Source organism: Ligilactobacillus saerimneri, from assembly GCF_036689625.1.
In the GTDB taxonomy this organism is placed as follows: Bacteria; Bacillota; Bacilli; order Lactobacillales; family Lactobacillaceae; genus Ligilactobacillus; species Ligilactobacillus saerimneri.
The window spans coordinates 535,172-592,842 of record NZ_CP144759.1 but is presented as its reverse complement, the minus strand read 5'-3'; the positions used below and the strand labels follow the sequence as shown (position 1 = coordinate 592,842).

Annotated in this window: 59 protein-coding genes, 2 pseudogenes and 1 other annotated feature (2 of these 62 running past the window's edge); of the genes and pseudogenes, 6 read left to right on the top strand and 55 right to left on the bottom strand. The window is 42.4% G+C overall.

Annotated features, from left to right (window positions below; translation table 11 throughout):
* Positions 1-1,220, top strand: the 3' end of a protein-coding gene (locus V3C97_RS02855; protein ID WP_338434409.1) for a YfhO family protein. 1,396 nt of this gene lie to the left of the window's left edge; the window shows 1,220 of its 2,616 coding nt (coding positions 1,397-2,616); the start codon falls outside the window, past its left edge; the stop codon is at positions 1,218-1,220.
* A 333-nt stretch (positions 1,221-1,553) separates the two neighbouring features.
* Here V3C97_RS02855 and dltD read toward each other — a convergent pair whose 3' ends face one another.
* The 10 genes from dltD to rnz all read right to left on the bottom strand — a co-directional run bounded on the left by dltD (position 1,554) and on the right by rnz (position 11,116).
* Positions 1,554-2,834: a D-alanyl-lipoteichoic acid biosynthesis protein DltD gene (gene dltD / locus V3C97_RS02850; protein ID WP_338434408.1), complete on the bottom strand. Its 1,281-nt coding sequence runs from the start codon at positions 2,832-2,834 to the stop codon at positions 1,554-1,556.
* Positions 2,834-3,064 (bottom strand): D-alanine--poly(phosphoribitol) ligase subunit 2, encoded by a 231-nt coding sequence (dltC, locus tag V3C97_RS02845; RefSeq protein WP_009554766.1) that lies wholly within the window; start codon positions 3,062-3,064, stop codon positions 2,834-2,836. Before dltC ends, dltD begins: the two co-directional genes overlap by 1 nt.
* Before the next feature lie 19 nt (positions 3,065-3,083).
* Entirely contained in the window at positions 3,084-4,283 is a 1,200-nt protein-coding gene (dltB, locus tag V3C97_RS02840) for a D-alanyl-lipoteichoic acid biosynthesis protein DltB (RefSeq protein ID WP_338434407.1), read from the bottom strand.
* The gene (gene dltA / locus V3C97_RS02835) at positions 4,280-5,818 is read right to left on the bottom strand and encodes a D-alanine--poly(phosphoribitol) ligase subunit DltA (RefSeq protein ID WP_268889355.1); all 1,539 of its coding nucleotides are present in this window, start codon (positions 5,816-5,818) and stop codon (positions 4,280-4,282) included. The genes dltB and dltA overlap by 4 nt, the downstream gene beginning before the upstream one ends.
* A 15-nt stretch (positions 5,819-5,833) precedes the next feature.
* Positions 5,834-5,983, bottom strand: a complete 150-nt coding sequence (locus tag V3C97_RS02830) for a teichoic acid D-Ala incorporation-associated protein DltX (protein ID WP_009554774.1) — start codon at positions 5,981-5,983, stop codon at positions 5,834-5,836.
* 190 nt (positions 5,984-6,173) lie between these two features.
* On the bottom strand, positions 6,174-6,692 hold the full coding sequence (locus V3C97_RS02825; protein ID WP_338434406.1) for an adenine phosphoribosyltransferase: 519 nt from the start codon (positions 6,690-6,692) through the stop codon (positions 6,174-6,176).
* A gap of 21 nt (positions 6,693-6,713) precedes the next feature.
* Positions 6,714-9,047, bottom strand: coding sequence for a single-stranded-DNA-specific exonuclease RecJ (gene recJ / locus V3C97_RS02820; RefSeq protein ID WP_338434405.1), 2,334 nt, complete (start codon positions 9,045-9,047; stop codon positions 6,714-6,716).
* A gap of 3 nt (positions 9,048-9,050) precedes the next feature.
* Positions 9,051-9,347, bottom strand: a complete 297-nt coding sequence (locus V3C97_RS02815) for a LapA family protein (RefSeq protein ID WP_338434404.1) — start codon at positions 9,345-9,347, stop codon at positions 9,051-9,053.
* Positions 9,348-9,356: 9 nt separating this feature from the next.
* A complete protein-coding gene (locus V3C97_RS02810) occupies positions 9,357-10,166 on the bottom strand; it encodes an SDR family NAD(P)-dependent oxidoreductase (RefSeq protein WP_216542251.1) in 810 nt (269 codons plus the stop codon).
* A gap of 17 nt (positions 10,167-10,183) precedes the next feature.
* Entirely contained in the window at positions 10,184-11,116 is a 933-nt protein-coding gene (gene rnz / locus V3C97_RS02805) for a ribonuclease Z (RefSeq protein WP_027826142.1), read from the bottom strand.
* 135 nt (positions 11,117-11,251) lie between these two features.
* On the opposite strand from rnz, the gene V3C97_RS02800 reads away from it, so the two are divergent.
* Entirely contained in the window at positions 11,252-11,533 is a 282-nt protein-coding gene (locus V3C97_RS02800; RefSeq protein WP_338434403.1) for a hypothetical protein, read from the top strand.
* A gap of 180 nt (positions 11,534-11,713) precedes the next feature.
* Here V3C97_RS02800 and V3C97_RS02795 read toward each other — a convergent pair whose 3' ends face one another.
* The 5 genes from V3C97_RS02795 to V3C97_RS02775 all read right to left on the bottom strand — a co-directional run bounded on the left by V3C97_RS02795 (position 11,714) and on the right by V3C97_RS02775 (position 19,270).
* Positions 11,714-13,561, bottom strand: coding sequence for an acyltransferase family protein (locus V3C97_RS02795; protein ID WP_338434402.1), 1,848 nt, complete (start codon positions 13,559-13,561; stop codon positions 11,714-11,716).
* A gap of 12 nt (positions 13,562-13,573) precedes the next feature.
* Complete coding sequence (gene obgE, locus V3C97_RS02790) at positions 13,574-14,884, bottom strand: GTPase ObgE (protein WP_027826145.1); 1,311 nt, start codon at positions 14,882-14,884, stop codon at positions 13,574-13,576.
* A gap of 162 nt (positions 14,885-15,046) precedes the next feature.
* Entirely contained in the window at positions 15,047-16,834 is a 1,788-nt protein-coding gene (uvrC, locus tag V3C97_RS02785) for an excinuclease ABC subunit UvrC (protein WP_278838450.1), read from the bottom strand.
* Between the two features lie 212 nt (positions 16,835-17,046).
* Positions 17,047-17,784: an amino acid ABC transporter ATP-binding protein gene (locus V3C97_RS02780; protein ID WP_027826147.1), complete on the bottom strand. Its 738-nt coding sequence runs from the start codon at positions 17,782-17,784 to the stop codon at positions 17,047-17,049.
* A complete protein-coding gene (locus V3C97_RS02775) occupies positions 17,777-19,270 on the bottom strand; it encodes an ABC transporter substrate-binding protein/permease (protein ID WP_216542244.1) in 1,494 nt (497 codons plus the stop codon). The genes V3C97_RS02780 and V3C97_RS02775 overlap by 8 nt, the downstream gene beginning before the upstream one ends.
* A 171-nt stretch (positions 19,271-19,441) precedes the next feature.
* Between V3C97_RS02775 and V3C97_RS02770 the strand changes: the two genes are divergently transcribed.
* A complete protein-coding gene (locus V3C97_RS02770) occupies positions 19,442-19,582 on the top strand; it encodes an SPJ_0845 family protein (protein WP_169439831.1) in 141 nt (46 codons plus the stop codon).
* Between the two features lie 73 nt (positions 19,583-19,655).
* Here V3C97_RS02770 and V3C97_RS02765 read toward each other — a convergent pair whose 3' ends face one another.
* From V3C97_RS02765 to V3C97_RS02615, 31 genes are all read right to left on the bottom strand, one after another.
* Positions 19,656-19,955 carry a nucleoside triphosphate pyrophosphohydrolase family protein gene (locus V3C97_RS02765; RefSeq protein WP_009554800.1) on the bottom strand — a complete coding sequence of 100 codons (300 nt, stop codon included), beginning with the start codon at positions 19,953-19,955 and terminating at the stop codon, positions 19,656-19,658.
* Between the two features lie 11 nt (positions 19,956-19,966).
* Positions 19,967-20,557: a ribosome biogenesis GTP-binding protein YihA/YsxC gene (gene yihA, locus V3C97_RS02760; protein WP_009554802.1), complete on the bottom strand. Its 591-nt coding sequence runs from the start codon at positions 20,555-20,557 to the stop codon at positions 19,967-19,969.
* 154 nt (positions 20,558-20,711) lie between these two features.
* Entirely contained in the window at positions 20,712-20,888 is a 177-nt protein-coding gene (gene rpmF / locus V3C97_RS02755; protein WP_009554804.1) for a 50S ribosomal protein L32, read from the bottom strand.
* A gap of 68 nt (positions 20,889-20,956) precedes the next feature.
* The gene (locus tag V3C97_RS02750; protein WP_027826149.1) at positions 20,957-21,505 is read right to left on the bottom strand and encodes a YceD family protein; all 549 of its coding nucleotides are present in this window, start codon (positions 21,503-21,505) and stop codon (positions 20,957-20,959) included.
* Between the two features lie 76 nt (positions 21,506-21,581).
* The gene (locus V3C97_RS02745; RefSeq protein ID WP_338434401.1) at positions 21,582-22,727 is read right to left on the bottom strand and encodes a nucleotidyltransferase; all 1,146 of its coding nucleotides are present in this window, start codon (positions 22,725-22,727) and stop codon (positions 21,582-21,584) included.
* An 8-nt stretch (positions 22,728-22,735) separates the two neighbouring features.
* On the bottom strand, positions 22,736-23,470 hold the full coding sequence (locus V3C97_RS02740; RefSeq protein WP_027826151.1) for a class I SAM-dependent DNA methyltransferase: 735 nt from the start codon (positions 23,468-23,470) through the stop codon (positions 22,736-22,738).
* Positions 23,471-23,824 (bottom strand): ribosome silencing factor, encoded by a 354-nt coding sequence (rsfS, locus tag V3C97_RS02735; RefSeq protein ID WP_009554813.1) that lies wholly within the window; start codon positions 23,822-23,824, stop codon positions 23,471-23,473. It lies immediately after the preceding gene.
* Between the two features lie 8 nt (positions 23,825-23,832).
* Positions 23,833-24,432 carry a bis(5'-nucleosyl)-tetraphosphatase (symmetrical) YqeK gene (gene yqeK, locus V3C97_RS02730; protein WP_027826152.1) on the bottom strand — a complete coding sequence of 200 codons (600 nt, stop codon included), beginning with the start codon at positions 24,430-24,432 and terminating at the stop codon, positions 23,833-23,835.
* Positions 24,432-25,067, bottom strand: a complete 636-nt coding sequence (locus V3C97_RS02725; RefSeq protein ID WP_338434400.1) for a nicotinate-nucleotide adenylyltransferase — start codon at positions 25,065-25,067, stop codon at positions 24,432-24,434. The genes yqeK and V3C97_RS02725 overlap by 1 nt, the downstream gene beginning before the upstream one ends.
* Before the next feature lie 21 nt (positions 25,068-25,088).
* Positions 25,089-25,394 carry a ribosome assembly RNA-binding protein YhbY gene (gene yhbY / locus V3C97_RS02720; RefSeq protein ID WP_009554819.1) on the bottom strand — a complete coding sequence of 102 codons (306 nt, stop codon included), beginning with the start codon at positions 25,392-25,394 and terminating at the stop codon, positions 25,089-25,091.
* Positions 25,395-25,418: 24 nt separating this feature from the next.
* A complete protein-coding gene (gene yqeH / locus V3C97_RS02715; protein ID WP_027826155.1) occupies positions 25,419-26,528 on the bottom strand; it encodes a ribosome biogenesis GTPase YqeH in 1,110 nt (369 codons plus the stop codon).
* Positions 26,521-27,051: a YqeG family HAD IIIA-type phosphatase gene (locus V3C97_RS02710; RefSeq protein WP_009554823.1), complete on the bottom strand. Its 531-nt coding sequence runs from the start codon at positions 27,049-27,051 to the stop codon at positions 26,521-26,523. Before V3C97_RS02710 ends, yqeH begins: the two co-directional genes overlap by 8 nt.
* A gap of 122 nt (positions 27,052-27,173) precedes the next feature.
* A complete protein-coding gene (gene rplT / locus V3C97_RS02705; RefSeq protein WP_009554824.1) occupies positions 27,174-27,533 on the bottom strand; it encodes a 50S ribosomal protein L20 in 360 nt (119 codons plus the stop codon).
* Between the two features lie 88 nt (positions 27,534-27,621).
* On the bottom strand, positions 27,622-27,822 hold the full coding sequence (rpmI, locus tag V3C97_RS02700) for a 50S ribosomal protein L35 (protein ID WP_009554826.1): 201 nt from the start codon (positions 27,820-27,822) through the stop codon (positions 27,622-27,624).
* A gap of 28 nt (positions 27,823-27,850) precedes the next feature.
* Entirely contained in the window at positions 27,851-28,351 is a 501-nt protein-coding gene (gene infC, locus V3C97_RS02695; protein ID WP_009554828.1) for a translation initiation factor IF-3, read from the bottom strand.
* 55 nt (positions 28,352-28,406) lie between these two features.
* Positions 28,407-28,536: a sequence feature (ribosomal protein L20 leader region), on the bottom strand.
* A gap of 48 nt (positions 28,537-28,584) precedes the next feature.
* Positions 28,585-30,399, bottom strand: coding sequence for a threonine--tRNA ligase (gene thrS, locus V3C97_RS02690; RefSeq protein WP_338434399.1), 1,815 nt, complete (start codon positions 30,397-30,399; stop codon positions 28,585-28,587).
* 315 nt (positions 30,400-30,714) lie between these two features.
* Positions 30,715-31,635, bottom strand: coding sequence for a primosomal protein DnaI (dnaI, locus tag V3C97_RS02685; protein WP_338434398.1), 921 nt, complete (start codon positions 31,633-31,635; stop codon positions 30,715-30,717).
* A 13-nt stretch (positions 31,636-31,648) separates the two neighbouring features.
* A complete protein-coding gene (locus V3C97_RS02680; RefSeq protein ID WP_338434397.1) occupies positions 31,649-32,998 on the bottom strand; it encodes a DnaD domain protein in 1,350 nt (449 codons plus the stop codon).
* 14 nt (positions 32,999-33,012) lie between these two features.
* Positions 33,013-33,483 carry a transcriptional regulator NrdR gene (nrdR, locus tag V3C97_RS02675; RefSeq protein WP_338434396.1) on the bottom strand — a complete coding sequence of 157 codons (471 nt, stop codon included), beginning with the start codon at positions 33,481-33,483 and terminating at the stop codon, positions 33,013-33,015.
* Positions 33,484-33,492: 9 nt separating this feature from the next.
* Entirely contained in the window at positions 33,493-34,110 is a 618-nt protein-coding gene (gene coaE / locus V3C97_RS02670; protein WP_338434395.1) for a dephospho-CoA kinase, read from the bottom strand.
* A complete protein-coding gene (mutM, locus tag V3C97_RS02665) occupies positions 34,110-34,937 on the bottom strand; it encodes a bifunctional DNA-formamidopyrimidine glycosylase/DNA-(apurinic or apyrimidinic site) lyase (RefSeq protein ID WP_009554841.1) in 828 nt (275 codons plus the stop codon). Before mutM ends, coaE begins: the two co-directional genes overlap by 1 nt.
* 187 nt (positions 34,938-35,124) lie before the next feature.
* Positions 35,125-37,788, bottom strand: a complete 2,664-nt coding sequence (gene polA, locus V3C97_RS02660) for a DNA polymerase I (protein WP_338434394.1) — start codon at positions 37,786-37,788, stop codon at positions 35,125-35,127.
* A 358-nt stretch (positions 37,789-38,146) separates the two neighbouring features.
* Positions 38,147-38,845 (bottom strand): Bax inhibitor-1/YccA family protein, encoded by a 699-nt coding sequence (locus tag V3C97_RS02655; RefSeq protein WP_035162568.1) that lies wholly within the window; start codon positions 38,843-38,845, stop codon positions 38,147-38,149.
* Positions 38,846-39,028: 183 nt separating this feature from the next.
* Positions 39,029-40,360 carry a UDP-N-acetylmuramate--L-alanine ligase gene (gene murC / locus V3C97_RS02650; RefSeq protein ID WP_027826163.1) on the bottom strand — a complete coding sequence of 444 codons (1,332 nt, stop codon included), beginning with the start codon at positions 40,358-40,360 and terminating at the stop codon, positions 39,029-39,031.
* A 63-nt stretch (positions 40,361-40,423) separates the two neighbouring features.
* Positions 40,424-42,736, bottom strand: a complete 2,313-nt coding sequence (locus V3C97_RS02645) for a DNA translocase FtsK (RefSeq protein WP_338434393.1) — start codon at positions 42,734-42,736, stop codon at positions 40,424-40,426.
* Positions 42,737-42,911: 175 nt separating this feature from the next.
* Positions 42,912-43,556 (bottom strand): YtpR family tRNA-binding protein, encoded by a 645-nt coding sequence (gene ytpR, locus V3C97_RS02640; RefSeq protein ID WP_027826165.1) that lies wholly within the window; start codon positions 43,554-43,556, stop codon positions 42,912-42,914.
* 157 nt (positions 43,557-43,713) lie between these two features.
* A complete protein-coding gene (locus tag V3C97_RS02635) occupies positions 43,714-44,034 on the bottom strand; it encodes a thioredoxin family protein (RefSeq protein WP_009554855.1) in 321 nt (106 codons plus the stop codon).
* A 45-nt stretch (positions 44,035-44,079) separates the two neighbouring features.
* Entirely contained in the window at positions 44,080-44,751 is a 672-nt protein-coding gene (gene trmB, locus V3C97_RS02630) for a tRNA (guanosine(46)-N7)-methyltransferase TrmB (RefSeq protein ID WP_338434392.1), read from the bottom strand.
* Positions 44,752-44,985: 234 nt separating this feature from the next.
* Positions 44,986-45,777, bottom strand: coding sequence for a phosphotransferase family protein (locus tag V3C97_RS02625; RefSeq protein WP_009554859.1), 792 nt, complete (start codon positions 45,775-45,777; stop codon positions 44,986-44,988).
* Positions 45,778-45,827: 50 nt separating this feature from the next.
* A complete protein-coding gene (locus tag V3C97_RS02620; RefSeq protein ID WP_278838504.1) occupies positions 45,828-47,054 on the bottom strand; it encodes an ABC transporter permease in 1,227 nt (408 codons plus the stop codon).
* Positions 47,047-47,784: an ABC transporter ATP-binding protein gene (locus V3C97_RS02615; RefSeq protein WP_278838505.1), complete on the bottom strand. Its 738-nt coding sequence runs from the start codon at positions 47,782-47,784 to the stop codon at positions 47,047-47,049. The genes V3C97_RS02620 and V3C97_RS02615 overlap by 8 nt, the downstream gene beginning before the upstream one ends.
* Positions 47,785-47,880: 96 nt before the next feature.
* Between V3C97_RS02615 and V3C97_RS02610 the strand changes: the two genes are divergently transcribed.
* The 3 genes from V3C97_RS02610 to V3C97_RS02600 all read left to right on the top strand — a co-directional run bounded on the left by V3C97_RS02610 (position 47,881) and on the right by V3C97_RS02600 (position 49,642).
* Complete coding sequence (locus V3C97_RS02610; RefSeq protein WP_027826170.1) at positions 47,881-48,309, top strand: HIT family protein; 429 nt, start codon at positions 47,881-47,883, stop codon at positions 48,307-48,309.
* 3 nt (positions 48,310-48,312) lie between these two features.
* Complete coding sequence (locus V3C97_RS02605; RefSeq protein WP_278838506.1) at positions 48,313-48,606, top strand: hypothetical protein; 294 nt, start codon at positions 48,313-48,315, stop codon at positions 48,604-48,606.
* Between the two features lie 145 nt (positions 48,607-48,751).
* Positions 48,752-49,642, top strand: a complete 891-nt coding sequence (locus tag V3C97_RS02600; protein ID WP_027826172.1) for a peptidylprolyl isomerase — start codon at positions 48,752-48,754, stop codon at positions 49,640-49,642.
* Between the two features lie 108 nt (positions 49,643-49,750).
* Here the strand turns inward: V3C97_RS02600 and V3C97_RS02595 are convergent, their stop codons facing one another.
* The 9 genes and pseudogenes from V3C97_RS02595 to truB all read right to left on the bottom strand — a co-directional run.
* Entirely contained in the window at positions 49,751-50,728 is a 978-nt protein-coding gene (locus V3C97_RS02595; RefSeq protein ID WP_009554871.1) for a 3'-5' exoribonuclease YhaM family protein, read from the bottom strand.
* A gap of 157 nt (positions 50,729-50,885) precedes the next feature.
* A complete protein-coding gene (locus V3C97_RS02590) occupies positions 50,886-51,233 on the bottom strand; it encodes a YlbF family regulator (RefSeq protein WP_027826173.1) in 348 nt (115 codons plus the stop codon).
* A gap of 42 nt (positions 51,234-51,275) precedes the next feature.
* Positions 51,276-53,348 carry a PBP1A family penicillin-binding protein gene (locus tag V3C97_RS02585; protein WP_338434391.1) on the bottom strand — a complete coding sequence of 691 codons (2,073 nt, stop codon included), beginning with the start codon at positions 53,346-53,348 and terminating at the stop codon, positions 51,276-51,278.
* 75 nt (positions 53,349-53,423) lie between these two features.
* A complete protein-coding gene (locus V3C97_RS02580) occupies positions 53,424-53,885 on the bottom strand; it encodes an ArgR family transcriptional regulator (RefSeq protein WP_338434390.1) in 462 nt (153 codons plus the stop codon).
* Between the two features lie 49 nt (positions 53,886-53,934).
* On the bottom strand, positions 53,935-54,603 hold the full coding sequence (locus V3C97_RS02575; protein WP_009554879.1) for a Crp/Fnr family transcriptional regulator: 669 nt from the start codon (positions 54,601-54,603) through the stop codon (positions 53,935-53,937).
* A gap of 186 nt (positions 54,604-54,789) precedes the next feature.
* Positions 54,790-55,578: pseudogene (locus tag V3C97_RS02570) on the bottom strand (UDP binding domain-containing protein); the annotation flags it as partial.
* Between the two features lie 17 nt (positions 55,579-55,595).
* Positions 55,596-55,787, bottom strand: a pseudogene (locus V3C97_RS02565) (Wzz/FepE/Etk N-terminal domain-containing protein); the annotation flags it as partial.
* Positions 55,788-56,025: 238 nt separating this feature from the next.
* Positions 56,026-56,973, bottom strand: coding sequence for a riboflavin biosynthesis protein RibF (gene ribF, locus V3C97_RS02560; RefSeq protein WP_338434389.1), 948 nt, complete (start codon positions 56,971-56,973; stop codon positions 56,026-56,028).
* A gap of 12 nt (positions 56,974-56,985) precedes the next feature.
* Positions 56,986-57,671, bottom strand: partial view of a tRNA pseudouridine(55) synthase TruB gene (gene truB / locus V3C97_RS02555; protein WP_317294584.1) — the 3' portion only. Its footprint extends 223 nt past the window's final position; only the last 686 of its 909 coding nucleotides appear in the window; the start codon falls outside the window, past its right edge — the gene reads right to left on this strand; it ends in the stop codon at positions 56,986-56,988.

The following is a 57,671-nucleotide window of genomic DNA, read 5'->3' as shown; positions in this document are numbered from 1 at the left end:
AAAATATTTCATACTTATCCGTTCAAGACTACACTCTCCCAAGTACCGCATTGAAAGCTGATAGCACTTACTTACACCACCACGATTCCTCATGGTACCGTGTAGCGCAAACGTATGAACGTACCAAAAATGACGGTCTGGCCCATAATCTCAATGCTGGTTCATATTTCAGCTCAGCGTTAGAAAAAAGCATTCCTGATTTCTACGGACAAATTGGTCAACCTGATGGTGACAACTATGTCACTTACACTGGGGGAACAGCTATTACTGATGCTTTGATGGACTACAAGTACTACCTTACCCCCCAGGACGTGACTAGCAAAGCAGTGGCTAATGTCACCGGCGAAAACGTCCGTGTTCAGAGCATGCTTCCTTTATACGGAACAAAGAATACTTTAATTTATAAGAATTCTTTGACGACAAGCATTGCCTATGCGGCCTCGCCCCTTATCAAGAAAATACAAACTCTGTATAACAACCCCGTGGCCTATCAGACTAACTGGTTAAATGCTGTGTCCGCTTCAATGCCTTCAACGACTTACTTCACAGCTGCCAACTTTGATTTAGTTTCCTTTACTAACGTCAAGGAACAAACTACTCTCACCGGTGCTAATCTCACTAAAATCACCGCTGATAAGGCAGCGCAAGTTAACTTTCGTTTCAAGGCCAAGACAAATAATACTTACTACATCACTTTGGGCAGTGGGTTGGATAAGGATAATGTCGACTTATATCTTAACGGTCATCCTTTACGGTATTACAGTACATTCCGCCATACTGTTATTGTTCCTTTGGCAAGTCATGCTAAGGGTCAGACCTTTACCTTGAGCGCACACTTTAAGAAAAATAGCCTCTGGCTCAATGACTTTGTCTTATATCAAATGAACGACAGCTTAGTTAAACAAAAAATCCAGCAAATCCAAAAGCACACACTTCATATCCAGCGGTATAATGCCCACCAAATTACGGGGACCATTACAATGCCAACCGGAAAAATTTTGACTACTACTATCCCTTATGACAAGGGGTGGCACATTCAGGTTGATGGTAAAAAAGTTACTCCATACCAAGTACAAAATACATTTTTAGCCTTCAATGTTGCCCCTGGCAAGCATAGAATTACCATGACTTACTGGCCGCCTTTGCTTGGAGTTGGCTTATTAGTAACTATCACTTCACTAGTGATCACTAGCTACCTGTATTGGCGACGTACACATTAACTCATAGTATCTATCCTCTAAAACCACCTGGGAGTTTTTCTCTAGGTGGTTTTTTATCTACTATATTTTTTAAACTTTAACTTCTTGCATTGGGATTCACCGTAGAATTCCTACCGAAAATGTTTTTCTGTGGCCCCCTTTCCTATCTGACACGGCATCACGAATATTCTAACTACCAAAACAAAGGTGGTATTGCCCTCGCATCATTTTTACTATCTGGCCATATTATGCTTGCCAAAAGAAGCGTAATCCTGTGATTGCTTTTGTGAAGAAATTTTACAACTAAAAAATTCCCACCCCGTTAGGGATGAGAATCTTCGTCGAACTATCTATTTAATTTTTAGCTAGGTAATGGTTCAGCTGGCTATTAGCCATATCCTGCCATTGCTTACTATAAAAATAGTCATTCATTTGGTAATGAGGCCGTTGGTATTTTCCTTCCAAGAATGGAGCCACGTGTTGGTCAACCTTTAACCATCCCCGCCAACCTAGGTGGATAGTGTCTTGCATGAAGAAGTCTTCTCCCCCATCGTTGGACAAGTCGACGATATTAGTAAACCCTTGGGACCGCAATTGATAATTAATCTTACGGTCAAACTGGCGTAACATCGCCATCGACAAGCCAGTATATTGTGACCAGCGTTTATTAACTGGTGGAATGACAAACATAACGTCCATATTATCCTTATGGAACTGGTTCAAAACCAATTGGAAATCAGCAAACTCAGGTGATTGAACGTAGTTAAAGTTCTTTTGTTCACCCTTCAACTTACGATAATTCCCCTTAAGGCGCTTATTCCAGAATTTATTGCTTACCCGGAACTGGTTATTAGTAGTTGCTTTATCTCCCATTTCATAAGCAATTGCATCCAACCGCTTGACGTTATATGGTGACGATGGCAACTGACCAGCCGCCTTATTAATCCGATCTGTCCGGTTTTTCATCGATAACGTTGAGAACCACCGATCCTGGTTAGCTAAGGAATTCTTCTCAAGCTGCAAATATGTGCGGTCTGCTTGAGATAGTTGTTTACCATCGGCAATCTTTTCTACCATCAAGTCCAACCGTGAGTCCGCCTTGTCAACTTGCATGTCCAGTAAACGTTGGGCTGCATACCGGTCACCCTTATTATTAGTGGCCTGTAACAACCATGTAACGGTCTGCAAATTGGAATGATATTGCATAAATGCAATCGGATTCTGCCCTTGCTTAACAAACCACTGGGGTGACACAATCATCACTGCTTTTTTGTTTTGCAACTCATGGTTAATCCCTTGCATTCCCCAATAATGGGCTAACGATTGAGAACCAGCTGCCCCCAAGAGAAATGGACGATAGTCCCGGTGATAATACTGGGCTAACACCGACGGATGGAAACTGTCCATCCGGGATAACTCTGACGATCCCATAAATGGAACATAATTTTCTGTTAGTGCTTGCCGCTTAACCGCTACACCCTTGAATACATTCTTGGATTGCGAGACAGCAGCCCGTTCAATCGTCTGGTGATTAAAACCACTAGATGCAAAAGGAATAATCAAAACGGCAACAACTAAAAGAGCAGCCAAAATTACCGGGCCAAATATTTTGAATAAAGCTCTTCTAATTTTCATTATCCTAATTCTTCAACCTTTGCAATGATCTTATTTGGTGTATCCCATTCAGAGCGTTCAAATTCAGATACTGGCACATCAACCCCTAATTGCGTTTGGAGTTCCAGCAATAATTGAACTGTTGCCATTGAGTCAAGCAAACCAGAGTTAAATAATTCTGTATCTAAGTTAGTCTTAACTTCATCACTACCTGTTAAATCAGCCAAAATATCTAAAACTGTATCTTTCATTGTTATTTACTCCTTTATCTTAATGCATGAAATATAACTTATCAAAAAAGCCTGAGAAAATTAGGAAACTAAAGCACACTAGGTTAAAGGTCAGGAAGATCGCAAACATCTCCGTGAACTTATTATGTGGGATTGCTTGCCGATGTTTCTTCTTGAAGCGTAACCACATATCGTTGATGATGATTGCACAAGCATGGAAAATCCCGTAGACAATATAGTACCAAGTCAATCCATGCCAAATTCCCATGATGAGGAAAAGTGTGATATAGCCAATATTGGCCATTGCCACCCGACTTTTTACCCACCGTTTCTTCATCATCAAGAACACTAGCCGCATATAGATATAGTCACGGAACCAAAATGACAAAGTCATATGCCACCGATTCCAGAATTCTTTAATATTTTTGGAAATGAACGGTTTATTAAAGTTAACCGGTGTTTCGATCCCCATAATATAACTTGTCCCTACGGCAAACAAACTATAGCCTGCAAAATCAAAGAACAAGTCCATTGAGTAGCAATACATATATGCCACTACCCACCAGGAAAGACCATGATGAGCTAAAGCAATCATTTGAATCTTAGGTAACATCACTGTTCCAAAGAAATATGCTAACGCAAACTTGTACAGGAAGCCTAAGAAAATGTAATGCACGGCCTTGCCTAACATTGTTAAATACTTATCTTGATCAGGAACCTGGGTATAGTCCTTGATAAAGCGCCGGTACCGATCGATTGGTCCAGAAGAAATAGTGGGAAAGAATAATAAGAATTGTAACGTTAACATTAGGTTAACTTCCTTAATTGCTCCGTCCCGAATCTCCATAATTATCTGAACTGCTTTAAATGTTAAATATGAGATTCCCAAAAAACCAAAGAGTGAGATTTTCCCTAGCTGGAACACTGGTTCCAACTTGACGATAGCCAGAGGAACTATCGCCAAGAACACTAGCAAATAAAAGACCCAACTGGCGTTCTTCTTCTGCCGATAATGAAAATATCCAAAGATCAAAGCAACTTCATAAATGATATAGCCAATCAATGAAACACCTTGGATCCAAACATTACCCCCAAAGGTCAAAACTAGAAAAGCTAGCGAAATTACTGTTTCATATAAACGATACCGTTTTCCCCGTAACAAACCAATCATGATTGGAAGCAAGGCAACCGTCAAATAGAGAAAGTAGGTTGGATTTTGGTAAGGTTGCATACTAATCATTTGCCATTGACCTCACTCATCAATAGTTTTCGATCTAACTTGCCATTCGGGGTTAATGGAATCGCATCAACGAATACAAACCGCCCTGGCATCATATACGACATCATATTTTTTTGTAGTTGTGCCTTGATACTTTGGGTCAACTCACGTTCCTTACCAGCAAAATCTTTGTCTTGGGGCACAATATAGGCCACTAGTTGCTGCACTTTGTGGTTAGCTCCATACCGTGGAACTGTGATAGCCTGAGCTACTTCAGCTACATGTGTTAAGTGTTGATCAACCTCTTCTAGTTCAATTCTGAAGCCATGAAGCTTGACTTGGAAGTCGACCCGACCTTTGTATAAGAGCTGCCCATTTTCATCATATTGGCCTAAATCACCAGTCTTATATGCCCGCTTTCCATCGACTTCGATGAAGGCTTGGTTGGTTTTTTCAGGGTTATTGAGATAACCCTTGGAAACACTCGGCCCCATAATAACAATTTCGCCATCTTCGCCTTGGTCCACTAACTGGTTATCTTCATTTAGCAGCACTACTGGAGTTCCATTTTTAGGCCAGCCAATTGGTAACCGTTGATAGCTATCCAAAATTTCATTAGTAATCTCAACTGCTGTCACCGCTACTGTTGTTTCTGTTGGTCCATAGGTATTATAAACGTGTGCCTTAGGGAACCGTTGCTTAACTGCAGCTGCAGTGGCATGCGTTAGTTCCTCACCACAGAACAAAATATTCTTGATAGTTGGATTGCTTTGTTCATTGAAATCCGGTGAGAGCAAGCACATTTCGATAAATGAAGGGGTTGAAACCCAGTTTTCAATTTGATATTTGGGCAAAGCAGCAAATAATTCTTTGAAGTTTGCAGTTGTTTCTTGAGGCAAAACATCTAACATCCCACCATGAAGTAATGTTGGATACAAATCCATTACCGACAAATCAAATGAATATGGCGGCTGGGATAATGTAACCATTGGGTGGTTAATTCCAAAATCTTCTGCCATCCAGTCTGTAAAGCTCTGCAAGTTATCGTGACTGATTTGTACCCCCTTTGGCATCCCTGTTGTCCCGGAAGTAAAGATAATATAGTAAGTATCGTCACCTGCTACATAATCAGCAGGTGTTACCGGATCAACAATGTTTGCACTATTAGTGAAAAGGTGGTCTAATTCATCAGCTGTGATTACCGGAATGTCCCAATCATTAACGGGTAGATCATTCACAGCCACACAAGCTGCTGGCTGAGCAATTTGCTTGATGTCTTGCAGCCGCTTTAATGGCGAGTGCGCATCAACTGGAATATAAGCATGTCCGGCCTTAACAATCCCTAGAAAAGTTGCAATCATGGCAAATGTTTGTCCGCCGTACACAATAATCGGTTGTTCTCGTGAAAGCCCTAATTTTTTAATTCGGGCAGCTAAAGCATCTGAATATTGCTTAAGCTCACCATAAGTATTTTTCTGTCCAAGGAAATTGTAGGCAACCCGTTCTGGATCATTAACAGCCCAAGAATCAATCTGGGTAATTAAATTAGTTGTCATTTCTTCATCTCCAAACTAGAACTCATTGTAAATAAAATGAGGTTGATTAATTCCACTATAACTATATAAGTAAACTAGGAAGAAAATTACAACGAAGTAAAAAACTGTTTTAGCTAGAAAAATTGCTACTTCGTTATTACGTAATTTAAGCCATAATTCTTTCATTCTGACCTCCCTATAAAGTATTAAAATTTTGTATCAACTTCTAACATTGCCTTATTGTTACACTATTGCAAAAAAATTACAAGGAAGTTTTGGCATTTTATCCTAGTTAGTTGAATAACTAACTATTATAGTGACAAAAAAAGTTGATTTGACAACGTTTTTCGTGTCAAATCAACTTCTAAAGAATTGTTTAATATTTCATTAAAGCCAAAGTATCATAGTCTTTCAGTTTTTCGCGACCATTAAGTTCGGCTAATTCAACTAGGAAGGCACAGCCTACAACCTCACCGCCGAGTTGTTCCACCAGGTCTATCGTTGCCCGGATGGTTCCCCCCGTTGCCAGCAGATCATCACACACCAATACTTTTTGTCCTGGCTTGACAGCATCTTTGTGCATATACAATGCTGACTTTCCATATTCCAAATCATATTCTGCCTTAATTGTTGCCCGAGGAAGCTTGCCTTTCTTCCGCGCAGGCGCAAAACCGACACCCAGTTTATATGCAACTGGACAACCAACGATAAAGCCCCGTGCTTCTGGTCCTACGATCATTTCCACACCTTTGTTTTGCGCAAAGGCAACAATGCGGTCAGTAGCTTCCTGATAAGCTTCACCATCTGCCATCAGTGGGGAAATATCCCGAAAAATAATCCCTTTTTCAGGATAATCTGGAATGCTTGCAATGTATTGGTATAAATCTAAAGCCATTATTGTTATTTCTCCTTTTTCCTAACTCTTTAACTGCTTTTGGAGCCACTCTCTTAGTTGCGCAAAATCACTATAAAAGAGTTTTTCTTGGATAGCCATCATTTCTAGACGCCTTTGATAAGTATTAGTTTGTTTGAGATTAAAATGACCTGTCACCTGTTGACCAGATAACACACCATCGTTAATTTTAACAAATCCTACTTCAAAAAACACCTGTAGAATGAAAATGATTTGCTCCCTTTGCAAATGAAAATACTTTACCATTTTAGGTAAATTAGTCCGAATGTCAAAATTCTGTTGTCGACTAACAAACCGATAAACATTAGCAAAATCAGCCCGGGTCGGCATCCCGTTCATATACGCCTCATCTTTAACGTACAAAATAGCCCGAATAGTTTGGGGTGCTACCACCTGCAATAATTCTTGTAACTCAGTTAAGCTCTGGGGCATGTCAACTAACACTAGTTCATCCACTCGTAGGGGGGTGGTAGCTGATGCCTGCTCCATGACTTCTGTTACTAAGCGTAAAGTTGCTGCTTGTGGTAAGAGCGGTTTGATAGTTTGGGCAAGTTTTTCATTAAAACAAATATAAGTCCCAGTTGTTGTCAACCGTTGCGCTGTTAACCGTGTAGTACGTTGATCAAGGATCCTTATTCCTGCATATTCTAAATCCGTGATCATAATCTGCGGTGTAACGGTATTGCGCCAGTAATTTAATGCCAAAGTTCCAATAAAAGTCACTGGACTAGGATCAGCAACAATCGCCGCTAACTGGGCTTGCGAGAGGGGCGCAAATGATAAAGCAGCAATGGTCCCACCTTTTTGTTTCAACAACAAGCGCAAATAATTATTATTTTTGCCGATGGTTTTTGCCTGGACCAGCTCGTAGTCTTTAAAAGCAAACACAGGAGCTGGATTTTCTTCACCAAACGGCCCTAATTGAGATAGCTCTTTGATTAAGTTAACCGTAATATCATCAACTCTTAACGTTGTTGCCAAGTGTTGAGTGGGCTTAGAAACAGTTTTTATCCCTTGCTTTTGGGCCTCTGTCTGCAAGAGTGTTGTTAATTCAGGTAATTTTTCTTTCTTGATCGTTAATCCGCAGGCTTTTTTATGGCCACCAAAATTTTCAAACAAATCACGGTGGGGATCCAACGCTGCAAATAAGTCGAAATTGTCATTCGACCGCCCTGAACCTTTGGCCAAGCCTGTTGTCTGATCGATACTAAAAATAATTGTCGGCTTATTGGTCTGCTCTAATATTCTTCCCGCTAAAATCCCCGAAACACCTTCATGCCAACCTACTTGTGCTAAGATGTTTACCTTCTGCTCTGGATCCAATAACTCTTGTGCCTGTTCATTTTCAGTATCAACTGTTTGCTTGCGTTTAGCATTAACTTCTTCTACTTGTTGCGCTAAATCAGCCACAAGTTCATCATCTAAACTAGTTAACAGTTGCACTGCAATAGCTGCACTGCCCATTCGTCCCAGGGAATTAAGCCGGGGGGCTAGCGCAAATTGAATCGTTTCTTCATTCAAATGAGCAGCATCAACTTCAGCTTCTTTATATAGTGCTTGCAAGCCAGGTCGACTAGTATTTTGTAACACTTGTAAGCCCACCTTAACTAGAGCCCGATTTTCATCCACTAATGGCATTACATCTGCCACTGTGCCCAGTGTAGCCAGGTCAAACATTTCCTGGGGAAATTCCTCTAGTAAAGCTGCTGCTACCATCAAGGCCACTCCAGCACCAGAAAGTGATTTAAATGGGTATTTCCCTGCTGGGTGTGCGGGGTGAACAATAGCCACTGCTTCTGGCAATTCACTTGGAAGTTCATGGTGGTCAGTGATGATTACATCTACACCATTGGCCTGGGCATAAGCCACTTCGTCCTTACCACTGACCCCATTATCAACCGTAATGAGCAACTGCACTCCATCCGCTACCATCCGTTCATAAACTTGGCGGTTTGGCCCATACCCATCATTGAAGCGATCCGGAATATAATATGCAACGTTTTGGGCACCCAGGTAGCTGGTCAGCGTTTCATACATGATAGCTGTACTGGTAATCCCATCAACATCATAGTCACCATAGATCATGATCTTTTCATCTGCAACTATGGCATCCTGAATTCGTTGACATGCCTGCTCCATATCATGCATCAAGAAAGGATCATAAAAGCTTTTCTCGTCGACTGTCATAAACCGTTTGATCTTATCAGCAGTATCATAACCCCGCGCAATAAGGATCCGCACCACTAATGGGCTTAGCCCTGTGGCTTGGTGCAACGCCTCAACCTGATCATCCGCTGGTTCTTCTGACTGCACCCAATCATACTTTCGTTCAAACAAATTCTAAGACTCCGTTTCTTTTGGGGTTTGTTGCTCCGGACTGCGACGGCCACGGAGCAATGCCTGTAATCTTTCTTCCTGGTCAGCAATCTTTTTGCGCATTTTATGCATACTATTAGCAGTAAATAACGTTGCCAAGATGATCCCTAATAGTACACAAGCAATTAGGACCACAATCAATGGCATCGTGGTCGCTACCAACCCAAAGTTAATTGTTACTAGTTGCCGATTCAAGTACGAAAAAACAGCAATAATTAATACCAACACAACACCAATAATTAGATTGATTTGCTTTCTCATCTTCTCACCTTATTTCTTGTTGAACAATCCACCTGCTAAGACATCCCCTAGCCCTGGGAAAAGACTATACAAACGCGCACCAACTTCCATTATCCCCGGCAGATTGACTTCGCGCCGACTTGTGCCGACGGTAGCCAAAACCTTAGCGGCAACATCTTCTGGCTGCAAAACAATCTTGCCGAGTTTAGCTAAATACTGTCCCGACTTATCGGCAATATTAAAGAAGTTAGTCGCAATTGGGCCTGGGTTAACCGTCAAAACAGAAATTCCCAGAGGCTTGAGTTCCAGTCGCAGAGCGTTGGAGAAGCCTAAAACTGCAAATTTAGTGGCTGAATACACCGTTGATTTTGGCGTCGCCATCTTGCCTGCCATAGAAGCAACATTGATAATCGCGCCATATTGACGTTCTGCCATCTTTAAAGCTACTTCCTGGGTCGCATACATCAAGCCTAAAACATTGACCCGCATCATCTTTTCGGCAGTTGCCATATCAAAATTCAAGAAATCTTCCATCAAGCCAAAACCAGCATTGTTAATCAAAACTGCAATCGGTCCAATTTCACGTTCAACCTGCGCAATAACTGCTTGAATCTGAGCCGGATCAGTCATATCTACTGCTAGCCCATATGCTGGTTGTCCAGACAAATGTTGGCATTGGCGTGCTACTTGGTCCAGTTTATCTTGACGACGCGCACACCCCACTACAATTGCACCTTCTCTAGCTGCTTGATAAGCAAACTGTTCGCCCAAACCAGATGAAGCACCAGTAATAACTACAACACGTCCCTTTAAATTTTTCAGTTGCCGATAACCACGCATTTAAAACGCATCCTTTCTTAATCTAATTCAATGGGATAGGAATCAAAATCATGGACTACTTTAGTGGCTGGAAAAATCTTGCGTGCATCATTTTCCAACTTTCTAGCTGCTTTACCTACATAACGAGCTGAAATATGGGTCAAATATAAATGGTGGACCCCAGCCTTGGCTGCAATTGTTGCTGCTTGTTGGCATGTAGAGTGGTAATAGTTGTGCGCCAAACGCGCTTCCCCTTTACCAAAGGTGCTTTCGTGGACCAAAACATTGGCATCTTTTGCTAAGTCAAAAATAGCCGGTACTTGGCGGGTATCACCTAAAATAGTTACGATCCGCCCTGGTTTAGGTTTGCCGATGAAGTCCTGCCCGTTGATGGTTCGACCATCTGCTAAAGTTACCGTCGCCCCTGCCTTTAATTGGCCATAAACAGGTCCTGAAGGCACACCTAAGGCTTGCAACTTGTCTACTAGGAGTTCGCCTGGACGATCTTTTTCAACAATACGATACCCAATGCATTGAATCCGATGGTCTAAAAAGCGCCCGTACACTTGGAATTGTTCATCGTCCAAAAGTAAACCCTCATTTTTAATCTCAACAAAATTCAAGGGATAAGATAATTTAGACTGGGATACTTGTAAACTTGTTTTGACAAATTGTTCAATCCCTTTGGGTCCATAAATGGTTAATGGTTCGATATGGTCCCCACTTTGAAAAGAACGACTACTTAAAAAGCCTGGTAACCCAAAAATATGATCACCATGTAAGTGCGTAATAAAAATTTTATTGATTTTCCGCGGACGAATATTAGTCCTTAAGATCTGATGCTGTGTTCCTTCACCGGCATCAAACAACCAAATTGAATTGCACTCATCGAGTAATTTCAATGCCGTAGCTGTAACATTGCGACTTTTTGAAGGCGAACCCGCCCCCGTTCCTAAAAATTCAATTTCCATTATCAAAATCCTTACTGTTTATAATCTTTTCGGTATTTACCTACTGGTTTATAATAAACACAAAAAAAGTTTTTACATTCTATTGTAGCATTAATTCAGCAATAACTCATTATATCTATTCTGCGAGGACTATTTATGACAATCAACGAATTTCAAATTTTAGCCACTGATATTACCCCAACACATTTTATTTATTATCAAGGACATAAAAACCACCTGCCACTTTCATTTACAAAAACTTCGCAAAGTGTAGTTCTGACGGCAGCTACTCCTGGCAATCCCACCATCACTCTGGGAGAATTTCTCTTCTCACTCCAACCACTTCCTCCTTCCTGGCCAATTAATCTAGCCATTTTTGATGAGCAAAGACCACTATTTGGGTTCCGAATTACCGACCAAAAAATGCTCCTCCGTTGAGCTGTTGTCCTATAAATAACGCAAATGAGAAATGGCCTTTTAGCAGGCACTGGACCAATGCCAGGCGAAAGTCACGGCTATCTTTGGCTCTGCTTCATTAGGCAAATAAAAAAGAGACCAGTCAAAAAACTAGTCTCTTAATAATCAAACTCACTGTACCCAGCAAATCTGTATTAACGTTTATTTCTTTTTTAAAATTGCCCGTGCAACGACATCACCATAATACTTCAAACCATTCGGGTTCGGGTGAACGTTGTCTGAGTAGAACCAGTCTGGGTGGTTGTTACTCTTACTATACCAGTCAATTATTGTTAGATTATGGTATTTCTTAGCCGCTGCCTCAAGGTCACTATTAACTTGGTTTTGCCAGTTCTTAGTCGGAACATGAACGTTAATCCAATAAACTTTATGTCCCTTGGTAATCGTCATAATTTGATCCAACGTTTGCTGCGTAAATGGACCGTTAGTCCCTTCACCGATCAGAACAGTATCAGCAAGTTTACCTTGATTCTTGAGCGCTTGTAAAATGGGAACAATTTCTGCTACTTGCCGGCCAACCTTAGCGTCAACGTCAACATACATTTGCGGGAAGATGTTCTGTAAAGTTTCCATCCCGTCGGCCATCACCGAGTCCCCTACTGCTGTGACTTGCAACGTCTGAGCCCGTTTCTTCTGAGCCGCGGTCAATCCCTTTTGGGCTGAAGCCTGGGCTGCCTTTTGTTCTTGCTTTTCCTTAGCAGTTAGCTTCTTACCCTTCTTGCGCTTAGCTGTAGCCTGTTCATTTTTTTGGATAACTTGCTGCAATTGGTTATCCTTTTGAACAGCACTGGCGTCCGGCTGATTAATGATCCCAAATAATGCAATCACTGTCACCGCCGTTGCGGTTACAATTCCTACTTGCCGCCATTTGAAAGGAGAGTTTTTGCGGAAACTATCCCGCAAGACCTGCCATGTTTGTGAGTAGTCAAACTTACTCAATTTCTTTTCAATGCACCGATATGAAAACTCACTAATCAAACAAATGATAATGATTTCAATGATTGCATGTAACCATGGGTGGGCAGCAATGTTCTTAACTGCACTTTCATAGAAAATCAAAACCGGATATTGGTAAATATAAATTCCGTAGCTTCGCCGGCCAACCCATGTGAAAACGGGATTGGAAAGCATCCGGTTCAGGTCTGCCCCCGGATGAGCAACGGCTGCGATCAGCAACGTTGCCAACAAGGAGAAGAAATACATACCACCCCGATAAACTAAATCACTTTGCCCCGATGTAGTCATAAACATCCACAGCATCAATAGTAAAGAGACAATTCCAATCCCATCTAGCATCAGTCGTAGGCGCCCATCCAGACGTTGGCGCAAACGTCCACTTGGCCAGATAATGGCTAAAGATGCTCCCAAGAAAATTGAGAACAAACGCGTATCAGTCCCGTAATAAACCCGGGATGGGTCTTGGTTAGGATGAAACATAACAGCCATCAACAGAGCGGAAACAAAACTACCAATAAATAAAACGTCAAAAATCGGTTGCTTTTTGCGTACGAACACTAGTAAAGCCAACATAATCAATGGCCAAAAAAGATAAAATTGCCCTTCGATTGCTAATGTCCATAAATGAGTGAACGGTGATTGGTTACCAAACTTATCAAAATAGGATTCTCCATGCGCTATTTCGAACCAGTTATATACATAAAGCAAGTTGGTAACAATCACACCCCGAATATTTACCAACAATTGCCGTTGGAACAAAGTGATGTACGCTGTTGTCGCCATCAGCATTGTGATTAGACCCGGATAAAGGCGTTTGACCCGCTTAATATAGAAATTTTTGAGGTCGATCGTACCGGTTTGTTCATACTCTAATACGAGATGGTCAGTAATTAGATACCCCGACAAGACTAAGAAAATCGGCACTCCCAAAAAGCCCCCTTGGAACTTAAATGGCATAATATGATAGAGAATTACCCCGACAACTGCCAAGGTTCTCAATCCATCAAAACCTGTAATATACCTTTTTTTCATCACTAATCCTCTTTACTCAACAAAGTCAAACATAAAACTACCAATTTGAACCGTGTCTCCTGATTTGGCACCCTTTTGCCGTAGGGCTTCATCGACCCCCATATGGCGCAATTGACGAGCAAACCGCATCAAGCTTTCATCATGATCAATATTCGTCATCTTGAAGAGTTTTTCTAGTTCATCACCAGATAAAATCCAAACACCAGCAGAATCACGGTGAATTTCAAATGGTGGCTTCTCTTCTTCGAACTGGTAAGTTTGTTGTTCCATTTGTTCTCTAAGTTTCCGCTCTGAACGTGTTTCAAACTGTGGTGTTTCAGCTAATAATGTAGCCGTCTCCCGCATAAGGTCTTGTAAGCCCTGGTGCGTCAATGATGAGATCCCCATCACTTTAACAACATTGACTGAACTATCCTCTGCCTGGAGCTGAGCTTGAAATTGGCGCAAGTTTTCAGCTGCATCAGGCATGTCCATCTTAGAACCAACTACAATCTGTGGGCGTCGCAATAATTCTGGATCGTACTGGGCTAATTCCTGGTTGATAGCAGTAAAATCCGCATACGGATCCCGGCCTTCAAGTCCAGACATATCGATCAGATGCAAAATCACCCGCGTACGCTCAACATGGCGCAAGAACTGAATTCCCAAGCCGACACCTTGTGAAGCACCTTCGATCAATCCTGGCAAGTCAGCCATGGCAAAATCACGTCCGTCATCTAGTTGAACCATCCCTAAATTAGGTACTAACGTGGTAAAGTGATAATCAGCAATCTTTGGCTTAGCACTGGTTACCGCCGCTAACAGGGTTGATTTCCCCACTGAAGGGAAACCAACTAATCCCACATCAGCTAATACTTGCAGTTCTAAGCGAATATTACGTTCAACCCCCGGTTCACCATTTTCAGCAATTTCGGGAGCCGGATTTTTAGCACTAGCAAAGTGAATGTTCCCACGGCCACCACGACCACCAGGAGCAACAACTAGTTCCTGACCAGCAGTAACCAAGTCACCGAGAACTTCCCCGGTATCAACATCAGTTACCGTTGTCCCTTCCGGAACGTCAATTACCAGATCAGGTGCTTTCCGCCCATACATACCTTTATTCATGCCCTTTTCACCGGCCTGAGCCTTAAAAATGCGGTGATAGCGAAAATCCATTAATGTGCGTAAACCTTCGTTGACCCTAAGGATCACGCTGCCACCACGACCGCCATCACCACCAGCAGGACCGCCATTAGGAACAAATTTTTCTCGGCGAAAGGCAACCGCGCCGTCGCCACCCTTCCCTGCTTTAACTGTAATTTTGACCTGATCGACAAACATAGTCGACTCCTTTCTACCTTAATTAAAAGGTCCTCGTTCTTTGCAATATTTTAAATTATAACTTAAAAAATCAGCGATGTGAACATGATCTCGGCATTTAAACCGCGCTGTTTCCGCTTTCGCGCCGTTGCCAGTTTATGCTTTATCCTATCCTGACCTTTATTACTTTTTGCGTTCCTTTATCAAGCTCGCTTTAATCACTTGGGCTACCTTTTGTGATATCCCTAAAGCTTCAATCTCCGCTAGTGGTGCTTCGGCTATTTTATTGAGAGACCCGTATTCTTTCAAGAGTTTAATCCTTGTTTTGGGGCCAACACCTGGGATCAACTCTAGACGTGAAGCCAACGAATTCTTGCTATGGGTTTGCCGGTGGAAAGTGATGGCAAAACGGTGTACTTCATCCTGAATTCGTTGCAGAAGATAAAAACCCTCGCTTTGGCGGTCTAAAGCCAACTTTTTGCCAGTAGCATCCATTAAATCAGCTGTTTTATGCTTGTCATTTTTAACCATCCCTGCAACTGGAATTGCTATCCCCAATTGGTTATGCAAAACATCCACCGCCGCTTCGACCTGGACAATTCCTCCATCCATTAAGATCAGGTCGGGGAGATTTTTCTTTTCTTTTAATAGACGACTGTAACGGCGGTAAATCACTTCCCGCGTACTTTGCGCTTCATCCGCATGGTTTTGGACCGTTTGTAACTTATATTTACGGTACTCTGTTTTTTCCGGGCGCCCATCAACAAAGCACACCATGGCTGAGACCGGATCAACACCTTGAATATGCGAATGGTCAAATGCTTCAATCCTATGTCCATGCGGCAACCCGAGTGCTGTCATTACTTCGTTCATTGCCCCCACAGTTTTACGGTCATCAAGCTCCATAAGACGGAACTTATCTTCTAAAGTTAACCGGGCATTCTTTTCTGCCATTTCAAGCAACGAACGCTTCTGTCCCCGCTGGGGGGTCCGGACTGGCACCGCAAGGATATCCGTCAAGATCTGCCGCTCTACCTCTTTAGCCACCAAAATTTCCTTTGGCAATACGTGATTCTTTTGCTGATAAAACTGCAAAATAAACGTTGCTAGTTCTGACTCAGGATCATCAATACATGGAAACAGGCGTTTTTCTCTTTTCATCAAGCGTGCCTGACGAATAAAGAAAATCTGAATTGAGATCCATCCCTTATCCATGTAGTAGCCAAAAATATCCCGCGGGGTATTATCTCGTGAAATAATCTTTTGCTTTTCAACAGTTTGCTCAATATAGTTGATTTGGTCACGCAGTTCGGCTGCTCGTTCGTATTCAAGGTTAGCTGCTGCCTGGGTCATTTTCTTTTCCAAATCATGTTTAATTCGCCCAACGTTACCATTTAAAAAGGATTTTATCTTGGCAATTTGACGTTCATACTCTGCTGCGGGCACTTCCCGAAAACAAGCACCTAAACACTGACCCATGTGGTAATACAGACAGGGACGTTTCTGATATCCATTGCACCGACGCAATGGATATACTTTTTCCAACAAGTGCATTGTCTCCGTAGCTGCGTACACATTGGGATAGGGACCAAAATAATAGCCACCATCTTTTCTAATTTGACTCACAATTTTGAGCTGCGGATCTTTTTCGTTAGTAATTTTAATATAGGGATAACCTGTTCCATCCTTCAACCGGATGTTGTAATACGGTTTGTACTTCTGAATAAGTGTGATTTCAAGTAAGAATGCTTCTTTATTGGTCGAAGTCACAATAGTTTCAAAGTCACGTATTTCTGCAACGAGGGCTGCCCACTTACCTTCATGGGAACTCTTAAAATAAGAGCGGACTCGGTTTTTTAAATTTTTAGCTTTACCGACATAAATCACATGCGCATTAATGTCTTTCATAATGTAGCATCCCGGTAAGTCCGGTAATAATTTTAATTTATTTTCAATATGGCGAGTAGCCACACCTACTCCTCCTCTCTGTTATTTTCTACAATTGATATTATAACTTATTCCCCCGTAAACACCGCCTAAAACGCTAATCCCGCTCCATATTGCGTAACCCGCTAACTAATATTTTAGACAACAAAAAAGATAGAAAATAATGGTCCACCACGATTTTCCATCTTATTTCATTTACCTTAATTGATGCCGACTATCTGTACTACGCTTTGTTCCTAATACAGAACTTTCTTCAAAAATTCTTGGGCCCGTGCTGTCTTAGGGGCAGCAAAAAATTCTTCTGGCGTAACATCTTCTTGAATATTCCCGTCCGCTAAAAACCAAATTTTATCTGCCACTTCCTTAGCAAATCCCATTTCATGGGTAACAATCACCATCGTCATCCCGCTATTGGCTAAGTCCTTCATTACTTTCAGAACTTCACCTACCATTTCGGGATCCAGCGCACTAGTTGGCTCGTCAAATAAAATCACATCCGGATCCATAGCCAAAGTCCGCGCAATCGCCACCCGTTGTTGTTGTCCCCCGGACAAACTTTGAGGGAACTGATCTTTTTTATCTAACAGACCAACCTTAGCCAAGAGTTTTTCTGCTTTCTTTGTAGCAGCTGCATCAGTGGTCCCTTTAACTTTAATCTGTGCAATTTTCACATTATCAAGCACACTCATATTAGGAAACAAATTAAAACTTTGGAACACCATTCCCATTTTTTCCCGTAATTGATTAAGGTCTTGGTCCTTAGCCTGCGTAATATCTTGACCTTCAAAGAGGATTTGCCCCGCAGTTGCTTGTTCTAACTGGTTAAAACACCGCAACAGCGTACTCTTTCCCGCACCAGAAGGACCAATGATACAAACCACTTCCCCCTGCTTGACTTCTTGGTTAATTCCATCGAGGACAGCTGTCTGTCCATATACTTTTTTTAAATTTTTAATTTCAATCAAGTTAGGCATGGTTCATTTTCCTTTCTACGTGATTTAAGACCTTGGAAAGAGTAAAGGTTAAGACGAAGTAAATCAACATTGTTACGAACAATGGCGCAACCCCCTTGTACGTAGCTGATTGGACTAGTTGTGTTTGATACATCAAGTCAGCAACCCCAATAACTGAAACAATCGAACTTTCCTTGATTAAAGTAATAAATTCATTCCCTAAGGCAGGCCAAATATTTTTCAACGCTTGAGGCAAGATCACATACCGGTAAGCCTTTGCTTGTGACATCCCTAAACTTCTTGCCGCTTCAGTTTGTCCCACAGGAATGGAATCGATCCCGGAACGAATGATCTCGGCAACATAGGCCGCAGAATTCAACGAGGTAGCAATGATCCCGGCTACCAGTGCTGGCATACTTTGGATTACCGCCCCGATTCCGAAGTAAACAAACATCACTTGCACCATCAACGGTGTTCCTCTGACAAACTCAATATATGCTACTGCCAAATAATGAATAACCTTGTTGTGGGCTAACCGCATAATCGCTAATAATGTCCCTAAAATCGCACCAAAGAATACTGAAACGATTGTAATGATTAAGGTATATTCCACCCCTTTGGCAAAATAAGTCCAATAGTCAACCATCTTATTTTCTTTAGTCGATTGTGTCATGTACTTACTTGCCTGGGGAATGTATTCACTCGTAATCAAATCTTTTTGTTTAATCTTAGCGATCGTCTTGTTCGCTGAAGCAACCAAACTATCTGCACCTTTGGCAAAAGCCATAGCATACCCGGTTTGATCCTTGTCAACGATGAAATGTGGATCCATAGTGGTCAAATCAGGATTGTTCTCTGCATATGCCTTGGCTGTTGGGTAGTCCATTGCCACGCCATCAACCTTATTTGATTTAAGAGCGATAACAAGATTATTTAACTTAGCCAATCCTTTAACTTGGGCTTTAGGCATTTGTTTTTTCACCAAGTCATAAAGTAATGACCCCGTTTGGGCTCCAACTTTCTTACCATCAAATGAAGCTGCATTCTTGTATTCACTTGCGGTCCGTTTGTTGATTAGAATCACTTGCTTACCTGAGTAATACAAATCGGTGAAGTCAACATTCTTTCTTCTTTCAGGAGTAGGATTAATCCCCGAAATAGTTGCGTCGATTTTATGGGTTTCTAAAGCCACCAGTAGGGAGTCAAAGTCCATATTTTTAATTTCTAATTTAACCCCCATGTCCTTGGCTACTTGCTTAGCAATCTCAATATCCATCCCAACGTATTCAGTTTTACCCCCAACCTTGGCAGTAAACTCATACGGTGGATAATCGGCACTCACACCAACGACTAATTTCCCCCGCTTTTTAACGGCAGCCAATGACTCCGTTGCTTCCTTAGTTGAGCTCTGATCATTCGTTGCTGCCTTGGCTGTGCTAGCCAATGGCGCCACAATACAACTCAGAGTAATAAACAATGCTAATATTAGTTTTACGAATCTTTTCATGGCATTCTCCCATTCCTTGTACAAATAATTTATGATATGAATTATACACCAAACGAATAATTATGCAACGTTTATTTGCATTTTATCACTTTTTATACAAATAAGGACGTTGCTTTTCCTAAGTAAAGCTGTTATTCTAGGCACAACAACACTGGGCAAGGAAGTGAACTTATGGGACTCAAGATTAATCGGCAAAATAATTTAGAAAAGCTTTTTGATAAATTTGCTATCGATCCTGACAAAAAGATCGACCTTCCTGAAAAGGATTCGGATAAGAAAAAGCAACCAGCACAAAAAGCTGATAAAAAATAACTACGCGAAAGGCAGCTATCACGAAACACTAGGTCACTAGTAGTTCGTGGTAGCTGCCTTTTTTAGCTAAATATTATTTATCGGGCGCAAAGCCATTTGGATAACGCTTGTTTAAAGTATCGATATTATTTTGCGCAACTTCATCGAAAGGAATATCAGCCCACTCTGCAATCTGTGATAAGTACCAGAGTACATCGCCCATTTCGTGAACCATCTGTGCTCGGTCTAGTTTCTTCCCTTTAAAAGTGTAATCCTTGATCAAATTGATCAACTGGCCACTTTCGGCTGATAATCCCATTGCACAATTAGTTAGCACTTGTTCTGTCCCGTAAAGTGTGCGGTTTGCTGCCTTTTGATACTCATTAAATTCCATCATGCTGCCTCCTACTTAACGCCTGTTTGTTTTTCAATCCAAGCCCATACATCGTCTTTTCCCGTCTTGTCAACTGCTGAGAACAAAACAACTTGATCAGCTTGACGGAGAGCTAAGCCCTTTCTAATCTGGCTAACACAACGATTACGCCGACTCTTAGGGACTTTATCCACCTTAGTTCCAACGACCAGCAACGGCAAATCATAGTAATGCAAAAAATCTACCATCTGCTTGTCTAACTTAGTCGGTTCATGGCGTGCATCAACAAGTGTTACTACCCCACGTAACGGCTGCCGTTCAGAAAAGTATGTTTCAATCATACGCGCCCATTTTTCCCGTTCTTTTTGAGAAACTTTGGCATAACCATAGCCTGGAACATCAACGAAGAATAATTTTGACTCGATATCATAGAAATTCAACGTTTGCGTCTTTCCCGGTTGGCTTGATGTCCGCGCATAATTACGCCGGTTGATGAGCACGTTGGTAAGTGATGATTTACCAACATTAGAACGCCCCGCAAACGCAACTTCTGGAAAGCCATCTTTAGGGTATTGATCCGGGCGCACTGCACTGATCCGGAGGTTTACATTATTGACTTGCATATAACTCCACTCCTTTTATTCGCCTTATCATTTTACCATGGAAAAACACTTATTTTGCCTTAAAGTAAGAAAAATAAAATAGCACCCTGAACCTTCCGTCCAGGATGCTATGCTAAAACTCGCAAGGGCCATGGTCCCTAGTGAATTTTAGAAATTACTTTGCATCAACAACTTGCTTGTCACCATAGTAACCGCAGTTTGCACAAACGTGGTGTGACTTACGTAATTCACCACAGTTTGGGCATGCAGACATGCCAGGAACTTGCAACTTGTAGTGTGTCCGACGTAATCTCTTACGTGTCTTTGATGTTCTACGTGCTGGTACAGCCATTGAGTTTCCCTCCCTTAATTAAAATCTTCAACAAGAAGAATTTTACTGATCTTTAATCAATTTTGCAACTAATCATCCGTTGTGGCAAAAAAATCTTTCAGTTTTGCCAAACGGGGATCAATTTGATCCTTCTTTTTTTGTGTGTCGGTTTGGTCCTCAACTTCAACCTGCCACCCCTCACCTTGTTCAAGCTGGGCAACACCTTCCGCCTCGGCAACCGTTAAAACCTGCATCGGAATTTGCAATAAAATATTGTCGCAAATAACTGGTTGGAGATCAACATAATCATCATCTAATACGATAACTACGTCATCGCCTTCAAACTCGTCTACCTTTTGTTTTTCAAACTTACTCAAGTAATGTTCGGTAAAATCAAAAGATAAGTTGAGAGTAACAGGAGTTAAGGAACGAGTTGATGGAACAACCAAAGAAACTTCAACTTTAGCATAAACAACAATCCCAAAACGATCATTGGTAAAGAAACCATCTACCGTGACGGCAGAGACATCTTGAATATCTGCTCGCTTAGCCTTTAATTGTTCAGTTAAATCAATTGTTTCTTTGAAAGATAAGGGTTCAGCACCCGTTCGCCGTAACTCATTTAACGACCACTTCATGCTTATTTCCTCCTAATGCAACATGATTGATTATACCTGTCGACACAACCTTTGTCAATGCTTTTTCCTTGACACCTCAAATGCCTATTCTGATGGGTGCTCGCCGCATATCTTGTTCTTGATAGTTGAACATTTGATAAACTTTGCCCACACGGTAATCCAGGGATAACAAGGTCTTTTTCAGCTCCTTGTTAACATTAGTCACTACGGGCCACGTTATTTTTTTCTTCTGGATTGATAGGTATTTTTGTCCCGTTCGGTTAAAGCCTAGGATCCGCACGAAGGGATGGGCCCAGGCTTGTTCTACTTCAGCCGTACTGATATTCAAAACAGTAGCTAGTGCTAACCGTGATAACCGCGTATAAGTGAAGCGTTTAGTTTTTACTTTTTTAAGCCAGGCATCAAAATCAAGCGATACCGGAGCTAGTTGCAACTGCTCTTGCATCCGGTATTGAATACCTTCAGCCATTCCATAAATCGTGGCTAATTGCTCAGGCGTCGCTGTCAACAAGCGGTATCGGAGCAAAGGCCACAAGTTTGTCCAAGTGACACTGGTTTCCTGTTTAATATCCATCCATGTTTGTGCACCTACAAATTCTTTGACCATATCAGGTTCATGGATATTTTGGCGAATGGCCGTTGCACTGGCGATATGGCCCCCAGTAGGAAGCTTTTGATCATGATAGCCAGCTGCTTGGCGCTGGATGGGCACAAGGTTTAAAGTGGGAGCAAGTGTTAAGGCAGCCCGCGCATACGCCAACCCCAATAAGTCATTGGGCTGGGTGATTTCAAAACCCACGGCTTCCTTGACTGCCTGCTGATACAATGCAGCATACGAGATATTATATCGTTGATAATCCCAAGTGAGATCTTGACTCTTTTGAGCTAGATCTTTGAAATCATAGTTACTATGCTCCGCTCCAAAAACCAGATTCTCAACTCCCAATTGCTGCAATACTGCCACCCCACTCTGAGCAAACCGGTCAGCTGGTTGCATACACAAACCAAAGGGAATCTCAACTACTAAATCAGCACCTGCCTGCAAGGCTTCACGGGCCCGCACCCACTTATCAAAGCAAGCTGGTTCCCCCCGCTGTAAATAGTTGCCACTCATGGCAATAATCAGAGTTGTGGCGGGAAAATGTTCCTTAACCCAATTGATTTGATATTGGTGTCCATTATGAAATGGATTGTATTCTGCAATAATTCCCGTTGCGTGCATTGCCCCTCCTATTTTTCACAGACAAAAAACCACCGGTTAGTATCAGCCTGTGGCTCTGCCCTACCGAAGTCAGCGCTCACATGCACATGCTTAAAGCCCGCATGTTTGAGCATCGCCCGGTACTTGTCTAATGAATATGTCCGTTGATAATGTGTCTCAGTTAACTTTTCATACCGTCCATCGTTATCTCTGACAAAAAAAGTCAACTCGTGAATAACACTCGCAGGCACGTCACCATGGTAACTTTCCCACATAAATGCTGTCTTCTCATCTTGATAGTTATACATATAGTCGGCGTAACCGACATCAGTTTGATAAGGGGTGATTACGTCAAATAAAAACTTACCACCAGCATTTAAATGCTGACAAACCTCTAACATGGCTTGTTGAACCTCAGCTTCATCTGCCAAATAACAAAGTGAATCAGCAAAACAGACCACACAGTCATAAAGCGGTAGGTCCTGTAAATTCAGCATATTACCAGCAATCAATGGCAAATCAAGTTGGGCTTCTTGAGCATGCATCGCTGCTAATGCCAACATTTCTTCTGATAAGTCCAACCCCGTTACGTGTTGGTACCCTGCTTGTTTAAGTTTAACCGCTTGTCGTCCAGACCCACAGGCTAAGTCCAGTAAGTTGGCTGTGGTGGGGATCTGAGAACGTTTAACAAAATCCAACCAGTGTTCATACATAGTTGGATCCATTAAGTTATCGTATAATTGTGCAAAAGTTGTATATATCAATTATTTCAACCATGCGCTGATATCTACCCGATCAGCGTCTGCCCAGAATTTTTCTAAATTATAGAATTTCCGCGTTTCTTCTTTGAAGACATGAACAATCACATCCCCCAAGTCCAACAGCACCCAGTTAGCTTCATTCTTACCTTCGATATCACGAACTGTTCCACCTTGGGCACTAACTTCTTCATCAATAGCTTCAGCAATAGCCTTAACCTGTCGGTCAGATGTTGCCTGAGTAATTACAAAATAATCAGCTAAAATACTAATTTTTTGAACATCCAACGCAACTGTATCCTCTGCCCGCTTGCTGTCGGCTGCTTTAACGACTGTTTCTAATAACTCTTTACTGTTCATATATCCTCCTATTTTTTCCCTGCTACCCAGCGATTATATGTCAGAATAGCTTGCGGATAGACTGGTTTATTCTGTTCCATCAAAAATTGAATTGTATGCTTAGTTTCAAAACTCACTGCTTGGTCCAAATCGGTTGCTGCTAACTTCCGCGCCTGTTCAACACCAGGGAAAGAACGTCCTGCTTCGATATAATCAGCTACATAGACAATCTTGTCCAAAGTAGTCATCGTGACAGCACCAACAGTATGACGTCTAATAGCATTTAAAATTTCCTCATCGGTAACATGTAATTCAGTTTTCACCATTTCAGCACCAACTACACCGTGCCAGATGAAATTCCCCCACCGTAATAAATCCGGATCCAGATGGTATGCTTTAATAGCTGCAATAAAGTCCTCTGCTGATCGTTCTTTAGTATAGTCATGCAGAAGGGCTGCCACACTAGCTTTTTCTACTGAACATCCATTCTGTTCTGCTAATTTGATCGCTGCTTGTTCAACTCCCAGCACATGCTGAAAACGGTGGTCTGAAAGAACTTCGCGCAACCGTGCAACCAACTCTGCCCGTGTTCCGGGGTAAATATTTTCCTGATAAACAATCTCTTTCATTATTGATACAGACCTTTCTCACGAATATATTCTTCAACTGCATTTGGAACCAAGTAACGAATAGACTGACCTTGCTTGACTTTAGCCCGAATTATTGAGGAACTAATGTCCAACATCGGAGTGTCGACCCACAACACAGGGTAAGGAGTTGTCACCTCATAACCAGGGCGCTTTACCCCAACCAGCTGCACCATCCGCATTAGTTGCTCAGGCTCCCGCCATTTTGGAAGGTACTCCACCATATCGCCACCAATGATAAAGTAATAATCCGTATCAGGATGAAGCCGGCGTAACTCTTTAATCGTATCTACCGTATAACTAATACCACCCCGGTGTAACTCAATATCTTCAGTAGCAAATAAACTATTATCAGCAATAGCTAATTGGAGCATTTTTAACCGCCGGTAACCATTGATTGCAGCTTTATGATCCACATGGGGCGGAATATTGTCGGGCATAAATAATACCTTATCCAACCCCAACTGAGTCCCCACTTGCTCTGCAATCATTAAGTGTCCCATATGTGGTGGATTAAATGTTCCACCCAAAATTCCTACTCGTTTCTTTTTTCCAGTCAATTCAGGAGTTACAACGGTTTCAACCGCAGTATCTGTTATCGTTTTGGTAGCCACCACCAATCAACTCCCCTCTGCTTCCTACAGTGCTTCAACTTCTAAGGAGTAATGGCGGTTTTTGGGCTTACTAGACTTTTTGTACAAAACGAGCACATGTCCAATAACCTGAACCACTTCAATCTTACTGTGTTCTGCCAGAAATGCTACCACTTCTTCAGGTTCAATGATTGAATTTTGTAAAATATTAACTTTGATTAATTCCCGTTTCTCAACCGCTTCTTCAACTTGTTTGAGCCACTCAGTACTCAACCCGTCTTTACCAATTTGAAAAACCGGCCGCATATTGTGGGCTTGACTACGTAAATATCTCTTTTGCTTTCCGCGCATAATTCCCTCCATGAATATTATCTATTAGATCATTGCTCTGCGGACCACCACGTCAACGTTTTCCGGTGCCCAAGCTGCTACTTTGGCCCCAGGTTTGACAGTTATCCACCCCAAACCAGCGAAAACAATATCTGTTTTTTCACTCACTGTAAACTCAAACCGTTTGAGCGGTGGGAAATCAGCCATATCTTCTTGGTTAGGCGGTTGGAGTAACTCCCCTGCATGTTTAGTATAGAAGTTATCTGCGTTTGCCATCTTGGTCCGGTGGATCATCAAATTGTTGTCTACATAAACAGTGACCCCTTTAGGTCCACTAATGAAGTCAAACCGTGCTAGGGCCCCTAAAAATAGGGTTTGTTCCCCATTAAGCTGATACACTTTCGGCTTGATTTCTTTCTGCGGGGTTGCCAGTTTTAACGCTTTCCCCGTCAGATAGTGCGCCATTTGTCCTTTATGGATAATCCCGGGAGTATCAATCATGTTCTTGCCGTCACCAAACGGTATTTCGATCCGATCCAAGGTTGTTCCTGGAAAACGAGACGTTGTAATCAGATCTTGAATTCCAATTCGTTGTTTGATGATTCGGTTAATCAAGGTTGACTTCCCGACATTGGTTACCCCGACTACTTGTACATCGCGCCCCTGACGATATTTATCAATCAAGCGTAACAATTGCTCGATCGCAAAACCTTTTTTAGCACTGGTTAAAATAACCGCTTCAGGATATAGGCCTTGCTTGTTTGCTTCTTGACGCATCCAATCTTGAAGCTTACTGCGTTTGAGTGACTTAGGCAAGAGGTCTTCTTTATTCCCCACCAGAATAATTGGGTTGTCCCCAACAAACCGCTGTAACCCTGGGATTAATGACCCGTTGAAATCAAAAATATCAACCACATTAACGATCAGTGAATCAGTATTGCCGATATTATCCAATAACCGCAAGAAATCCTTATCCGTAATATTGACATCTGTTACTTCATTGTAGTGACGTAACCGAAAACAACGTTGACAATACAACTGACCACTCTCCAAGCCTTTTTTGATCGCTGCTTGTGGAGTATAACCAGGTTGTGCTTGATCCTCAGATTGGATCGCAGCTCCACACCCTATACAATGTAATTGTTCTTCAGTCATCTAGTGATTTCCTCCATTTAAACTCAAAACCTTGCTGTGTCAGTTTCTGCTTAACCTGCCCTTCAAGCATTCGGTTAAACTTAGTATTCCATGCATCAGAGGTTACCAAAGGCCGCACTAAAACACTGCGAATATGGGCGTTATTAGCAGCCCAAATATCTGTCATTAGCTGATCTCCAACCAGGATCACATCTTCAGCAGCCAAATGATAACGCTTCTTAGCAAGATTAATCCCCCGTGTTAATGGCTTCAAGGCCCGGGCGATAAACGGCAACTCCAGTTTGGCAAGGGCCCGCGCAATCCGCTTGTGATTATTATTCGAAACGACTACTACCGGAATTTGCGCTTGCTGCATTTCTTTAAGCCACTGCTTTAGTTCTGGTGTGCCATCTGGATTATTCCAAGCGATCAAGGTATTATCCAGATCAGTCAATACTACCTTAATTCCATGGCGTTTCAAATCAGCTGGCGATAAATCATAAATTGATTCAACCATCCATGTTGGTTTAAATTTGCCTAACATCCAATTACTCCTCAAAATTTTCTTCTTTGTTAATTATACCAACCATTTAGGACAAAACCATATTATTTGGTTAATAAATTAAAAAGGCTAAGACATATCGCCTCAGCCTTTTTAATTGAAGATTACTTTTCTAAAGCTTGCTTAGCTTGTTCTACAACAGCAGTAAATGCTTCTGCATCGTTAACAGCTAAGTCAGCTAACATCTTACGGTTAACTTCGATATTAGCTAACTTCAAACCGTGCATCAACTTGCTGTAGCTGATCCCGTTTTGACGAGCAGCTGCGTTGATCCGAGCGATCCATAATTTACGGAAGTTGTTCTTAGTCTTACGCCGATCTTGGAAAGCGTATAAGTATGACTTCAGAACTTGTTCCTTAGCAGTCTTGAATAAAGCATGCTTGGAACCGCGGTAACCCTTTGCTAATTTTAAAATCTTCTTACGACGTTGGCGTGTAACAGCCCCACCTTTAACACGTGGCATATTAAAATTCCTCCTTGTTAATTGCCGGCCTCAACCGACATCTCATATAATGAGAATTCGTTAAATTAACTATTGTAGCAAATGAAGTTTACTTCATTTGAGAAACCATTTGCTTGATCCGCTTCATATCTGAACCAGATACCATTGCAGCTTTCCGCAACTGACGACGTTGCTTCTTAGTCTTGCCGTGGAAACGGTGTGAAGTGAAACCGTGATGACGCTTTAAACCACCATTTCCTGTACGCTTGAAACGCTTTGTTGATGCGCGGTGTGTTTTTTGTTTTGGCATAATAATATCCTCCTAGTTATAACAGTAATTACTTATCTGTTTTAGGCGCTAACACTAAGAACATGCTACGCCCATCCATCTTAGCTCTAGATTCAACGGAGGCAACATCCTGAGTTGCTTCAGCAAATCTTTGAAGTACTTCACGACCAATATCCTTGTGAGTAATTGCACGGCCTTTAAATCTAATTGAAACCCGTACCTTATCTCCCTTGGAAATAAATCTGTGAGCATTTCTAACTTTTGTATTGAAGTCATTAGTGTCAATTGTTGGACTTAAACGTACTTCCTTAACGTTGGCAGTCTTTTGACGCTTCCGAGCTTCTCGTTGCTTCTTTTGCAACTCGAAGCGATATTTACCATAATCCATGATTCGTGCTACCGGTGGCTTAGCCTTTGGCGCAACTAAAACTAAGTCTAAGTTTTGTTGTTCAGCCATGGCTAAAGCTTCCTGCTTGGACTTTACGCCCAACTGTGAACCATCGCTGGCAATCAACCGAACTTCGCGAGCCCGAATGCCTTCATTAACCATCTTATCAAATGCTATGGTGCTTCACCTCCAAATAAATTCAGAGAAAGTGCAGACAGATGTAAAAAAGGTGCTGGCATTCAATAATAGCCAGCACCCTAATCCGTTTTTAGCGGAATTAATTTCACTAATATCTGCCCCGGGACCACTGTCCCTTAGGCGAGAAGCGGGTGCTTCTGCTTTTTCTCAACTCTTAGTAGTCTAGCAGGCAATATCCTTCCTGTCAAGACTTACAATTATTTTTTCCGACTGTAACTTGCAATATCTGCTAGCAGTTCACTTTCAAAGTCAGTAAATGCAAGCGTAGCAGCCTTGTCTTCCCCGTATTTCCGAACAGAAACAGATTGGTTAGCCATTTCATCATTTCCGACAACCAATGTGTATGGAACTTTTTGGGTTTGAGTTTCCCGAATCTTGTAACCCATCTTTTCGTTACGATGGTCAACCACAACCCGCACGTTAGCTGCCCGTAACTTAGCTGCTAAGTCTTCAGCGTACTCACCATGCTTGTCATCAGAAACAGGAATGATGTGCACTTGTTCTGGTGCTAACCATGTTGGGAAAGCTCCCTTATAGATTTCCGTTAAGTAGGCAATGAATCTTTCCATTGTTCCCACAACCCCACGGTGAATCATAACTGGTTGGTGTTCTTGACCATCTTTACCAGTGTACTTGAGACCAAAGCGTTCTGGCAACATGAAGTCTAGCTGAATAGTAGACATTGTTTCTTCATTTCCCAAAGCTGTCTTAGTTTGAATGTCCAACTTTGGACCATAGAATGCGGCTTCCCCTTCAGCTTCATAGTAATCCAAGTTCAAGTCATCCATGGCTGCCTTTAACATGGATTGGGATTGTTCCCACATTTCGTCATTAGCATAATACTTTTCAGTATTCTTAGGATCACGATAGGAAAGGCGGAAAGTGTAATCAGTAATGTCAAAGTCTTCATAAACACTCATGATCAACTTCAAGATCTTAGCAAATTCACTCCGAATTTGATCCAAGGTAACAAAAGTGTGCCCATCGTTGAGCGTCATTTCACGCACCCGTTGTAAACCTGATAAAGCCCCAGACTTTTCATAACGGTGCATCATCCCTAATTCCGCAATCCGCAATGGTAAGTCACGGTAGGACCGCAAGTGGTGCTTGTAGACTTGGATATGGCTTGGGCAGTTCATTGGCCGCAATTCCAACATTTCGCCATCACCCATGTCCATTGGTGGGAACATGTCATCCCGGTAGTGTTCCCAGTGACCTGATGTCTTGTAAGCATCAAGGTTCATCAAGACCGGAGTATAAACGTGTTGGTAACCATCGGCTACTTCCCGGTCGATGATGTAACGTTCAATCGTCCGCCGAATTGTGGACCCCTTTGGCATCCAATATGGTAAACCAGCACCAACTTTTGGATCAACAAAGAAGAGGTCCAATTGGCTCCCGATTACCCGGTGGTCGCGTTCCTTAGCTTCTTGACGCCGTTGTAGGTCTGCTTCTAAGTCATCTTTCTTATAGAAAGCCGTCCCATAAATCCGTTGCAGCATTGGGTTGGAAGACATTCCCTTCCAGTAAGCCCCAGCTACTGATAATAACTTGTAGTTCTTGATTAAGTTAGAGTATACCAGGATTGGTGCATTGGCAGGAGCAACAAAATCCCCTGCCTTGTAGAGGTTTACCTTACCGTCTTGAGCTGCTTCTTGGAGCAATTCAACTGTATAAGGATCTGCTGCATATTGGGCTGCTAATTCATCAACATCACCTACAACATGTTCAACCTTCAAGTTTGCCTTCGCAAATTCCTTAATTTTTGCTTCTAAAGCCGCTAATTCATCGACAGAAACTTGCATCTCATCTCGGTCTGAATCAACGTAAAAACCTTCGTCACTGTCTTTAGCGCCGACATATTCCCCTAAGCGAATCCCAGCAAAACTATCAGTCAATGCTCCCCGTAAGAAGAAAGCAACTGATTCACGCAGGGCTTGCAAGCCTTCCTGAGAATCACGATCAATTTTGTTAACTGAACCGTCTGGTAACATTACTGCAACTTGTGCCATAATCTCAATCTCCTTTTTATAAATTAAATAAAAAAGCCCCTAGCACCGTCTAAATACGGCACTAGGGACGTCATTAACATCTTTAATAACGTGGTTCCACCCACATTCAAGTAGACCTAGTCTACTCCTCTCATAGTTGGTAACGGAAACTACCCGGCTCGACTTTGCATCCAGCTCTATTGGTTATGGTGGTAAGTCAACCTTTGATTGTTCTCAGTCCCTCAATCATCCCTGTTTATGGTTGACCGTTTGTCCTTAACTAGATTTACATTTATTAAACCACTACATGTTATTGAAGGCAAGGAAAATTTGTAACTAATTGCGCCGCCAATTCTTGCCCGATACTGCCATTTCTTTAGATAAATACCGTACTCGCTCCATAATTCGCTTAGCCTTCAAGGGTTCCACCACGGAGTTAGTGCTGTATGCTAAATGTTCTTCCAGTTCAGCTTGCGTTTTGTTGGACGTGAAGAAGGTTGGTAATTCCTCTTGCATCCGGTACTCCAAGATAACCCCTAAAACATCATCCCGCAACCAGCCACTCATCGTTTCAGCTCCAATATCATCTAAAATTAAAATTGGCGCTTGTTTGATACCGTTGATCTCTTTAAGGACAACATTTTCTGAAATACTATCTTTGAAACGAACTGCTAATGATGGAAAATGGGCTAAAGTACAAGCAATATCTTTACGGGCTAATTCATGAGCCATGGCAGCCATCAAGTACGTTTTTCCCACCCCAAATGGACCGGTTAGGTATAAGCCCTGGTGAAATTCACCCGGGTTTGACACATACTCTTTAACGAAATTAACTGCTGCTAATAAGGCAGCATCGCGCCCTTCTTCCCGCTGATAGTTCCTGAAGTTTGCATTACGCATACTTTTCGGAACATTGATCGTAGTAAACCGCTTTTGAGCTGCCTGTGCCTGCTGTTTCCGCACTAATTCAGCGGTAGGAATATAAGTTACCTCAACTTTACCCCGCACCAAGCTCAAGGCCGGCGTATAGCCCGGCATGAAGGTTTTTTGCCCCGCTGCAATTTTTTGCTTAACGTCATAGTACTCATATAATTTACTTGCATTTGTCGCAATAAAAGCCTGGGCGTCTGGGACTTCAGACTGCATAATAAACTGTTGGATCTCCTTGTCCTGTGCCAACTGGCGTAGTATTTCTTGATATTCATGGAGGTTTTCCCGGGGGAATTTACTCCGTAAAATTCTGCCCATGTTTTCCATTTAATATTCCTCCTTATTTACCCAGCAAACGATCCAAATCGGCTAATCCTTGATCAATATCATTTTTTGTCTGTGATTCTGACTGACCCATAGCTTTCGCATTTGCCCGCTTCTCTTGTCCTGGCTTTTGTGTCTGTGCTTGTGTTTGGGCCCATTGGGGTAACTTTTCTTTACTAAATACACGTTGCTTCTGCCTACGAGCAGTGCGATCTTGGGTTCTTTTTTCTTTCCACTGGCGCACATAAACAATCGCTTGTTCCGGTGTCTGCACCCGATTAGCTCCCCAGTTGGAAATGGTACGTTCAACCGTACCGGCCCGTAAATTATCAAAATTTTGATCCACCAGATAATAATGCAACATAATATTAATAATTCCTGGAGCTATTCCTTGCTGTAACAAGTTTTGCACCACATATTTATCCGCCCGTGTCGGAAAACTAGCTGTATTGCGCGCAGCATTTTTTTGTTCAAAAATAGCCTGCAAAAACGCCATTGGTGGATATGCTTTGGCAGCAGTTGCCAAATTTTGCTCAGCTGCTGTTAGCTTTACTTCAGTTGAAGTTTGGTCCGCAGCTGTTCTCTTTTTTCCTACCTTAGCCTGTGAACTATAACGTGCCATTGCCTGGTTGCTAAGTTGGTTAAAATCAACGTGACCCTGTTCATCCGCTACTGAATCAATCAAATTCACCAACGCTAACTCGTTAAGTCCGTACATAACGCCTACACTATAAGCAACCCGGATATTTTGCTTGAAATTACTTGTATCCAGATAAGTTTTCTTATGTAGAAGCTGGTCGACAAATTCAAAATCAATTGGGTTGGTGGCTGGCAGGGTTACTGCCACATCAGCCCAAATAGGTGACTGTTTAGCTCGTACTTGGTCCCCCACTGCTTGCCGCAGTAGCTGCTGGATTGCAGGCGTATTAAAAGATAATTCGCGTTTCCACGCAGCAGCCATCCCCGTGCCAATACTTGCTGTCAATCGTTCACTTAATTGTGGATCATCAAAAAAACGAGTTGGTGACAACGGCGGATTCATCACCAACAAGACCCAGTTTCCCAGCTGATCGTGCTGGCGGACAACCTGGAGCAAGTTGACTTGGACTAACTGTTGGGCTGCAGTTGCCAAATCCTCGATCCCAAAATTCAGCTGTACAAAAAGATCTTTTAGAGGACGCCGTTCACTAACTAGCGGTTCGGGAGTCAACGTGGTTTGCAGTGTGGCATATAGGCCCACGGCTCCTGGCCCAACGATGGGCTGATACAGGCGCGTAATGGTTGCTAAGTCCGCCCCACTAATATTATCGGTAGCAATAACAACATAGCCATCGTTTCCTGCCAAGTGTTGCCACTGTTGCTCCATCGCGATCTTCCTTTCTACTTCCTAGCCTTTTTATCCCGTGCCATTAATTCTTCTAGCTCATCCCGAAAAGCCGCCATGTCCTTGAATTGGCGATAAACACTGGCAAAACGAATATATGCCACTTCATCAACATCGGCCAAAATTCCCATGATATATTCACCGATCAATTGGCTAGAAACCTCGGTTCCCCCCACTGACCGCACCTTATTTTCAACTTGATTGACGATCGTGGTGATTTGATCCATGCCAACAGGACGCTTTTCAGTCGCCCGCACGATCCCCTTCAGGATCTTCTCACGGTTAAACTCTTCCCGCGTCCCGTTCTTTTTGATAACCAATAATGGGGTGGCTTCTACCCGCTCAAAAGTCGTAAAGCGAAAACCACAATTTGTACATTCGCGGCGACGCCGAATTGCATGCCCTTCATCTGCTGGACGACTATCAACCACCCGTGATCCTTCTTCATGACATTTTGGACATTTCATTATGTTCACCTACTCTTTTTTCTTAGAAAATCTAATCTGGCGGAGCTCAAACCACTGGTCTACTTGTGGTTTCCACCCAAGAGGACCCTTTCCAGTATCAAGAGTCCAATCTGCGTGGGCAATTCGCCAAGTATTGTCTTTTTGGGCCTTAATCCGGGCTTGAGCTTCCACTTTGGGTAACTGGTTCCGCTGCTGTAATCGTGCTAACTGAATAGTTTCGTCAACTACTGTTACCCATACGGCATCACAATATTGTTCATAGTGCCCTTCAAATAATAATGGGATATCTAACACGACCACTGCAACACCTTTTTGCCGGTACTTTTGCAACTGCATCAGGATTTCTTCCCTAATTAACGGGTGCGTAATCTCATTCAATTTTGCTAATTGTTTAGGATCAGAAAAGACTAACCGACCCAGCTTACGCCTCAACAAGCTACCGTCTGGGGCAAGATATGCCTTACCAAAATGTGCTATCACCTGTTGCAACCCCTGGCTTCCGGGTGCAACTATCATCTGTGCAATTGCATCGGCATCAATAATTTTAGCCCCTTTTTGCGCTAAATACTGACTAACAGTTGATTTTCCACTAGCTATTCCACCAGTAATTCCTAAAACGTATGTCATCATTCTACCTTTTGACATTGCGGACAAAAATGTGTCCCCCGTTGCCCAACTTTAATTTTTTCAATTATAGTACCACACCGTGGACAGGGATGACCGTCATTGCCATAAACATTTAATGCAAATTGAAACTCCCCCATATTGCGGAAAGCATCGGTATATGAACGAATGGTTGTCCCTCCGGCGGTAATCGCCCGTTGTAACTCTGCAATGATATTTTGCCTCAGGGCAGTAATCTCTGACCGTGTCACATGGTTAGCAGGAGTTTCCGGATGAATCTTGGTCATCCATAAAACCTCATCAACATAAATGTTTCCTAATCCGGTCACAATCGTTTGGTCAAGTAGCGCGGTTTTTATAGCTTTTTTGCGCCGGTGTAGTGCTTGCGCAAAGTAATCCACGGTAAATTCTGGTGCGAATGGCTCTGGTCCCAATTTTTGGAGTGACTTGAGGTCATTTTCTTGTCCTGTCTGCACTAAGCGCATTCTGCCAAATTTACGTGAATCGTTGTAGCGCAACTGTTGCCCGTCATCAAGGTCAAACACTACATGGGTATGCTTTTCCAACGGTTGTGTCTGGGGTTGAACAAAATACTTTCCTTCCATCCGTAAATGCGATACAACCGTCAAATCGCCCGAAAACCGTAATAATAAGTATTTTCCCCGCCGGTCAACGGTCAGGATCTTTTTACCCGTTAGTTGCGTCACAAACTCCGTCAGGTCACTCTCGATCATTTTGGGATATAAGACCGTTACCTTTTTTACTGTCCTGCCCTGCACTAACTTGATCAATCCACGTCGTACCGTCTCTACCTCAGGTAATTCTGGCATCTTCGCTCCTCCTCGTCCCTTATTAATTTTTATATTATCACAAATTTACAAATCACAATAATAAAACAAAACCACCGCAATCCTTTACATTCAGTTGCTCCTAGCTTCTGATATGGGCGGGTTTCTCATTACTAAAAAAGAGAAACATTGAACACTTCAACGTTTCTCTTTCCCACTTAACCGTTACTTATTTAGCAGCAAACCATGTTGCCCCGTGTTTGCTTTCCACCTTCAATGGAATATCCAGCTGCACGGCTGAATCCATAACCTCTGGTACCACTTTTTCTAACAGAGGAATTTCTTCTTGGGGAGCTTCAAAAATTAATTCATCGTGAACTTGCATCAGCATTCGTGCTTGTAAGCCCCGACTTTGCAAAGCATCCTGCATCTGGATCATCGCGGTCTTGATAATATCGGCTGCACTTCCTTGGATCGGTGTATTGAGAGCTGTTCGTTCCGCAAATGACCGTAAATTAAAGTTCTTACTCTTAATATCTGGCAGGTAGCGTCGCCGGTGCAGAATCGTTTCAACATAACCTTTTTCGCGTGCATACTCAACAATCTCACGCATATAACGCTCCACTCCGGGGAAGTTTTCTAAATACGTCGTAATAAAACGTTTAGCCTGCTGGCGACTAATCCCCAGATTTTGGGCCAAGCCAAAATCGCTAATCCCATAAACAATCCCAAAGTTAACTGCTTTTGCCTGACGCCGTTGGTTGGCTGTCACTTGTTCAGGATCATCGATCCCGAAAATCCGCATTGCAGTATTGGTATGAATATCAAAATCATCCCGGAAAGCTTGTTGCATGTTGTGATCTCCTGAAACATGAGCTAAAACCCGCAATTCAATTTGGGAATAATCAGAAGAAAAGATCTCCCAACCAGGTTGACTAGGAACGAAAGCCTGGCGAATCTGGCGGCCTTCTTCTAACCGTACCGGAATATTTTGTAAATTTGGATCTACCGACGATAGCCGTCCTGTGGCCGTCAAAGTCTGGGTATACCGGGTATGAACCTTCCCATCTTCAGGAGCAACTACTTTGAGCAATCCTTCGATATAAGTGGATTGTAGCTTGGACAATTGCCGGTATGCCAGGATATTATCAATAATTGGTGCCATCCCCCGTAGTTTTTCCAGAACACTGACTGCTGTTGAATAGCCCCGCTTCGTCTTTTTGATTACCGGTAGTTTAAGCTTTTCAAACAAAATTACTCCCAGTTGCTTTGGCGAATTCAGGTTGAACTCTTCGCCCGCTTCGGCATAAATTGCTGTTTGAATCTCAGCCAGGCGCTCCCCAAACTTACTCTGCATTTCCATCAGTTTATCTGTATCAACCCGGACCCCAGTAATCTCCATTTGCGCTAAGACTATTGCTAGCGGACGCTCAATATCTACGTAGAGTGGTACCTGTTCATTTTGCTGGAGCTCAGTTAACAACTGTTGCTCTAGATCATGAATTGCCTTGGTTTTCTGAGCCAGATGCCCACAAAAGACTGCATCATCTGCTGGCAAAGCCCGCTTAGCGCCTTTCCCGTATAATTTTTCGTCGCTTGTTAATTCAAAATAATTATGCTCTTGCGTTAATTTCCCCATATCCTTGCTATTATCAGCATTATTGAGGAGGTATGACACCAGTAAGAGGTCAAAATTAACTTGCCGCAATGTGATTCCTAGCCTATTTAAAGCAACATAGGTCTGCTTGCTATCAAAAACATCAACTGGGATAGTGGCACTTTCCAATAAGTTGCGTAACGGTTTTTCCTGCAATAAAGTAACATCACGACTAGCATAATAATGATCGTTGATCTTAAAGGCAAAACCGACTAACGGAGCGCGGTGATAATTATCACCATCCACTTCGATCACAAACGCCAAATTATCGCCATCATGATACTCAACTGTTGTTAAGTCCTGCACATTAGTCAAAATATCAACTGCTAATTGTGACTTTTTATCAGCTCGTCCGGCCTGGTCAGCATGAATTTCCGCCAAAAAGCGCTTGAAATCTAAGCGCTGGTATAAGTCCACTAGTTGATCAATATCGACAGGTTGCCGTTGGGTATCAGCGAGTGTTACTGCTACCGGGGCATCTTGCCGAATGCGCGCTAAGTCCTTAGCCAAGAAAGCATTGGCCTGGTCTTGTTCCAGGTGTTCTTTCAGCTTAGATTTCTTCATGGTGGCTAAGTTTTCATATAAAGCTTCAACACTTTCGTATTGCTTGATTAATTTTACCGCTGTCTTCGGACCGACCCCAGTCACTCCCGGATAATTATCTGATGAATCTCCTTGAAGTGCCTTTAGGTCGATAATTTGCCGCGGAGTAACCCCCAACTTCTCCTGCACGTATGCTGGGGTATAGTTTTCCATCTGGGTTACCCCACTCTTAGTTACCGCCACTGTCACCTTGTCCGTCGCCAACTGGGTCAAGTCACGGTCCCCAGTCACAACAGTGACATCATAACCAGCGGCTTCAGCCTGAGCCGCCATCGTCCCAATAATATCATCGGCTTCATAATTGGGAAGATCATAACTAGTGATCCCGTATGCCTGCAGCAGTTCTTTAACCAAACCAAACTGTTCGGTAAGTTCACTCGGTGTCTTGTCCCGTTGCCCTTTGTAAGCCGCATATTTCTCTGTCCGAAAGGTCTTTTTGCCAGCATCAAATGCAACCAACACATGCGAAGGATCATAAGTTGTCAAAACGCTATCAAGCATCAATTTAAAGCCATAAATTGCATTGGTATGCAAACCATCATGGTTAGTTAATTGTGTTCGGATAGCATAGAACGCTCGAAAGATAATGCTGTTACCATCTACTAATAACAACCGTGTATTTTTTCCCGTCATAATTTCGCCCCGTATCTAAATTGAATTTAATTTCCTAATTTCATCATACATTAAGAACAAGCTCGGTTGTAGGACCAAATACTTCTTGTTCTTTTTTCTCGTTCAATTTCATTTTACAAATTAATTCGGTCAGACACGACCAATAAAAAAATAGGTGTTGCAAATAAAATTACCTTAAAACGCGGTTTAATGCTAATAAAGCCGCACATATTGTACTATATGCCGTATGTTCTCCCGCCCAAGTAAGTTTTTCTGTCAGTTGCTTGGTAAAATAAAATCTCTGTTTGCTACGGCACAATCTAAAAAAATCCTCACCCTTTTCGGATGAGGATCACACGGTACTATGCGGCTAATCTTATTACTTCCGGTCGCCGCCCATACCAAAAATTTGTAATAACTGTAAGAACAAGTTGATGAAATCCAGGTACAACTGAAAGGCTCCGATCAAGGCTAAATTAGTAACATTAACCTGGCCAGCATTAGTCATATATAAAGCCTTCATCCGTTGTGAATCCCAAGCTGTCAGCAAACTGAAGATCACCACGCCAATGATTGAAAAGACAAATACAATCATTGTACTTTGCAAGAACAGGTTAATCACTGACACAATGATCAAGGCAATTAAAGCTGCCATAGCTTGCCGGCCCACTCCAGCTAAGCTCTTTTTAGTGTTTAACCCAAACAGAGCTAAAACGATAAAATCAGCAGCTGCTGCAACAAAGGCCATAGTTATATCTTGGCCAGTATATAACGTAAGGATACTTGCAAAAAAGATCCCTTCAATAGCCGCAAAGCCAAACAACCCCACCGCTGTCATTGCTGGTGTTCGGTCGATTCGCAGGGATGTTGTCCAAGCAATAGCAAGTTGGGCGATAAACAAAGCCCACATAACCCAGCGATGAGTAGCAAAGAAAGTCAGCATTTCATACTGGTAATAATTGTTCAAAATGAAGGCGACAACTGCGGAAACCCCAACAGCTGCTCCCATGAAAGCATACATTTTGGCTAAAAATGTATTTAAACCTGCTTGACTAAGTCTTCTTTCTTCGTTCACGATAATTCTCCTTCCTTATGGTTTACAGTTTGTGTGTAAACTACCTACTTATTCTATTTATAGGATACCACATCCTGCCTTTAAACTTGTATTTGCTAATATTAAATAATCGTTAAATTCGTAGTATACAAATAAACCAGTCTGGCACTTCGTTCAAAGATACACAAACTGGTTTAATAGTCATTTTTAGTTGTTGCGCAAGCTCAAATTACTCAACAACTTTTCATACTCAAATTCATACTTTTGAATGTCGCCGGCACCCATGAAGATTGCTACTGCATCATGGTATTCCAACAATGGTGACATGTTGTCCAGACTCAAGACACTGCCACCCTTGGCAATCTTGCGTCCTAAATCATCAGAGGATACCTTCCCATCATGTTCCCGGATCGAACTAAAGATTGGCGTCAGATAAACTTTATCAGCCAAACTCAAGCTAGCAGCAAATTCATCCATCAGTGCAATTGTCCGACTAAATGTATGAGGTTGGAAAACTGCAATTAATTGCTTATCTGGGTACTGTTGGCGGGCTGCATCCAACGTTGCCCGAATTTCAGCTGGGTGGTGCGCATAGTCATCGATGATTACCATATCAGCAACTTTCTTTTCACTAAAGCGCCGCTTAACCCCCTTAAAAGTTAACAGTTCCCGCCGAATTTCATCTTGGTCGATCTTTTCCATGTGTGAAACTGCAATAACAGCCAGGCTGTTGAGAACATTATGTTGACCAAACATCGGAATTTCGTATGAACCAAGGAAATCATCATGATGGTACACATCAAAACTAGACCCTTTAGTAGTCCGCTTAATGTTAGTAGCCCGGAAATCATCATCTTCACTAGTTCCATAGAAGTAAATTGGGGCGTGAGCCTGGAGCTTACGTAGGTTTTTGTCTTCGCCCCACACAAAAATGCCCTTCTTAGTTTGCTTAGCAAAGGTTTCAAAGGCATCGCGCACATCATCAATGCTCTTGAAGTAGTCTGGGTGATCGAAGTCAATATTTGTCATGATTGCGTAATCAGGATGATATGCCCCAAAATGACGCCGATATTCATCAGCTTCAAACACAAAGAACCGAGCATCTGGCAGACCTTTACCAGAGCCATCCCCTACCAAGTAACTAGTTGGAGAAACGCCCCCCAGCACGTGAGCCAATAGCCCGGTTGTACTGGTTTTACCGTGGGCACCAGCCACACCAATACTTGTTGTTTCTTCAATAATCATTTCAACTGTTTCAGGATAAGTCAAAACTGGCAAACCTAGTTCGTGCGCCCGTTGAATTTCAACTTGGTCATCACCAAAAGCATTACCAGCAATAATCGTCATGCCAGCTTTGATATTAGCGGCATCAAATGACAAAATCTCAATGCCTGCTTGTTCTAGTCCCCGTTGTGTAAAAGTGTACTTATCGATATCTGACCCGATAACTTTGCACCCCTTATCATGCAAAATCAGGGCTAGTGAACTCATTCCAGTTCCTTTAATCCCCACAAAAAAATATGTGGTATTCATATCCATAGTCGTTATCCTCTTTTCTTCTTCACAATCAAAAATAAGTTTACCATATAAAGCTTACCAGATTCAGATTAAATCTGAATTGTCTTCAAATTGTGCCAACTTTTCTGGTGTTAAGAAAACATCCCGAGGTTTAGATCCCTTAGCGGCTGAAACCAGGCCTTGTTGTTCCAAATCATCAATGATATTGGCTGCCCGGTTGTAACCGATCGAAAACACCCGCTGTAATTTAGAAGTTGATATATTGTCTTCGTTAACAATATAGTCTAACACTTCTGGCAAGAGGTCGTCCTCACTATTAGTCCGAGAAATTTCTTTTTTCAAATCGGTCGGATCAAAAGCATAGTGGGGCCGGGCTTGGCGCCGAACATAATCGGTTACAGCGTCAACCTCATCATTAATATATGTTCCTTGTAACCGGACTGGTTGGCTAGCTCCGTTCCCCAAATAAAGCATATCGCCACGTCCAAGCAACCTTTCAGCACCAGCAGTATCAATAATCGTCCGCGAGTCAACTTGACTGGCAACCATAAAAGCAATCCGCGTTGGAATGTTGTTCTTAATTGTCCCGGTAATAACGTCAACACTTGGTCGTTGCGTAGCAATCAAAAGGTGAATTCCCGCTGCCCGTGCCTTCTGGGTAATTCGGGCAATATAATCTTGAACCTCTGAGGATGCAACCATCATCAAATCAGCCAACTCATCGATCACAATCACAATATATGGCATCTTCAAACCATATTCCCCTTGCGCTTGTGCTTTCTCATTGAATCCCTCAATATTACGAACCCCAGCAGCAGCCAATCGTTGGTAGCGTTCTTCCATTTCGTTAACTACCCATTTAAGAGCAGCGGCGGCTGCCTGCGGATCAGAAATAACTGGTGCCAACAAGTGAGGAATATCGTGGTAAGGCGCCATTTCTACCGCCTTCGGGTCAATTAGCAGTAGTTTGACTTCTTCCGGTTGGGCCTTATACAGGAGCGAAACTAACAAACTATTGATGAAAACTGACTTTCCTGATCCCGTCGCTCCAGCAATCAATCCGTGTGGCATCTTCTGCAGGTCGGTCACTTGAGGACGGCCAAACAAGTCGACTCCCAATGCGACTGTCAGTGGTGATTGGGCTTGTTTAAATTGCGGTGCTTCGAGAACTTCCGCCAACATAACCGGGCGTGATTTAAGGTTAGGAATTTCAATCCCCACACTGCTTTTGCCTGGAATTGGGGCCTCAATTCTGATGTCTTTGGCTGCTAATGCAAGTTTGAGATCATCAGTTAGGTTAGTGATCTTGCTAACCTTGACCCCACGCCCTAATTTAACTTCAAACTGAGTGACTGTCGGGCCAACCGTCCAGTCTTTAACCGTGGCATCAACATGGAACGATTGCAGCGTTTCGTTGAGAACATCAATCTGGTTCAATACCCATTCATCCATGGTGCTACTTTCAACCGCTACTGGCTCTGGCAGCAAACTCAATGGTGGAAATTGGTAAACAAACTGCTGTTTATCCCCCGTCGGTTCTGACGCAGCTGGTTGGACGTTCGTAATGTCTTTAGGATCTGCAATTGCTGCTTTCTTGCTTACTTGCTCAGATACTGGTGGGGCTACTAGCGGTTGCCCACTTGGAGTTGACGTATCTACCATATCCTTGACCATGGCATTCTGACTTGATTTTGGCTGGCTAGTTTGTGCCGTCTTTCCTTGATTAATCTGCTCTTGGCGTCGATGCTCATCAAACAAAGCCAGATGTCGCTGGTCATTTTGTTCAGCATTCATGATATCAGTCAATGACCGGTCTAACGCCCGTGGTTCACCTGTTGCATCTGCAGTAGGTGACACTGGGGTTGGAGTTGGACGCGTTGTACCAGCTTCTACATCTAGTACAGCATGTCCCGCAGCTTGGCTCTCAGCCACTGTCTTCGCACCATCAATCATACCAATCTTGGTATCCTCCGCTTCTGGTTGCGCTTTTTCATCCGGTGCTGTTTCAGTCGTGGCAACCGGCCGAACTGGTCCCTGATCAGCGGGAACAGTCAAATCAATAATTAATTCGTTACTAGGTTGTTCATCCCACAACAAGTATGAATCTGCCGTTTTAGCCAGTTCTTTGACTAACTGCGTATATTTCTTGCGACTTTCATTGGGCGTAAACTGTGCTGTGGAAGGCGGGACATATTTAGGCTTAAATGTCCTCGTTGTATATTCGCGGTGTAATGTACCTGATTGTGCTTTTTTAGTATTTCGCCCCTGATAAACCGGTCCGCGATAATCATCCCCAGTCAAAGAATGATAATTCTCACGGGTGTTTTGCCGCGGGCTAACCCGCGGGACATTTTTTCCTTGTTGCCTAAAAAAGGCTGGTCCATCATAATGTTGCATTCACTTCCACCCTTATCTATCACTTAATTCATTCATATTCGTTGCACAACTATTCTAGCATAATTTTATTACCAAAAAAGAGAGGAGGACAGCCTGTTAGTTCGTTGTCCTCCCCGTAAGGATAATATCTGGTTATGCTTCCTAACAAAGTATTTTGTCCTGCTAGGAAATATTTTTATGCGAACAGTTCAGCCCCAGCCGCAAAGTCAAAAGCAGCGCCAACTGCAAAGCGACTGTCGTCTTCAGGCAGTACCAAAATTCCGCGTTTTTGTGGTGCATTTGGCAATTCTAATTCACGCGCTGAACAAACCATTCCTGGGCTGTCCACTCCCCGAAGTTTGCCTGGCCAAATCATCAACCCGTTTGGCATCATTGCCCCAACTTTAGCTACAACTACCCGTTGGTCAACAGCAATATTAGGTGCCCCACAAACAAGCGTTAATTGTTGCCCATCATTAATAGTAACTTGTACGATGTGCAGGTGGTCAGAATCTGGATGAGCTGCTACTGTTTCCACATGGCCGACAACAAATTTAGGATCATTATCATAAACTAATTCCGCAGGAAAACCGGCTGCCGTCAATGCTTGGTTTAATTGATCCACTTGTTCAGGACGTAAAACCACCTGTCCAGAACCAGCTAAATCAGGCACAATCTCGCTAACAGCAAAGAAGTTATACCCCAACGTTTCGTTAGTGGCCGGTGAAAAAATCCGAACAATATTTTGTTTACGTTCACTTGCTTGAGTTGGTTCATCCGGGCGAACCATCGTCAGCAAAACATCTCCCAAGTGGGCTTTATTATAGCTAGCAATTAGCATCTTTTTAAACTCCCTTATTCAATTAGTAATTATAAAATTAACTCAACGTTAATAATCATGCTCTATTCTAACATAATCAGTCGGCAATTATTTAAAAGTGATTGGAAAATAACAAAGCTGGTAAGAAAATAGCATTTTCTCCCAGCTCCAACTCTAATTAATTCACTTGTGCTAAGAAGTCAACAACTTCAGCCTTGGTCTTACGATCGCCGTTTACAAACCGATCAACTTCCTTGCCATCTTCGTAAACGATGAAACTTGGAATCCCCATAACCATCAATTCTTGACAGAGGTCAATGTTTTCGTCCCGGTCAACTTGTAAGAACTTATAATCTGTAAATTGTGCTTCAATTTCTGGCATGTATGGCTTGATGAATGTGCAATCTGGGCACCAATCAGCAGTAAAGAAGAGGACATACTTTCCTGTTGCTAACTTTTCTTCTAGGGTTGCTTGATTCATTTTTTCTAACATTTCCATGTCAATCACACTCCAGTTGACTTATTAATTGTAAGTAATTATACATTAATCCACTTGGGATGACAACTGATCTGCTTTGGGAAAATGAGCAGTCAACTTGTAAATCGGTTGACCTAACTGGCTAAACTTTTCTTCATATTCTGTCATTATGTTACCTTCTGCTTCAGGACTGTTATGCAGGTCAAGCCAGATACCATCGAATTTCATTCCGTAATTGTTAAGGCTCTGTAACGAAAACTCAAATAGCCCCATATTATCCGTCTTGAATTCTAAATGCCCGGTCGGTGCCATTACCTGCTCATACTGCGCCAGGAAACTCTTGTAGGTTAATCGCCGTTTAGCCTGCTTTTTCTTCGGCCAAGGATCAGAAAAATTCAGGTAAATTCCCGCCACTTCATTATCAGCAAAAAATGTCGTCAATCCTGCCCCGTTTGCCAGAATCAATTGCAAGTTTGGCAGCTTTTGGGCCACCTGTTTCTTAAGAGCAATTCCTGCAGCTGCAGTTTGAATTTCAATCCCAATGAAATTCTTATCGGGGTGCGCTGCGGCCATGTCAGTGATAAACCGCCCCTTCCCCATCCCGACCTCAATGTATAGAGGTGCCTTTTGGGCGAAGCGCTCTTGCCATTTTCCTCGGCATTTTTCAGGTTCTGTCACAATGTATTGGGGATTACTTTCAATTAGTGGGCGCGCCCACTTCTTATTTCTTAAACGCACTCGTGCATCGCTCCTTTAGAAAAAGTGCGCGGAAAATAGCCTTCATGCCAAGTCGTTGGGCTAAGCTAAGACGAGGGTGATGTAAAGTGTGATGACCTTCGTTCATGCTTAGGTTCTAGACTTGGGGCTATTTGCCACGTAATTTATGTGCTATTAGTGAATAAACAACGAGGCTGGTGCGAAAACAGAATTTTCTCCCAGCCTCTCAATAAAAGTATTTTAAATTAATTTTACTTAGTTTTTCGTATCGACAAAATCGGCTAATTTACATATGTCTTGGTTCATTTCATGGAAACGACCACGCCCATGACTATGCTTGATAAAAAACAATAAGTTCATCATTGTATACCAATCAACTCGCGCTTGAAAAGCGGAATCAATCTCTCTTCCATAATAGCGTTCAAGCCACTCATGCCATTGATCACGTGGGACATATAGGCACATTAACATGCTTAAATCCAATGCTGGGTCGCCAACTACTGCTGATTCCCAATCTACTAAATATAAACGTTTAGCATCTGATAACAACCAATTTTTATGATTTAAATCGCCGTGACATACTTCGAAATTTGCTGGGTCTAACTGAGGCATAGTCCGCTTCAGTTGGGTAGCAACACGCGCTAACAACGGATGCTTCCGCAGGTCTGAACTCAGCCCATCAAAATAACTGTCTAATAGGCTTGTTGGGGTCACAACAGTTCCGCCAACCTGTCTTAGCATTTTCTTTAACAGCTTAGAATGATGTACTTTGTACAAGAGGTCAGAAACCTGCTTTGAAGCCATCTCACTTTTATGTAAGCTTCGTCCGTTTAACCATTCTTGGGCCGTCAAAGTGTCACCAGATGACATCCGTTTCGTCCACATCAACCGTGGGGTAACCCCCTCAAGAGATAAGGCAGCTAAAAATGGAGATGTATTTCGCTTCAAGAATAACTTCTTGTTCTTGCTAACCCCCATATAAGCCATACCTGTGTCGCCACCGACTGGGAGAACTTGCCAGCTATTTGTTTCCAAATTGAAATCCATCTTGGCTCGCTCCTCTACTCAATTCGATAACCTCTTAAAGTTTACAAATTTCACTTCTGAGTGTCAAGCAATTTATCCATCTTCTGAGGGAGGTAAAAGCCCGTTAAGACGGCGTTTTCACAACTTAGAATTACCAGCATCCCCCCACTTAAGAGCCAATTCTTAGTTACAATTTCAACCCCGACTACTAGCAAAATTGTCACTCCTCCAAGCAGATAGCGCATCACTTTTTGGAGTGCCTTTCTTTGTTGAAGTGGTTGCAGTGGCCATACATATTGAAACAAATTATTGCGGTGGATACTAGCCAGGCCTAACATTTGATTCATTACCAGGTAAAGCCATAGCATTGCCACTGCTCCACGCACCCAGACCCCTGGAATGAGGAGCACGACCAGCACACCTACACCAACTAACCGGAAGTAGGTTCCGCTTAAGTTGGGATTGCGCACTAAAGTCCGGTAGTAACAATACAAATATGGATTGCCCTTAGCTTGAGGCAGAAGTTTATCCCATAGTTTACGCCGCTTGATACTCCCTTGAACTGCTGGTACATCAGTAAATAGGTTTAAAAAGCGGTACAAGCGCGCCATCCGACTGTTTTCTTTGGCTAAAGCAAGCTGCCAATCAATACCATAATCTTCCAACCGGTAAGTAGTTACCCCGACTATTCCCAAACAAAGCGCTGCCAGAGCCAAACCACCCCAGCAAGTCACCCTCAAGGCCAGGATCAAGCAACTAATTTGTGTACCAAATAACACCAGGTATTCTTGCTTAGTTGCTAATTGTACGTTACGTTTTTTAGTCAAAATTCGGTATTCTTGCAGTGTTAACGTACCCTTTAATAATAATTGGGTCAGCCCTAGTGCCAGTAAGTCCCAACTGTTCATGCCTAGTCCCCGTAATACTAAAGGGCTTATTATTCCCAGTCCAATTATTTGTAATCCGCAGTTACGCCATAAACTCCACCAAAACGCCCGTTGTATATATTGACCACTAGCTTTTTCTTGCGGTAACCAAAAAATGGGATCGGGTGGTTTGAGCAAAGTGGTGATTGAACCAACATACAGCCACCCCCACAGCCAAATTCCACTTACCGGCCAGACCCACCAAGCCGCGTTCTCGGGAGTTAGGTTTTGCACTAGCTGGGCGTAGCCTAAACTAAACCCCCCCAAGATAAATAATAGTGCAATGACAAAGTGATCATTGAGCACATAACGACTATATTTCAGTAATAAACGCCGATATGCCCGTTGACGCTGGCGCCATAAATCATTCATCACTTCCACCCTCCTGTGTTAAAGCTAAGTAAATATCTGTCAAATTAGCGTCCGCCATATGCGCTTGGGTCTGTAAATCGGTTAATGTCCCGTGGGCAATAATTTGTCCATGGTCCAGCATAATAAAACGGTCACAGTAAGTTTGCGCTGTTGATAAAACATGCGTTGACATCAAAACACCCGCACCGGCGTCTGCTTTTGTTCTAATACTTGTTAACAGGTTTTTGACTGCTAGCGGGTCCAAGCCTAAAAACGGTTCATCAATAATAAACAGTTGGGCCTGGGTAATAAACGCACAAGTGATCATTACCTTTTGCTTCATCCCTTTGGAAAAATTAGCAGGTAACCAGTCTAATTTATTGGTCAACCGGAATAAATGCAACAAGTGCTGGGCATCTTGCCAGGCCTGATCATGATCTAAATGATAAGCCATGATTACCATTTCAATATGTTCCCGTAAGGTAAGTTCTTCATATAGAACCGGCATCTCAGGAATATACGCTAATTTCTCTTTATATTTTTGCGGATTGGCCTGCAAAGAAATGCCATTTAATTCAATTTCTCCAGTATGGGGCGTTAGCAAGCCGATCAAATGATTGATTGTGGTCGATTTGCCCGCTCCGTTCAAGCCGATCAAACCCACAATTTCACCGGCTTTGACAGTAAAGTTTAAATCTTTGATCACTGGTAGGCGTGAATATCCCCCAGTTAAATGGGTAACGGTTAACATATGATCCCTCATCTCTTTATCTACTCGGTTCTTTATTCTTAGTGTATAATTATTTTAAACATGAATAAACACTTTTCACTAATGGAGGAAGCATTTATGAACGATTGTATTTTTTGTAAAATTATTGCTGGCGAAATCCCTAGTGTCAAAATCTATGAAGATGATGATGTGTATGCCTTCATGGATATTTCTCAAACTACCCCTGGTCATACCCTGTTAGTACCTAAGCAGCATGTGGCTGATATTCTCGCATATGATGCTGATTTGGCAAGCAAGGTTTTCAGTAAGCTCCCTATGATCGCACGAGCAGTTAAAAATTCTGATCCAGCCATCAAAGGTTTAAACATCGTTAATAATAACGGTGAAGTGGCTTACCAATCTGTCTTCCACTCCCACATTCATATTATTCCCCGGTACTCTAGCGCAGATACTTTTGCCATTCGTTTCAGCGATAATAGTGCTGATTACAGCGCTGAACAACTCCAAGCACTAGCTGCCAAGATTGTAGCTCACTTGGAAAAATAGCACATGCGGACAAGAACCAAAATCGCCCTTACGTTTATCGGTGGTGTTAGTGCCTGGGGATATTTAGAATGGCGGCACTTCAAACAGCAGCGATCAACAGATTTGGGGTTCGACCAAGTTAAAAATGATCTCCAGCATGCGGCTTTTGCTTGGGAACAAATCAGCGGCAAGACTAATCGTCTATTAGCAACTGTCGTGACTGCCCAAGCAGATTTGCTTCCATTAAAAGATAAAATTGCAGCCTATACCGCTGCCATAGAAAAATGGAATACAGCATTGGAAACAAAGCTCCATTAATACGCTTGTAGGTCAGGACGCTTTCTAAAAAATGTTTAAATTAATTACTACTTACCCCCTTCCTGTTTCTGGTCCTGTGGTATAGTAGGACATGTTATTAAATTTACTTTTCACAATTTAGATAGAAACGGATGTGTTTATGCTTATGCAGAAAAAATGGTTAGTTGCTTGTGCTACTATCCTGGCTTCAGTCAGCCTGGCAGCCTGCTCCAAAACGGTTGCTACAACTTCCGGTGGTAAGATTACCGAAAGTGAATATTACAGTAGTTTGAAAAAGACTTCATCTGGTAAGCAAGTATTGCAACAGATGATCTTAAATAAAGTCTTGGAAAAGGAATACGGTAAAAAAGTCACTGACAAGGACGTTGACAAAGAATATGCCAATTACAAGGACCAGTATGGTTCTAGCTTTAACAGTGTCTTGCAACAAAATGACTTGACCAAATCAGCTTTCAAGAAGCAATTACGGTCCAACCTTCTCTTACAAGAAGCGGTTAAGGATAACGTTAAGATCACTCCTTCAATGCTCAAGAGTCAATGGAAGTCTTATGAACCTAAGATTACAGTGGCACATATTCTAGTTTCTAAGAAGAGTACAGCTGAAGATATCATTAAAGAACTACAAAAAGATGGTAGTTACAAAAACTTCAGTAAATTAGCTAAAGAAAAATCCACTGATTCATCTAGCAAGAAGAATGGTGGTAAACTCGATTCTTTCGACAATACGGATACTAACTTAGATGATGACTTCAAGAAGGCCGCTTTTGCCCTCAAGCAAGGAACCTTCACCACAACTCCTGTCAAGACTAGTTATGGTTATCACATCATCTACTCCATCAAGAATCCAGGCAAGGGTAAGATGTCTGATCACACTGCTGAACTGAAGAAGCAAATTATCGCTAGTGAAATGAACGATACGACTACTTTGCAATCAGTTATTTCCAAGGTCCTGAAGAAGGGGAACGTCTCCATTAAAGATAACGACCTGAAGAATGTCTTATCAGACTATACTTCAAGTTCATCAAGCAGTAATTAAATTCGTTACTCTTAGCCACAAATAAGCATGAGGGATACTCTCATGACCAAATAAAAACCAGACAACAATCTCCGCTGCGGAGCTGTTGTCTGGTTTTTGTTTTAAACATTATTCATCTTGTTGCTCAGACTGGTCGGACCAGTTTTGGGGCCGGTAAAATTTCAAATTATCTTTAGCGAAAATCCGTCCAGAAAATTCTCCTGGTTCAGTCTTTTCCAATGCCGACCGTACCATCTGAATTGAAGCATCCAGTTCATCCAATTGGTGCAATACATCGGCTTCTAAGAGGTGAGGTCGGACTGGTGAACCATACTCTAACAACCCGTGGTGAGCTAAGATCATATGGCGCAGTAACACGATGTTTTCTTTCTTGGTGTCAATTCCTGTCTCATCACAAACCTTGATGATTTCTTCGTCTACCAAAACAATATGTCCTAAAAGATTGCCTGCTAAAGTATACTCTGTGCCAACGGGTCCACTCAACTCGAGCGTCTTACCTAAATCATGAAGGATTGCACCCGCATACAACAATGAGGCATTGACGTGTTGATATTGTTGGGTAACTGCTTTAGCCAACCGTAAAATCGATAAAGTATGGTAAGCCAAGCCAGCTACAAACGCATGGTGATTCTTCTTGGCAGCTGGATAGGTAAAAAAGTCTTTTTGGTACTTGTGCAGTAACGCATAAATAATCTTTTGCCAATCAGGATCAGTGATGTCTTCAATATATTCTTTAAACTCATTTGCCATTTCCTTGGGGGCTTCTGGAGCCGTCGGCATGTATAATCCCGGATCGGCATAAGCCCCCGTCGTTACTGGTTCCAGCCGCGTAATCCGCACTTGCCGGTTATCTTGGTAATTAATCAAACTTCCAGTTAGCAAGACCACTGCCCCTGGAACCAACTGGGTTAAGTCTTCAGAACTTGGATCCCAATACATCGCAATTACTTCACCTGATTTGTCAGCAAAAGTTAAAATCAAGTATTGTTTACCATTTTTTGAAACACGCCGTTCCACTCCTTTAAGGAGGACATGCAGGTGAATTTGTTCACCCACTGCGTAGTCAAATAATCTTTTTTCAGCCATTTTTCCTCCATCTCTATGCAAGAAAGTTCCCCCTCTTGCCTCATACCATCATCTGACAAGAGCAGCACCTACTTCTCTTGCTATTTTAAGAGAGGGAGTGGACATAATTGTTCTCCACTCCCTCTCTTTGGCCATTCGTCCATATGAGTAACTGTTATTATGATTCGTATAATTCAGTGATTGGCTTGAACAAGGCTTGTTCAATGTCATCAACAACCACGCTCAAGGCCCGTTCTTTTTCCATCAGGCGCTTAACTGCATCGAATGAAGCTGCCTTTTGTCCAATTTCGTGCATCTTCTTGGCCTCTTCCGGCTTGATATCTGCTAACGAGCCATCTTGTTGCCGCTTTTGTAATTCATCTTGTGCTTTGCGTAATTCTTGGAAAACCGCATATGCTTCTTCGTCTTCCTTCAAGGCCGCAAAAGCAGCTTGCAATTCTTTATATTCTTTAATTTGGCGTAAGTCAGCTTGTAACTGATTAGCCGTATCGTAAATATTAACCACGATTATTCCTCCTCAATGTAACTACGTTTATTATAACATTGATTAACCACCAAACCAGTTACTAATTATTTGTTTGCTGTTTGAGAACCACTCTTTAGCTTTACTCTTCAAGTTATCGCCAGTGTTCTTAATTTCATTCCAAACATCTTCACCCTCTGAGCTATTGGCTTGTTTAGCTTTGGCCATAGTTGAAGCTGACTGAACATCAAATTGGGTTTGCGCGGTATTCGGCAGAATACCTTCCATTTCGGTCTTAAAGAGTAGTGATCCACCCCGTACTCCCTCATCTTGCAATGAATGATTACTTGAATCAAAGCCAACCCAGGTGGCAACCACTATATCCTTGGTATAGCCAACATACCAGTGGTCCTTATCAGCTTGGTTACCTTTACCAGTATTTTCGGTTGTCCCTGTTTTACCAGCAATAGTATATCCATCAGGCTTGGCTGTATATCCAGTCCCGCCAGCTGCATAAACATCTAGCATCATGCTAGTCATTTGGTTGGCCACCTTAGTAGACATAACCCGCTTGGACTTTGGTTCTGCATCAACAATAGTCTTTCCCGTTGCGTCCACAATCTTGGTAATGTAATGTGGCGTCTGGCGCGTGCCATCATCAGCAAATGCCGTATATGCCCCTGCCATTTGTTGCGGTGAGACCCCTTTATCCAAACCACCGAGGGCCAAACTTAGATTCTTATCATCTTTATTTACCGGCAAGCCAAACTTTTTGACCGAATTGTAACCAGCATTAACCCCAATTTTATTGAGGAGCCATACAGCTGAGGTATTCTTGCTCAGTGCTAATGCTTTGTACATCGGCAATTCACCACTATATTGATTATCCCAATTATGCGGTTGATAATGATTAGTCCCATAAGCACGATATTCATCTTTAATCATTGAATCGTAATGATAGCCATCCTGCAAAGCAGGTGTGTATACCGCTAATGGTTTGATCGTTGAACCTGGAGACCGTACTAGCTGCGTTGCCCGGTTGTAGCCACGGAAAACATGACTTCCTGAGCGACCACCTACAACCGCCATTACCCCACCAGTCTTAGGATCAACTGCGATCGAAGCTCCCTGTGCTTGGGCGCCATCAGTTGCGTTGTAAGGAAAAAGAGCATCATTTGCAAAAGCATTTTGCATCTTTTGTTGGTATGTTTGATCCAAAGTAGTATAAATCTTGTATGCTCCGTTCATCACATCTTTTTCAGATAGGTCATACTCATTAATGGCTTCGTTGATCACTGCATCGAAGAAATATGGGTACCGGTAGCCTGATTTGTACTGGTAGCGATCGCTTGTAGTCATCGCAGTTTTCTGGTATTGAACCATTTCATCTTGACTGAGTTTGTTATTTTCATGCATTAAACTTAAAACCACATTCCGTCGCTGCGTTGCAGCTTGCGGATGGTCTTTGGGATTAAACCCATTAGGGCTAGTCAGCATCCCCGCCAAGGTGGCCGCTTGGGGAACACTTAGTTGACTAGCATTAATTCCGAAATACTTGCGGGCTGCATCTTGGACACCCCAGACCCCATTGCCAAAATAAGCATTGTTTAGATACATTGCTAAAATCTGCTTTTTGGAATACGTATTCTCAATCTGCATGGCAATAAAAATCTCTTTGGCTTTCCGCGAAAAAGTCTGTTGTTGGGTTAAGAAAGCATTTTTCGCCAGCTGTTGGGTAATGGTGCTCCCCCCACCACTGATATAGTCTCGGTGGAGAAGTTTGTTTTTGACATATAACAAACCAGCCCGGGCAATACCTTTAACTGAAAAACCGTATTCTTTATAAAAATTGCGGTCTTCCGTTGATAACACCGCTGCTTCAACATGCGGTGAAATCTGGTCCAAATCGACCCATGTTCCCTTTTGGGAATAAAGATACCCCGCTTTGTTATTATTGTGGTCATAAATTGTTGTTGTTTGTTTAAGCTTAGAATTTAAACTTTTAACATCAGCCGTTTTAGCAACAAAAACCAGGTAAGTCGAGCTGAGGAAGATGATCGTTAGACCAACTACTATCAACCACCGCGTCACCTGGTACCGATGCCATTTTCGCTTAATAAATTCCCACAAATTTGTTAACCATGGTACATTCTTCATTAACCTTAATATTCCTTTATTCGTTTTTGCCTATTTTATCACATTCTCAATGATAGGGGCATTTTAAGAAAATTCTTAAGCATTTTTCATATGTTGTTTAATCATACTCCCTACCTGACTGGCACTTTCCACACTATCGCAGATCAAGACTAGTGTGTCGTACCCTGCCAGTGTCCCTAAAACATGCGGGATCTGGTAATCATCAATGACTGCTCCCAGGCCGTTGGCATTACGCGCAATCGTATGGACAATCAGCATAAATTGTACCTGATCAACCCGACTGACATTATCTCTAATACTTTTATAGAGGCGTTCGCTCTGGTCCGCTGGTTGGTGCTTATAGACCACATAGCGTACCTGTCCGGTATTGTCAGCCTTTTTGGTAATATGTAATTCTCTAATATCTCGTGAAATCGTGGCTTGAGTTGCCTTGATTCCCCGATCTTTAAGTATTTTGATTAGTTCTTCTTGCGTTCCAATGCGATTTTGGACAATTACACGTTCAATTATGGCTTGCCGCTCTTCTTTCTTCATCATTTTTCTCCTATTCATTATTCTTCATAAATATCCAAAATCCATTATATCATTAACCATACTTCTTTTTCAGAACAGTCTGACGAACAGCAATCACTCCGCGGCGGGTTAACGCTTCTTGGGCACAAACGCGAGCCCGCAGGGTTTTGCTGATTGTTGGTAAAGTAGAGTTGGCAATATTAGCAATCACATCCCGGGTAAAAGTCTGTGGTAAGTAGACAAAACTTTGCCTGGTGTCCCCAAAATAGTGGGCTAGTGCCAAAATTGTCATCCATATGCGATCAGGAGCAGCAGGCTGCGAAACCGCTAAGGTCATGTCCTCGCTAATCGTTCCCTGATAAAAGCAGTCCTCAAATAATACATGTTTCCATCTCAGGTTCATTGCTTCTAACGCACGCAACGCATGGGGATTGATCTTCAATGCTACCACATCTGTCCAAGCCATAAAGTAATACTGATTCTTAATGAAACTTTTCTTTTGGCAACACCGCCCAAAAGGAAAAAAGTGTTTGGTAGCAATAAAGCGGGAAAATGGTTTGCCATCTTGTTCCAATAAGTCAACTTTAACTAACCCTTTCAGAACATAAAAAAGGTTTCCTTCCAGCTCTTCGTCAGCAATCGTTGTTCCTTGCTTGTATGCTGTTAAAGGACAGTTGGCTACCAAGTATTCACACTCAGCTTGACTGAGACCAGCTTCATGCAGTGAAGCCGCAATATCCATGTTTTCACCTCCTTTTTGCGTAACTATATCACATTAAAAATAGCGCTTACATAAAATACTTTAAATATCATTCTTTTTTTATGAAAATATCATCGTCATCCCGTATCCTTTTTATCGGGAGCAAAAAGTTAGTACTAAATAAACTAAGCGGCTGTGAAAAGTTTCTCCCAGCCGCTGGTTACTTTTCTAATTTTGATGAAAAAGATCCCGTGTATAAAGTTTATCTTGCACATCACTCAATTCGTCACTATACCGGTTAGTAATAATCAGTTCACTCATTTCTTTGAACTGCTGCAAATTGTTAATAACTGGATTGCCAAAAAAGGTATCCGTCTGTGCCAACAATGGTTCATAAATGATTACTTTGGCTCCTTTAGCACGAATCCGCTTGATCACACCCTGAATCGCAGACTCACGGAAATTATCCGAGTTTGTTTTCATAGTGAGCCGATAAACACCGATCACTACTGCTCGTTCCTTTTGAGAACTGTACACTAAATCATTAGTATAGTCATAATAACCGGTCCGTTTGAGGATCTGGTCAGCAATAAAATCCTTCCGCGTACTATTAGCGGTGACAATTGCTTCAATTAATTCTTCTGGAACATCCTGATAATTGGCCAATAACTGTTTTGTATCTTTAGGTAAACAGTAGCCACCATAGCCAAAAGATGGATTATTGTAATAATCACCGATCCGTGGATCCAAGCAAACAGCTTTAATAATCTCCTGCGTGTTTAAGTCATGAACCTCCGCATATGTATCCAGTTCATTAAAATAGGCTACGCGTAAAGCTAGGTAAGTATTAGCAAAAAGTTTGGTAGCCTCTGCTTCTGCTAAACCCATGAACAAAACCGGGATATTCTTACGCAAGGCCCCTGCCTGTAAAAGGTCTGCAAAGGTTTTAGCCCTAGTGATTGTTGCTGGTTGATCATTTTTTGTTGTAACAATGATCCGGTTAGGATTTGGGTGGTCGACCCGTTATAGTTTCCATTCCGTGTTGTTTGCTTTCCAGTAATATAGATCTTAGTTGTTGAAACATAAGTTGGAGTTACGACCCAGGCGCTCCAAACATAGCCAATTACAGCACACACTATTGTTCCCGCGATGATGACCCACCATCGGTGGAGTAAAGCTTCAATTAAATTTAATAAGTCAACTTCATTATATTCATTTGTGTTCATTCCTATTCCACCACCATTGTGTTCCCTCTTATCTAGGTGCACTAATAAAAAAGTTCACTATCCCTTATTAAAATAAGCAATAGTGAACTATTTTGGTGCAATGCACGCCAAATAAACTATTCGTTGTGTAATCTCTGTGCCAACTTAAACGTGCCATCTTGCTCACCTACTCAACTGTTAATCATATTCACAAATAATTATACAGTTTTTTGATACCGCTTACCAGTTAATATACTATCTATAAACTAGCTAAGAGCTTTCGACTTCGGGCACGGTCTGCTTGCAATTGACAGATCAGCTCATCAATACCGTCAAATTTAATCATTGGCCGCAAATAATACATCCATTCAACCGTTACCTGCCGTCCATAAACTTGACGGTTAAAATTGAACAAATTGATCTCGACAGTTCGGGCAAGATCATTCCCGAAAGTTTCGTTATTGCCAATTGACGCCATTCCCTGGTACCAAGTACTCTCACCGTCCAAACACACGCGAACAGCATAGACCCCATCTCCAGGGATTCGTTCCTGGGCCCACGGTAAAACGTTGAGGGTAGGAAAACCTAGCTCTCTACCGCGCTGGAAACCATGAACAACTTTGCCATGGACCTGATAGTGGTAGCCCAATAGGCGGTTGGCCTCCGTCATCTGTCCAGTGGCTAGGGCCTGTCTGATCCGGGTTGAACTAACTTTTTGGTCGCCATCACAAAGGTGGTTGACACACATAATGTTAAACCGTCCCTGGGCATACTCAGGCAGAAGAGGCATAGTAGCAATAGCTGGGGGGCCATAAGTAAAGTCCGCCCCTGCGACTAAGTAACGTGCCCGGAGAGCAACGGCATATTTATCAATAAATTCCTGCGGTGGCATATATGCTAAATTTTCATCAAAAGTAACAATGTATAAAATATCTACTCCTAACGCTTCCATCCGCTCAATTTTTTCCTGATTAAGCGTTAAATAGCGCATGGTATCCTTGGTAACATCTGTAAAGAAAATCTTGGGATAGATATCAAATGTCAATACAGCTAGGGGCAGGTATGTATTGTGAGCTTTCTTGCGAGCTACATTGATTACCCGTTGGTGGCCTCGGTGAACGCCATCAAAGAAGCCCATTGCTAAGACAACATCTGAATTAGGAATCTGCGCCTGGTCATATGGATCAGTTAATCGAATTATTCGCACTCTATCACCTTCTTATTCGCTCAAATCAATCATTGTTTCTGGTCGAAAGACTTGGCGTTGCGTATCGTATTGGTAGACACACCGTACTTTGCCATGGTAAGTCAGCGTCACCTTGGTTTTATCCTGGTATTCAGGTAAAGCTAAAAAGCCCCCATTTTTAACTATCCGCCACTGATCTGAAGTCACAGCTACTGCTGGTAGGTCCCGCAGAGCTGTTGCCACCGGTAGGAGCACTTGATCTAGTTTGTCTTGGTCTTTAGCTTGTTGGAGTTGGTCTAAAGTTAGAGTTTGACCAACAGTGATCCCCCCGCTTTTCAGCCGCGTTAAATCTGACATTACTGCTGGAACACCGAGGATCTTTCCCAAGTCAACCGCTAGAGTCCGGACATATGTCCCCTTACCACAACCAACTTCAAAATAAATTTTCTGTAAGCCAGTCTGTGAATCAAAAGTCGCTACTTGTCGCTGCTTGAAATAATCAACATGGATTAACCGTTGGGGACGATCCACTTTTTCGCCAGCCCGAGCATACTCGTAGAGGCGTTTCCCCTTGACCTTAACAGCCGAATACATTGGGGGAATCTGTACAATATCACCCACCAACTGTTCCATCGCAGCCACGATTTCAGTAGTGGTAAACGGACGTGTCAATGGTTGCCGCGCGATTTCAGCTCCATCCAGGTCTTCGGTTTCAGTAG

What these genes read in the sequence shown, in the direction of transcription:
- dltD (WP_338434408.1), bottom strand. Translation starts at nt 2,834, where the DNA reads ATGAAAATTAGAAGAGCTTTATTCAAAATATTTGGCCCGGTAATTTTG.
- dltC (WP_009554766.1), bottom strand. Translation starts at nt 3,064, where the DNA reads ATGAAAGATACAGTTTTAGATATTTTGGCTGATTTAACAGGTAGTGAT.
- dltB (WP_338434407.1), bottom strand. Translation starts at nt 4,283, where the DNA reads ATGATTAGTATGCAACCTTACCAAAATCCAACCTACTTTCTCTATTTG.
- dltA (WP_268889355.1), bottom strand. Translation starts at nt 5,818, where the DNA reads ATGACAACTAATTTAATTACCCAGATTGATTCTTGGGCTGTTAATGAT.
- V3C97_RS02830 (WP_009554774.1), bottom strand. Translation starts at nt 5,983, where the DNA reads ATGAAAGAATTATGGCTTAAATTACGTAATAACGAAGTAGCAATTTTT.
- V3C97_RS02825 (WP_338434406.1), bottom strand. Translation starts at nt 6,692, where the DNA reads ATGGCTTTAGATTTATACCAATACATTGCAAGCATTCCAGATTATCCT.
- V3C97_RS02815 (WP_338434404.1), bottom strand. Translation starts at nt 9,347, where the DNA reads ATGAGAAAGCAAATCAATCTAATTATTGGTGTTGTGTTGGTATTAATT.
- V3C97_RS02810 (WP_216542251.1), bottom strand. Translation starts at nt 10,166, where the DNA reads ATGCGTGGTTATCGGCAACTGAAAAATTTAAAGGGACGTGTTGTAGTT.
- rnz (WP_027826142.1), bottom strand. Translation starts at nt 11,116, where the DNA reads ATGGAAATTGAATTTTTAGGAACGGGGGCGGGTTCGCCTTCAAAAAGT.
- V3C97_RS02800 (WP_338434403.1), top strand. Translation starts at nt 11,252, where the DNA reads ATGACAATCAACGAATTTCAAATTTTAGCCACTGATATTACCCCAACA.
- V3C97_RS02795 (WP_338434402.1), bottom strand. Translation starts at nt 13,561, where the DNA reads ATGAAAAAAAGGTATATTACAGGTTTTGATGGATTGAGAACCTTGGCA.
- obgE (WP_027826145.1), bottom strand. Translation starts at nt 14,884, where the DNA reads ATGTTTGTCGATCAGGTCAAAATTACAGTTAAAGCAGGGAAGGGTGGC.
- V3C97_RS02780 (WP_027826147.1), bottom strand. Translation starts at nt 17,784, where the DNA reads ATGCCTAACTTGATTGAAATTAAAAATTTAAAAAAAGTATATGGACAG.
- V3C97_RS02775 (WP_216542244.1), bottom strand. Translation starts at nt 19,270, where the DNA reads ATGAAAAGATTCGTAAAACTAATATTAGCATTGTTTATTACTCTGAGT.
- V3C97_RS02770 (WP_169439831.1), top strand. Translation starts at nt 19,442, where the DNA reads ATGGGACTCAAGATTAATCGGCAAAATAATTTAGAAAAGCTTTTTGAT.
- V3C97_RS02765 (WP_009554800.1), bottom strand. Translation starts at nt 19,955, where the DNA reads ATGGAATTTAATGAGTATCAAAAGGCAGCAAACCGCACACTTTACGGG.
- yihA (WP_009554802.1), bottom strand. Translation starts at nt 20,557, where the DNA reads ATGCAAGTCAATAATGTAAACCTCCGGATCAGTGCAGTGCGCCCGGAT.
- rpmF (WP_009554804.1), bottom strand. Translation starts at nt 20,888, where the DNA reads ATGGCTGTACCAGCACGTAGAACATCAAAGACACGTAAGAGATTACGT.
- V3C97_RS02750 (WP_027826149.1), bottom strand. Translation starts at nt 21,505, where the DNA reads ATGAAGTGGTCGTTAAATGAGTTACGGCGAACGGGTGCTGAACCCTTA.
- V3C97_RS02745 (WP_338434401.1), bottom strand. Translation starts at nt 22,727, where the DNA reads ATGCACGCAACGGGAATTATTGCAGAATACAATCCATTTCATAATGGA.
- rsfS (WP_009554813.1), bottom strand. Translation starts at nt 23,824, where the DNA reads ATGAACAGTAAAGAGTTATTAGAAACAGTCGTTAAAGCAGCCGACAGC.
- yqeK (WP_027826152.1), bottom strand. Translation starts at nt 24,432, where the DNA reads ATGAAAGAGATTGTTTATCAGGAAAATATTTACCCCGGAACACGGGCA.
- yhbY (WP_009554819.1), bottom strand. Translation starts at nt 25,394, where the DNA reads ATGCGCGGAAAGCAAAAGAGATATTTACGTAGTCAAGCCCACAATATG.
- yqeH (WP_027826155.1), bottom strand. Translation starts at nt 26,528, where the DNA reads ATGACTGAAGAACAATTACATTGTATAGGGTGTGGAGCTGCGATCCAA.
- V3C97_RS02710 (WP_009554823.1), bottom strand. Translation starts at nt 27,051, where the DNA reads ATGTTAGGCAAATTTAAACCAACATGGATGGTTGAATCAATTTATGAT.
- rplT (WP_009554824.1), bottom strand. Translation starts at nt 27,533, where the DNA reads ATGCCACGTGTTAAAGGTGGGGCTGTTACACGCCAACGTCGTAAGAAG.
- rpmI (WP_009554826.1), bottom strand. Translation starts at nt 27,822, where the DNA reads ATGCCAAAACAAAAAACACACCGCGCATCAACAAAGCGTTTCAAGCGT.
- infC (WP_009554828.1), bottom strand. Translation starts at nt 28,351, where the DNA reads ATGGTTAATGAAGGCATTCGGGCTCGCGAAGTTCGGTTGATTGCCAGC.
- thrS (WP_338434399.1), bottom strand. Translation starts at nt 30,399, where the DNA reads ATGGCACAAGTTGCAGTAATGTTACCAGACGGTTCAGTTAACAAAATT.
- dnaI (WP_338434398.1), bottom strand. Translation starts at nt 31,635, where the DNA reads ATGGAAAACATGGGCAGAATTTTACGGAGTAAATTCCCCCGGGAAAAC.
- V3C97_RS02680 (WP_338434397.1), bottom strand. Translation starts at nt 32,998, where the DNA reads ATGGAGCAACAGTGGCAACACTTGGCAGGAAACGATGGCTATGTTGTT.
- nrdR (WP_338434396.1), bottom strand. Translation starts at nt 33,483, where the DNA reads ATGAAATGTCCAAAATGTCATGAAGAAGGATCACGGGTGGTTGATAGT.
- coaE (WP_338434395.1), bottom strand. Translation starts at nt 34,110, where the DNA reads ATGACATACGTTTTAGGAATTACTGGTGGAATAGCTAGTGGAAAATCA.
- mutM (WP_009554841.1), bottom strand. Translation starts at nt 34,937, where the DNA reads ATGCCAGAATTACCTGAGGTAGAGACGGTACGACGTGGATTGATCAAG.
- polA (WP_338434394.1), bottom strand. Translation starts at nt 37,788, where the DNA reads ATGACGGGAAAAAATACACGGTTGTTATTAGTAGATGGTAACAGCATT.
- murC (WP_027826163.1), bottom strand. Translation starts at nt 40,360, where the DNA reads ATGGATATGAATACCACATATTTTTTTGTGGGGATTAAAGGAACTGGA.
- V3C97_RS02645 (WP_338434393.1), bottom strand. Translation starts at nt 42,736, where the DNA reads ATGCAACATTATGATGGACCAGCCTTTTTTAGGCAACAAGGAAAAAAT.
- ytpR (WP_027826165.1), bottom strand. Translation starts at nt 43,556, where the DNA reads ATGCTAATTGCTAGCTATAATAAAGCCCACTTGGGAGATGTTTTGCTG.
- V3C97_RS02635 (WP_009554855.1), bottom strand. Translation starts at nt 44,034, where the DNA reads ATGGAAATGTTAGAAAAAATGAATCAAGCAACCCTAGAAGAAAAGTTA.
- V3C97_RS02625 (WP_009554859.1), bottom strand. Translation starts at nt 45,777, where the DNA reads ATGGATTTCAATTTGGAAACAAATAGCTGGCAAGTTCTCCCAGTCGGT.
- V3C97_RS02620 (WP_278838504.1), bottom strand. Translation starts at nt 47,054, where the DNA reads ATGAATGATTTATGGCGCCAGCGTCAACGGGCATATCGGCGTTTATTA.
- V3C97_RS02615 (WP_278838505.1), bottom strand. Translation starts at nt 47,784, where the DNA reads ATGTTAACCGTTACCCATTTAACTGGGGGATATTCACGCCTACCAGTG.
- V3C97_RS02610 (WP_027826170.1), top strand. Translation starts at nt 47,881, where the DNA reads ATGAACGATTGTATTTTTTGTAAAATTATTGCTGGCGAAATCCCTAGT.
- V3C97_RS02605 (WP_278838506.1), top strand. Translation starts at nt 48,313, where the DNA reads ATGCGGACAAGAACCAAAATCGCCCTTACGTTTATCGGTGGTGTTAGT.
- V3C97_RS02600 (WP_027826172.1), top strand. Translation starts at nt 48,752, where the DNA reads ATGCAGAAAAAATGGTTAGTTGCTTGTGCTACTATCCTGGCTTCAGTC.
- V3C97_RS02595 (WP_009554871.1), bottom strand. Translation starts at nt 50,728, where the DNA reads ATGGCTGAAAAAAGATTATTTGACTACGCAGTGGGTGAACAAATTCAC.
- V3C97_RS02585 (WP_338434391.1), bottom strand. Translation starts at nt 53,348, where the DNA reads ATGAAGAATGTACCATGGTTAACAAATTTGTGGGAATTTATTAAGCGA.
- V3C97_RS02580 (WP_338434390.1), bottom strand. Translation starts at nt 53,885, where the DNA reads ATGATGAAGAAAGAAGAGCGGCAAGCCATAATTGAACGTGTAATTGTC.
- V3C97_RS02575 (WP_009554879.1), bottom strand. Translation starts at nt 54,603, where the DNA reads ATGGATATTGCGGCTTCACTGCATGAAGCTGGTCTCAGTCAAGCTGAG.